56 protein-coding genes, 1 pseudogene and 1 riboswitch (2 of these 58 only partly in view) are annotated in these 57,411 nt (G+C 67.6%); of the genes and pseudogenes, 24 read left to right on the top strand and 33 right to left on the bottom strand.

Annotated elements, in window-relative coordinates; genetic code table 11:
• A protein-coding gene (locus OG921_RS08820) for an acyl-CoA dehydrogenase (RefSeq protein WP_266112001.1) crosses the window boundary here: on the bottom strand, positions 1–429 show its 5' portion. The gene continues 1,749 nt to the left of window position 1, outside the view; only the first 429 of its 2,178 coding nucleotides appear in the window; its start codon is at positions 427–429; its stop codon lies beyond the left edge, outside the window.
• Positions 430–529: 100 nt separating this feature from the next.
• On the opposite strand from OG921_RS08820, the gene kstR reads away from it, so the two are divergent.
• From kstR to OG921_RS08785, 7 genes are all read left to right on the top strand, one after another.
• Entirely contained in the window at positions 530–1,165 is a 636-nt protein-coding gene (kstR, locus tag OG921_RS08815) for a cholesterol catabolism transcriptional regulator KstR (RefSeq protein WP_266112000.1), read from the top strand.
• A 93-nt stretch (positions 1,166–1,258) separates the two neighbouring features.
• The gene (otsB, locus tag OG921_RS08810; protein ID WP_266111999.1) at positions 1,259–3,814 is read left to right on the top strand and encodes a trehalose-phosphatase; all 2,556 of its coding nucleotides are present in this window, start codon (positions 1,259–1,261) and stop codon (positions 3,812–3,814) included.
• Positions 3,815–4,014: 200 nt separating this feature from the next.
• Positions 4,015–4,944, top strand: a complete 930-nt coding sequence (locus tag OG921_RS08805) for a metal ABC transporter solute-binding protein, Zn/Mn family (RefSeq protein WP_266111998.1) — start codon at positions 4,015–4,017, stop codon at positions 4,942–4,944.
• Complete coding sequence (locus tag OG921_RS08800; RefSeq protein ID WP_266111997.1) at positions 4,941–5,780, top strand: metal ABC transporter ATP-binding protein; 840 nt, start codon at positions 4,941–4,943, stop codon at positions 5,778–5,780. The genes OG921_RS08805 and OG921_RS08800 overlap by 4 nt, the downstream gene beginning before the upstream one ends.
• Positions 5,780–6,664, top strand: coding sequence for a metal ABC transporter permease (locus OG921_RS08795; protein WP_266111996.1), 885 nt, complete (start codon positions 5,780–5,782; stop codon positions 6,662–6,664). Before OG921_RS08800 ends, OG921_RS08795 begins: the two co-directional genes overlap by 1 nt.
• A gap of 46 nt (positions 6,665–6,710) precedes the next feature.
• Positions 6,711–10,370 (top strand): hydantoinase B/oxoprolinase family protein, encoded by a 3,660-nt coding sequence (locus tag OG921_RS08790; RefSeq protein ID WP_266111995.1) that lies wholly within the window; start codon positions 6,711–6,713, stop codon positions 10,368–10,370.
• A 61-nt stretch (positions 10,371–10,431) separates the two neighbouring features.
• The gene (locus tag OG921_RS08785) at positions 10,432–10,875 is read left to right on the top strand and encodes an SRPBCC family protein (protein WP_266111994.1); all 444 of its coding nucleotides are present in this window, start codon (positions 10,432–10,434) and stop codon (positions 10,873–10,875) included.
• Between the two features lie 80 nt (positions 10,876–10,955).
• Here the strand turns inward: OG921_RS08785 and rlmB are convergent, their stop codons facing one another.
• From rlmB to OG921_RS08760, 5 genes are all read right to left on the bottom strand, one after another.
• Positions 10,956–11,921 carry a 23S rRNA (guanosine(2251)-2'-O)-methyltransferase RlmB gene (rlmB, locus tag OG921_RS08780; protein ID WP_266111993.1) on the bottom strand — a complete coding sequence of 322 codons (966 nt, stop codon included), beginning with the start codon at positions 11,919–11,921 and terminating at the stop codon, positions 10,956–10,958.
• Entirely contained in the window at positions 11,921–13,333 is a 1,413-nt protein-coding gene (gene cysS, locus OG921_RS08775; RefSeq protein ID WP_266111992.1) for a cysteine--tRNA ligase, read from the bottom strand. Before cysS ends, rlmB begins: the two co-directional genes overlap by 1 nt.
• A 71-nt stretch (positions 13,334–13,404) precedes the next feature.
• Positions 13,405–13,899: a 2-C-methyl-D-erythritol 2,4-cyclodiphosphate synthase gene (gene ispF / locus OG921_RS08770; protein WP_266111991.1), complete on the bottom strand. Its 495-nt coding sequence runs from the start codon at positions 13,897–13,899 to the stop codon at positions 13,405–13,407.
• Positions 13,899–14,597 (bottom strand): 2-C-methyl-D-erythritol 4-phosphate cytidylyltransferase, encoded by a 699-nt coding sequence (ispD, locus tag OG921_RS08765; RefSeq protein ID WP_266111990.1) that lies wholly within the window; start codon positions 14,595–14,597, stop codon positions 13,899–13,901. The genes ispF and ispD overlap by 1 nt, the downstream gene beginning before the upstream one ends.
• A gap of 2 nt (positions 14,598–14,599) precedes the next feature.
• A complete protein-coding gene (locus OG921_RS08760; protein ID WP_266111989.1) occupies positions 14,600–15,088 on the bottom strand; it encodes a CarD family transcriptional regulator in 489 nt (162 codons plus the stop codon).
• 263 nt (positions 15,089–15,351) lie between these two features.
• Between OG921_RS08760 and OG921_RS08755 the strand changes: the two genes are divergently transcribed.
• The 3 genes from OG921_RS08755 (at position 15,352) to disA (ending at position 18,643) form a co-directional block, all read left to right on the top strand.
• Positions 15,352–16,017, top strand: coding sequence for a hypothetical protein (locus OG921_RS08755; RefSeq protein WP_266111988.1), 666 nt, complete (start codon positions 15,352–15,354; stop codon positions 16,015–16,017).
• A 64-nt stretch (positions 16,018–16,081) separates the two neighbouring features.
• A complete protein-coding gene (gene radA / locus OG921_RS08750; RefSeq protein WP_266111987.1) occupies positions 16,082–17,452 on the top strand; it encodes a DNA repair protein RadA in 1,371 nt (456 codons plus the stop codon).
• A 105-nt stretch (positions 17,453–17,557) separates the two neighbouring features.
• The gene (gene disA / locus OG921_RS08745; RefSeq protein ID WP_266111986.1) at positions 17,558–18,643 is read left to right on the top strand and encodes a DNA integrity scanning diadenylate cyclase DisA; all 1,086 of its coding nucleotides are present in this window, start codon (positions 17,558–17,560) and stop codon (positions 18,641–18,643) included.
• On the opposite strand, the gene OG921_RS08740 is transcribed toward disA, so the two are convergent.
• From OG921_RS08740 to OG921_RS08730, 3 genes are all read right to left on the bottom strand, one after another.
• A complete protein-coding gene (locus OG921_RS08740; RefSeq protein WP_266111985.1) occupies positions 18,634–19,347 on the bottom strand; it encodes an HAD family hydrolase in 714 nt (237 codons plus the stop codon). The two genes, disA and OG921_RS08740, sit on opposite strands and share 10 nt — an antisense overlap.
• Positions 19,348–19,485: 138 nt before the next feature.
• A complete protein-coding gene (locus OG921_RS08735; protein WP_266111984.1) occupies positions 19,486–20,169 on the bottom strand; it encodes a hypothetical protein in 684 nt (227 codons plus the stop codon).
• A gap of 69 nt (positions 20,170–20,238) precedes the next feature.
• Positions 20,239–20,892 (bottom strand): carbonic anhydrase, encoded by a 654-nt coding sequence (locus OG921_RS08730; protein WP_266111982.1) that lies wholly within the window; start codon positions 20,890–20,892, stop codon positions 20,239–20,241.
• A 50-nt stretch (positions 20,893–20,942) separates the two neighbouring features.
• On the opposite strand from OG921_RS08730, the gene OG921_RS08725 reads away from it, so the two are divergent.
• Complete coding sequence (locus tag OG921_RS08725; RefSeq protein WP_323182730.1) at positions 20,943–21,851, top strand: A/G-specific adenine glycosylase; 909 nt, start codon at positions 20,943–20,945, stop codon at positions 21,849–21,851.
• On the opposite strand, the gene OG921_RS08720 is transcribed toward OG921_RS08725, so the two are convergent.
• On the bottom strand, positions 21,852–22,595 hold the full coding sequence (locus OG921_RS08720) for an alpha/beta fold hydrolase (RefSeq protein ID WP_266111980.1): 744 nt from the start codon (positions 22,593–22,595) through the stop codon (positions 21,852–21,854).
• Positions 22,596–22,673: 78 nt separating this feature from the next.
• Between OG921_RS08720 and mhuD the strand changes: the two genes are divergently transcribed.
• The 4 genes from mhuD (at position 22,674) to OG921_RS08700 (ending at position 24,682) form a co-directional block, all read left to right on the top strand.
• Positions 22,674–22,988 (top strand): mycobilin-forming heme oxygenase MhuD, encoded by a 315-nt coding sequence (gene mhuD, locus OG921_RS08715; RefSeq protein WP_266111978.1) that lies wholly within the window; start codon positions 22,674–22,676, stop codon positions 22,986–22,988.
• A 71-nt stretch (positions 22,989–23,059) separates the two neighbouring features.
• Complete coding sequence (locus OG921_RS08710; RefSeq protein ID WP_266111977.1) at positions 23,060–23,458, top strand: hypothetical protein; 399 nt, start codon at positions 23,060–23,062, stop codon at positions 23,456–23,458.
• Between the two features lie 105 nt (positions 23,459–23,563).
• Positions 23,564–23,636, top strand: a riboswitch (cobalamin riboswitch).
• Between the two features lie 54 nt (positions 23,637–23,690).
• On the top strand, positions 23,691–23,885 hold the full coding sequence (locus tag OG921_RS08705) for a CbtB-domain containing protein (RefSeq protein ID WP_266111975.1): 195 nt from the start codon (positions 23,691–23,693) through the stop codon (positions 23,883–23,885).
• Positions 23,876–24,682 carry a CbtA family protein gene (locus OG921_RS08700; protein WP_266111974.1) on the top strand — a complete coding sequence of 269 codons (807 nt, stop codon included), beginning with the start codon at positions 23,876–23,878 and terminating at the stop codon, positions 24,680–24,682. Before OG921_RS08705 ends, OG921_RS08700 begins: the two co-directional genes overlap by 10 nt.
• 62 nt (positions 24,683–24,744) lie before the next feature.
• Here OG921_RS08700 and OG921_RS08695 read toward each other — a convergent pair whose 3' ends face one another.
• Positions 24,745–25,182, bottom strand: coding sequence for an OsmC family protein (locus OG921_RS08695; RefSeq protein WP_266111973.1), 438 nt, complete (start codon positions 25,180–25,182; stop codon positions 24,745–24,747).
• A 353-nt stretch (positions 25,183–25,535) separates the two neighbouring features.
• Positions 25,536–28,058 carry an ATP-dependent Clp protease ATP-binding subunit gene (locus OG921_RS08690; RefSeq protein WP_266111972.1) on the bottom strand — a complete coding sequence of 841 codons (2,523 nt, stop codon included), beginning with the start codon at positions 28,056–28,058 and terminating at the stop codon, positions 25,536–25,538.
• Positions 28,059–28,320: 262 nt separating this feature from the next.
• Between OG921_RS08690 and OG921_RS08685 the strand changes: the two genes are divergently transcribed.
• A complete protein-coding gene (locus OG921_RS08685; RefSeq protein ID WP_266111971.1) occupies positions 28,321–28,941 on the top strand; it encodes a YrhK family protein in 621 nt (206 codons plus the stop codon).
• On the opposite strand, the pseudogene OG921_RS08680 reads toward OG921_RS08685, so the two are convergent.
• Positions 28,931–29,086: pseudogene (locus OG921_RS08680) on the bottom strand (lipase); the annotation flags it as partial. The gene OG921_RS08685 and the pseudogene OG921_RS08680 sit on opposite strands and share 11 nt — an antisense overlap.
• 116 nt (positions 29,087–29,202) lie before the next feature.
• Between OG921_RS08680 and OG921_RS08675 the strand changes: the two are divergent.
• On the top strand, positions 29,203–30,501 hold the full coding sequence (locus OG921_RS08675; RefSeq protein WP_266111970.1) for a Fic family protein: 1,299 nt from the start codon (positions 29,203–29,205) through the stop codon (positions 30,499–30,501).
• Between the two features lie 128 nt (positions 30,502–30,629).
• Here OG921_RS08675 and OG921_RS08670 read toward each other — a convergent pair whose 3' ends face one another.
• Positions 30,630–31,568: a triacylglycerol lipase gene (locus OG921_RS08670; RefSeq protein ID WP_266111969.1), complete on the bottom strand. Its 939-nt coding sequence runs from the start codon at positions 31,566–31,568 to the stop codon at positions 30,630–30,632.
• A 168-nt stretch (positions 31,569–31,736) separates the two neighbouring features.
• On the opposite strand from OG921_RS08670, the gene OG921_RS08665 reads away from it, so the two are divergent.
• Entirely contained in the window at positions 31,737–32,690 is a 954-nt protein-coding gene (locus OG921_RS08665; RefSeq protein WP_266111968.1) for an alpha/beta fold hydrolase, read from the top strand.
• A gap of 15 nt (positions 32,691–32,705) precedes the next feature.
• Here the strand turns inward: OG921_RS08665 and OG921_RS08660 are convergent, their stop codons facing one another.
• From OG921_RS08660 to ftsH, 17 genes are all read right to left on the bottom strand, one after another.
• Positions 32,706–33,320, bottom strand: coding sequence for an FHA domain-containing protein (locus OG921_RS08660; protein WP_266112291.1), 615 nt, complete (start codon positions 33,318–33,320; stop codon positions 32,706–32,708).
• A 127-nt stretch (positions 33,321–33,447) separates the two neighbouring features.
• Positions 33,448–33,756 carry a chorismate mutase gene (locus OG921_RS08655; RefSeq protein WP_266111967.1) on the bottom strand — a complete coding sequence of 103 codons (309 nt, stop codon included), beginning with the start codon at positions 33,754–33,756 and terminating at the stop codon, positions 33,448–33,450.
• A 240-nt stretch (positions 33,757–33,996) separates the two neighbouring features.
• A complete protein-coding gene (locus OG921_RS08650) occupies positions 33,997–34,350 on the bottom strand; it encodes an Lsr2 family protein (RefSeq protein WP_266111966.1) in 354 nt (117 codons plus the stop codon).
• A gap of 146 nt (positions 34,351–34,496) precedes the next feature.
• Positions 34,497–36,023, bottom strand: a complete 1,527-nt coding sequence (lysS, locus tag OG921_RS08645; protein WP_266111965.1) for a lysine--tRNA ligase — start codon at positions 36,021–36,023, stop codon at positions 34,497–34,499.
• A 74-nt stretch (positions 36,024–36,097) separates the two neighbouring features.
• Positions 36,098–36,544: a rhodanese-like domain-containing protein gene (locus OG921_RS08640; RefSeq protein WP_266111964.1), complete on the bottom strand. Its 447-nt coding sequence runs from the start codon at positions 36,542–36,544 to the stop codon at positions 36,098–36,100.
• Positions 36,541–37,074, bottom strand: a complete 534-nt coding sequence (locus tag OG921_RS08635; RefSeq protein ID WP_266111962.1) for a cysteine dioxygenase family protein — start codon at positions 37,072–37,074, stop codon at positions 36,541–36,543. The genes OG921_RS08640 and OG921_RS08635 overlap by 4 nt, the downstream gene beginning before the upstream one ends.
• Positions 37,075–37,287: 213 nt before the next feature.
• Complete coding sequence (locus OG921_RS08630) at positions 37,288–38,094, bottom strand: type III pantothenate kinase (protein WP_266111961.1); 807 nt, start codon at positions 38,092–38,094, stop codon at positions 37,288–37,290.
• A gap of 30 nt (positions 38,095–38,124) precedes the next feature.
• Entirely contained in the window at positions 38,125–38,544 is a 420-nt protein-coding gene (panD, locus tag OG921_RS08625) for an aspartate 1-decarboxylase (protein WP_266111960.1), read from the bottom strand.
• 5 nt (positions 38,545–38,549) lie between these two features.
• A complete protein-coding gene (gene panC / locus OG921_RS08620) occupies positions 38,550–39,530 on the bottom strand; it encodes a pantoate--beta-alanine ligase (RefSeq protein WP_266111959.1) in 981 nt (326 codons plus the stop codon).
• Entirely contained in the window at positions 39,527–40,450 is a 924-nt protein-coding gene (locus tag OG921_RS08615) for a Rossmann-like and DUF2520 domain-containing protein (protein ID WP_266111957.1), read from the bottom strand. Before OG921_RS08615 ends, panC begins: the two co-directional genes overlap by 4 nt.
• A 171-nt stretch (positions 40,451–40,621) precedes the next feature.
• Positions 40,622–41,446, bottom strand: a complete 825-nt coding sequence (locus OG921_RS08610; RefSeq protein ID WP_266111956.1) for a DUF6779 domain-containing protein — start codon at positions 41,444–41,446, stop codon at positions 40,622–40,624.
• 206 nt (positions 41,447–41,652) lie between these two features.
• Positions 41,653–42,132 (bottom strand): DUF3180 domain-containing protein, encoded by a 480-nt coding sequence (locus OG921_RS08605; protein WP_266111955.1) that lies wholly within the window; start codon positions 42,130–42,132, stop codon positions 41,653–41,655.
• Positions 42,129–42,632, bottom strand: a complete 504-nt coding sequence (folK, locus tag OG921_RS08600) for a 2-amino-4-hydroxy-6-hydroxymethyldihydropteridine diphosphokinase (protein ID WP_266111954.1) — start codon at positions 42,630–42,632, stop codon at positions 42,129–42,131. Before folK ends, OG921_RS08605 begins: the two co-directional genes overlap by 4 nt.
• Positions 42,629–43,012, bottom strand: a complete 384-nt coding sequence (gene folB / locus OG921_RS08595; protein WP_266111953.1) for a dihydroneopterin aldolase — start codon at positions 43,010–43,012, stop codon at positions 42,629–42,631. Before folB ends, folK begins: the two co-directional genes overlap by 4 nt.
• Positions 43,009–43,848 carry a dihydropteroate synthase gene (gene folP, locus OG921_RS08590; RefSeq protein WP_266112290.1) on the bottom strand — a complete coding sequence of 280 codons (840 nt, stop codon included), beginning with the start codon at positions 43,846–43,848 and terminating at the stop codon, positions 43,009–43,011. Before folP ends, folB begins: the two co-directional genes overlap by 4 nt.
• 41 nt (positions 43,849–43,889) lie before the next feature.
• Positions 43,890–44,471, bottom strand: coding sequence for a GTP cyclohydrolase I FolE (gene folE / locus OG921_RS08585; protein WP_266112288.1), 582 nt, complete (start codon positions 44,469–44,471; stop codon positions 43,890–43,892).
• Between the two features lie 206 nt (positions 44,472–44,677).
• Positions 44,678–47,284, bottom strand: coding sequence for an ATP-dependent zinc metalloprotease FtsH (ftsH, locus tag OG921_RS08580; RefSeq protein ID WP_266111952.1), 2,607 nt, complete (start codon positions 47,282–47,284; stop codon positions 44,678–44,680).
• A gap of 296 nt (positions 47,285–47,580) precedes the next feature.
• Here ftsH and OG921_RS08575 point away from each other — a divergent pair, with 296 nt between their 5' ends.
• The 4 genes from OG921_RS08575 to OG921_RS08560 all read left to right on the top strand — a co-directional run bounded on the left by OG921_RS08575 (position 47,581) and on the right by OG921_RS08560 (position 52,290).
• Positions 47,581–49,494, top strand: a complete 1,914-nt coding sequence (locus OG921_RS08575) for a serine/threonine-protein kinase (protein ID WP_266111951.1) — start codon at positions 47,581–47,583, stop codon at positions 49,492–49,494.
• Between the two features lie 28 nt (positions 49,495–49,522).
• Positions 49,523–49,819 (top strand): DUF2277 domain-containing protein, encoded by a 297-nt coding sequence (locus OG921_RS08570; protein WP_266111950.1) that lies wholly within the window; start codon positions 49,523–49,525, stop codon positions 49,817–49,819.
• Positions 49,820–49,921: 102 nt separating this feature from the next.
• Complete coding sequence (locus tag OG921_RS08565) at positions 49,922–51,466, top strand: aldehyde dehydrogenase family protein (RefSeq protein WP_266111949.1); 1,545 nt, start codon at positions 49,922–49,924, stop codon at positions 51,464–51,466.
• Entirely contained in the window at positions 51,463–52,290 is an 828-nt protein-coding gene (locus OG921_RS08560) for an SDR family oxidoreductase (RefSeq protein ID WP_266111948.1), read from the top strand. Before OG921_RS08565 ends, OG921_RS08560 begins: the two co-directional genes overlap by 4 nt.
• A 32-nt stretch (positions 52,291–52,322) precedes the next feature.
• On the opposite strand, the gene OG921_RS08555 is transcribed toward OG921_RS08560, so the two are convergent.
• The gene (locus OG921_RS08555; RefSeq protein WP_266111947.1) at positions 52,323–53,204 is read right to left on the bottom strand and encodes a LysR family transcriptional regulator; all 882 of its coding nucleotides are present in this window, start codon (positions 53,202–53,204) and stop codon (positions 52,323–52,325) included.
• A gap of 77 nt (positions 53,205–53,281) precedes the next feature.
• Positions 53,282–54,664: an amidase gene (locus OG921_RS08550; protein WP_266111946.1), complete on the bottom strand. Its 1,383-nt coding sequence runs from the start codon at positions 54,662–54,664 to the stop codon at positions 53,282–53,284.
• Positions 54,665–54,886: 222 nt separating this feature from the next.
• Here OG921_RS08550 and OG921_RS08545 point away from each other — a divergent pair, with 222 nt between their 5' ends.
• Both OG921_RS08545 and OG921_RS08540 read left to right on the top strand, forming a co-directional pair.
• Positions 54,887–57,256, top strand: a complete 2,370-nt coding sequence (locus tag OG921_RS08545) for a serine/threonine-protein kinase (RefSeq protein ID WP_266111945.1) — start codon at positions 54,887–54,889, stop codon at positions 57,254–57,256.
• Positions 57,246–57,411, top strand: the start of a protein-coding gene (locus OG921_RS08540) for a cyclase family protein (RefSeq protein WP_266111944.1). 575 nt of this gene lie beyond the right edge of the window; only the first 166 of its 741 coding nucleotides appear in the window; the start codon lies at positions 57,246–57,248; its stop codon lies beyond the right edge, outside the window. Before OG921_RS08545 ends, OG921_RS08540 begins: the two co-directional genes overlap by 11 nt.

The raw sequence follows: 57,411 nt of genomic DNA, 5'->3' as shown, positions 1-57,411 counted from the left end.
GGCGTCACCGGAGACGGACACGCCGGAGTCGTCCGCATGTCCCGGCACCGGATCGGCACTGAGCGCGACGGCGCAGGCGAGTTTCCCGTCGGAGATTTCGGGCCCGAACCGTTGCGCCGCGGCCGACTCGCCCGCTTCGTGCCTGCCAACCAGCAGGCCGGCGAGGGCCGTACCGAGCACCGGTCCACCGACCAGATTCCTGGCGGATTCCTCTATCATCACGGCGAGGTCGAGCACCGTTCCGTCGACGCCGCCGGATACCTCGGGCAGTGCAACGGAGAACAGCCCAAGCCCCGCGAGACCGGGCCACAATGCCTGCCAGGAGTCGACACCGCCGTCGCGTTGCGTTGCAATCGGGTGGGCCGAACGCGCCCACGCCCTGATGGATTGCTGCACCGCTTTCTGCTCGTCAGTGGTGGCTGTTGTCACAGCTTCGGCCCCTTTTCGATGATGACACCCACACGTAGAACGTGTTCTAATGTGAACCGAAAGTCAAGTGCAAACCGAAACGAGAACGAGGCACCAGTCGATGGCAAGTTCCTCCCGTACGCCAAGCACGGGCAACGGCGCTGTCACCACCCTCAGCGACGACGATTTGAGTTCCACCGCCCAGCGCGAGCGACGCAAGCGCATTCTCGACGCGACGTTGGCCTTGGCGTCCAAGGGTGGCTACGAAGCCGTACAGATGCGCGCGGTCGCCGAACGCGCCGACGTTGCCGTCGGCACGCTGTACCGCTACTTCCCGTCCAAAGTTCATCTGCTCGTTTCGGCACTGGCGCGGGAATTCGAACGGATCGAAAGCAAACGACGCCCGTCCACCGACGGCTCCCCGCGCGAGCGCATGCAGCAGTTGCTCGCGCAGATCACCCGCTCGATGCAACGCGACCCGCTGCTCACCGAGGCGATGACGCGGGCATTCATGTTCGCCGACGCATCGGCCGCCGCCGAAGTCGACCGGGTCGGCAAGGTGATGGACCGCCTCTTCGCGCGCGCGATGAACGACGGCGACCCCACCGAGGAACAGCTCGCGATTGCCCGCGTGATCAGCGACGTGTGGCTGTCGAACCTGGTCGCATGGCTCACCCGCCGGTCGTCGGCCACCGACGTCGCCGCCCGCCTCGAACTCACCGTCGACCTGCTGCTCGGCGACCGCCGCACTATCTGACCTGCTTGCCGGACGTGCCGCAGATGTGATCAGCGCGACTCCGGATGCCCGGGAGTCCGGTCGAGACCGCGCCGATCGCATACCGTTTGCAGCGTGAGTGCACAGGATCTCGACATCGACTTGCGGCGCGCCCTGACCGTGGTGGCGCGCACCCCGCGTCTGCTCGTCGCCTCGGACTACGACGGCACGATGGCGCCGATCGTCTCCGACCCCGCGAAGGCGTTCCCGAACTCCGCGTCGGTGCGAGCGCTGCGCGCGCTCGCCGGCCTGACCTACACCACGGCGGCGGTGATCTCCGGGCGCGCGCTGCGGGACCTGGCCACGCTGTCCAGGCTGCCCGCGGAAGTGCATCTCGTCGGCAGCCACGGCTCGGAGTTCGAGGTCGGCTTCCTGCACGCCATCGACAGTGACGCGAAAATCCTGTTGGAGGACCTGACCAAGGAGCTGGCGTCGATCGCCGCCGAGAGCGCCGGCGTCACCATCGAGACGAAGCCGGCAAGCGTCGCACTGCACGTGCGCAACGCCGAAGAATCGGTCGGCGAGCAGGCACTCGTCCGCGTCCGGCACGGCGCCGCGACCTGGACCGGGGTACAGGTCACCGAGGGCAAGGCCGTGATCGAGCTGGCGGTAATCTCCACCGACAAGGGCGACGCGCTCGACATTCTGCGCCACGAGGGATCGGCCAGCGCGGCGGTCTTCCTCGGCGACGACGTCACCGACGAGAAGGTCTTCGTCCGACTGCACGGCCCAGACGTCGGAATCAAGGTCGGTGGCGGCGACAGCGCGGCGCAGTACCGCGTCGAGTCCACCGATGATGTGGCTACCGCCCTCGCGTTTCTCTACGAGGAGCGGCGCACCTGGCTGGCGGGAGCGAGCGCACCGCCGATCGAGCGGTTGACGATGCTGGCGAGCCCGCGTTCGGTGGCCCTGCTGACCCCGGACGCAACCCTCACCTGGCTGTGCCACCCCGAGCCGGATTCGGGCGCGGTGTTCGCGCATCTGCTCGGCGGCACCGAGGCAGGACATTTCAGCATCGGTCCGCAGCGCGAGTCGCTGCCGCTGTCGCAGCGCTACCTCGACGGCACCATGACGGTCGAAACCCGTTGGGCCGCATTGTCGGTCATCGACTATCTGCCACACGACGTGGCACCGGAACGCACCGACGTCACGCGGGTGATTCGCGGCAGCGCCAAGGCCGTGGTGACCTTCGCGCCGCGACCCGAGTTCGGCCAGGCGCAGGTGCAGATCGAGCCGGAGACGTACGGGCTGCGGGTGTACGGCACGAACGAGCCCATGGTGTTGCGCTCCCCCGGGGTGCATTGGGACATCACCAGCGACGGTATGCAGCAGACCGCCTACGCCGTGGTCGATCCGAGCGACGGTCCGATCGTGCTGGAGTTGCGCTGCGGAACATGGGATCTCGCGCCCGCCACTCGCGACGAGACCGAGCGCCGCGAGATCGCCGAGACGTATTGGTCGAGTTGGGTGCGCGGACTCGAACTGCCGCAGGTGAAGCCGGACCTGATGAAGCGTTCGGCGCTGACCCTGCGCGGCCTGGTGCACGAGCCGTCCGGGTCGATCCTCGCGGCCGCGACCACCTCGCTGCCGGAGGACGTCGGCGGCGTGCGCAACTGGGACTACCGCTACTGCTGGCTGCGTGACGCCGCACTGACCGCGACGTCGCTGGTCTCGCTCGGTTCGCTCGGCGAGGCGGAGGCCTACCTCGACTGGGTGCACGGGGTGCTGGAAACGCTGCCCGGCCCGGAGCGGCTACACCCGCTTTACACGATCTACGGTCAGGGCCTGCCGCCCGAAGCCGTGCTCGACCAGCTGCCCGGATATGCCGGCTCGCGGCCGGTCCGGGTCGGCAATGCGGCGAACACACAGGTGCAGCTCGACGTGTTCGGTCCGATCGTCGCGCTCATCTCCGATCTCGCGCACGGCCGGGAGCGCAAGGGCGTCACCGATCCCGCCGAGATCCTGCCGGACCGCGACTGGGAACTGGTGTGTGCGATGGTGGCCGCGGTGCAGCGGCGCTGGCACGAGCCCGATCACGGCATCTGGGAGATCCGCGACAATCCGCGCCACCACGTCTACTCCAAGGTGATGGGCTGGCTGACGCTCGACCGGGCGCTGACGCTGGCGGCGAGCTTCGACCGGACCGCCGAGCCGGAGTGGCCCGTGCTGCGCGAAGAAATCGCCACCGAGGTGCTGGAGAAGGGCTGGAACGCCGACGTCGAGTCGTTCACCGCGGCCTACGACGGCACCGACCTCGACGCCGCCAGCTTGCACATCGGGCTGAGCGGTTTGATCGCACCCGACGACCCGCGATTCGTCGCGACCGTGCTCGCGACCGAAGCGGAGCTGCGCAGCGGATCCACGGTGTACCGGTACCACCACGACGACGGCCTGCCCGGCGGCGAGGGCGGCTTCCACCTGTGTGCCGCCTGGCTGGTCGAGGCGTACCTGCTGATCGGCAGACGCAACGATGCCGAGGCCCTGTTCACCCAGCTCGTCAACGCGGCCGGCCCAACCGGACTGCTCAGCGAGGAGTACGACCCGGTCGCGGAACGATCGCTCGGCAACCACCCCCAGGCCTACAGCCACCTCGGCCTGCTGCGCTGCGCGCAGTTGCTCAGCGTGAGGTAGACGCCCGAGTCCCAGATACTGGGCGCGTCCCACATTGTGAACGGAAGATCCGGTGCGCTCAGCGGAGTGAACGGAATCGTTCACTCCGCTGAGCGCACCAAAAGTTCCATTCACTATGTGGGATTGGTGCGCGATTTCGTCGGCGCGCCCACCGGCGCTAAGCTCAATGGAAATCATTTCCATTAAGTCACGGAGTCGTTATGCCCGCTCGCTCACGCCGCTCGGCCGTCGCGATCGTCGCGGCCGCGCTGCTCATGACCGTGGGCTTGACCGGCTGCGCGGGCGACAGTGACGACGGCCGCATTCACGTGGTCGCGTCGACGAACGTGTGGGGCAGCGTCGCCGAGGCGGTGGCCGGGCCCGATGCCGAGGTGACGTCGATCATCGACGACCCGAGCGCCGATCCGCATTCGTACGAGTCGAGCCCCGCCGACGCGGCCGCCGTCATCGATGCGGATCTGGTCGTATTCAACGGCGGCGGTTACGACGAGTTCATCGAGAAGATTCTCGACAGCGAGCCGGACAAACCCACCATCGAGGCATTCGCCGCGCTCGCCTCCTCCGACGCGACGGACTCGCACGAGGGCCACGACAACAGCTCGGTCAACGAGCACGTCTGGTACGACATGCCGACGGTGCAAGCCGTCGCCGAACAGATCGCCGACAAGCTCGCCGACCTCGATCCCGATCGAGCAGCCGACTTCCATTCACGCGCCGCATCGTTCGCGGGACAACTCTACGGTGTCACCGCGATCACCGCGCAGATCGCGACGCAGCATCCCGGCGCACCGGTCGTGCAGTCCGAGCCGATCGCCTACTACCTCCTCCAAGCAGCGGGCGCACAGGACGTCACGCCGCAGGACCTGGAGAACGCGATCGAGGAGGGCACCGACCCGTCGCCGAACGCCGTCGCGCAAACCCGCGATCTGCTGGCGAGCAGTTCCGTCCGCGCGTTGCTCTGGAATTCGCAAACCCAGGACAAGTTGACCGAAGAGTTCCGGAAAGTAGCGCAGGACAACGGTATCCCGGTCGTCGCAGTCAGCGAGACGTTGCCGGAAGGCACCGACTTCGCCACCTGGCAGACCGACAACGCGCAGCACCTCGCCGACGCACTCGGACAACCCCGATGACCCCGGCCGCGCAAACCCGCACGCCCGCAGTCTCGTTGCAGAACGCGCGGCTCGCGTTCGGTGAGCGCACGTTGTGGCGCGACCTGCAACTCGACGTGGCACCGGGGGAATTCGTCGCGGTGCTCGGCCCGAACGGGTCGGGAAAGACTTCCCTGCTCAAGGTGCTGCTCGGGCAGCTGAACCTGAGCGACGGCACCGCGCAGGTCGCGGGAAGGTCGGCGCGGGCAGGCAATTCCGATGTCGGCTATATCCCGCAGCAGAAGTCGCTCGACGCCGGTGTTCCGCTGCGCGGGCGCGACCTGGTCGGCCTCGGGGTGGACGGCCACCAATGGGGTATCGGACTACGCAACCGAGCGCGACGGCGTCGCATCGTGGACGAAGTCCTCGACGAGGTCGGCGCCCAACATTTCGCGGACGCGCCGCTGGGCACGCTTTCCGGTGGCGAACAGCAGCGGTTGCGCGTGGCGCAATCCCTCGTCGGGGATCCGAAGGTGCTGCTGTGCGACGAACCGCTGCTGTCCCTCGACCTGGCCAACCAGCAACTCGTGTCCGGACTGATCGAGCGGCGCAGACGCACCTACGACACCGCGGTGCTGTTCGTGACCCACGAGATCAACCCGATCCTGCCGATGGTCGACCGCGTCGTCTACATCGTCGACGGGAAGTTCCGCATCGGGCACCCGCGTGAGGTGATGACCTCCCAGGTGCTTTCGGAGCTGTATCAAACCGATGTGGACGTGTTGCACGTCCGCGGCCGGCTCATCGTGGTCGGCACCGGCGACGCCGTCGACGCACTCGGCTCGACCGGGGACCATCATCCTGGGGAGGATCACTGATGAGCGACCGACTCGGCGACGTCTTCTCCAAGATGTTCGACTTCAACACCACCGCGCACCTGCTGTCCTACGGCTTCGTGCAACAGGCCCTCGTCGCGGCGGCGATTCTCGGACTACTCGCCGGGGTGCTCGGTCCACTGATCATCAGCAGACAAATGTCGTTCGCGGTGCACGGCATCAGCGAACTCTCGCTCACCGGCGCGTCCGCGGCACTGCTCGCCGGGATCAGCGTCGGCCTCGGCGCTGTACTCGGCTCGGTCGTCGCCGCGGTGGTGTTCGGGTTGCTCGGTAGCCGTGCCCGCGAACGTGATTCGGTGATCGGCGTCGTGATCTCCTTCGGTCTCGGTCTGTCCGTGCTGTTCCTGTGGCTGTACCCGGGCCGCACCGGCACCAGCTTCGCGCTGCTCGTCGGGCAGATCGTCGGGGTCGGCAACAGCGGTCTCAACTTGCTGCTCGGCTGCTCGATCGTGGTGCTCATCGTGCTCGCACTCGTCTACCGCCCCTTGTTGTTCGCCTCCACCGACCCCGAAGTGGCGATGGCGCGCGGTGTTCCGGTGCATCGGCTGACGATCGTCTTCGCCGTACTCGTCGGCGTGGCCGCGGCCCTCGGCGTGCAGATCGTCGGTGCACTGCTCGTCCTCGCGCTGCTCATCACCCCGGCAGCGGCCGCCGCGCGGGTCACCGCCAACCCGCTGCGCGCGACACTGCTCTCGATCGCGTTCGCCGAACTCGCTGCGGTCGGCGGCATCCTGCTCTCGCTCGCCCCCGGGGTGCCGGTGTCGAGTTTCGTCACCGCGATCGCGTTCGTGATCTACCTGGTGTGCCGGTTCATCGGCTCGCGGCGCGAGCGCTCCGCCGGTCGCAAGCCGGCCGTCGCGGCCTGACGCGAGCCCCGCCGGCCGGGCTGCCGCGACGTCTACGATCGCCGATATGAGTCGGTGGCAGTTCTGGATCGATCGCGGCGGCACCTTCACCGATATCGTGGCCCGCCGGCCGGACGGCCGACTCCGCACGCACAAGCTGCTCTCGGAGAACCCGGGCCGCTACAAGGACGCGGCCGTCGCAGGTATCCGGGAGCTGCTCGAGGTGGACGAGAACACCCCGGTCCCGGCCCATCTGGTCGAGGTGGTCCGGATGGGCACCACCGTGGCGACCAACGCGCTGCTGGAACGCAAGGGCGAGCGCACGACGCTGGTGATCACCCGCGGGTTCGGCGACGCCCTGCGCATCGGCTACCAGAATCGGCCGCGCATCTTCGACCGGCATATCGTCCTGCCGGAACCGCTGTACGAGAACGTGATCGAGGTCGACGAGCGGGTCACTGCCGACGGGACGGTGCTGCGCGAGCCCGAACTCGACGCGGTTCGGGAGGCGCTCGAAGCCGCTCGCTCCGACGGCGTCACCGCGGTGGCGGTGGTCTGCATGCACAGCCACCTGTACCCCGCGCACGAGGAGGCGGTCGGCCGGGTCGTGACGGACCTCGGCTTCACGCAGGTGTCGCGATCGGCCGAGGTCAGTCCGCTGATGAAGCTCGTCCCGCGCGGTGACACCGCGGTCGTGGACGCCTATCTCTCGCCCGTACTGCGCCGCTACGTGCGTCAGGTCGCCGACGAACTCGCGGGCACCGACGACGGTGACAACCGCCCGGGCCGGGCAGACGATGCGGTGCCGCTGATGTTCATGCAATCCAACGGCGGCCTGGCCGCCGCGGAGCATTTCCGCGGCAAGGACGCGATCCTGTCCGGACCGGCCGGCGGCATCGTCGGCATGGTGCGGATGTCGGAACTTGCCGGCTTCGACCGGGTGATCGGCTTCGACATGGGCGGCACCTCGACCGATGTGTCGCACTACGCCGGCCAGTACGAGCGGGTCTTCGACGCCCAGGTCGGCGGGGTGCGGCTGCGCGCACCGATGATGGACATTCACACCGTCGCAGCTGGTGGCGGGTCGATCCTGCACTTCGACGGCAGCCGCTACCGGGTGGGCCCAGATTCGGCCGGCGCCGATCCGGGGCCGGCGAGCTACCGTCGCGGTGGACCGCTGACGGTGACCGACGCCAACGTCATGCTCGGCCGCGTCCAGCCGGACTTCTTTCCGAACGTGTTCGGCGAAAGCGGGGACGATGCGCTCGATGCGGACGTGGTGCGCGAGAAGTTCGACGCGCTGGCCGGCGAGATCCGTGCGCAGACCGGCGACGAACGCACCCCCGAGCAGGTGGCCGAGGGGTTCCTACGCATCGCGGTGGCGAACATGGCGAACGCGGTGAAGAAGATCTCGGTGCAGAAGGGACACGACGTCACCAGATACGCCCTCACCACCTTCGGTGGCGCGGGAGGCCAACATGCCTGCGCGGTGGCCGATTCGCTCGGCATGGACACGGTGCTCGTTCCCCCGATGGCCGGCGTGCTTTCCGCGCTCGGCATCGGCCTCGCGGACACCACAGCAATGCGCGAGCAGTCCGTGGAGACACGCCTGCACCCCTCCTCGATGTCGGAGATCGAGTCCGTGGCCGACGATCTCGCCGAGGCAACCCGCACCGAGCTGCGTGACGAGCAGGTGCCCGACGAGCGAATCACGGTGACGCGCCGCGCCCATGTCCGTTACGACGGCACCGACACCGCAGTGCAGGTCGAACTCGGCGCGCACGACGACATGGTCGCCGCATTCGAGGAATCGCACCGGCGCACGTACTCGTTCCTGATGGACCGGCCGATGGTGGTGGAAGCACTCTCCGTCGAGGCAACCGGGCGGACCGACGCACCCGACCTCGCTCATCTCGGCGATGACATTGCGGCGCAAGATGTTCCCGATCGCTCGGTGCGGATGTTCGTCGACGGCGGTTGGCGCGATGTGCAGTGCGTGGCCCGCGAAGGACTCGCGCCCGACGCGACGATCACCGGTCCCGCGATTCTCACCGAAGCCAACTCGACCACAGTGGTGGACAGGGGCTGGCGGGCACACGTCACCGAGGCCGGCCATCTGCTCATCGAGCGGGTCGCGCCGCGCGAGGTGGCCAATGCCGGCACCGAGGCCGATCCGGTGCTGCTCGAGATCTTCAACAACCTGTTCATGTCGGTAGCCGAACAAATGGGCTCCCGACTGGAATCCACTTCGCAATCGGTGAATATCAAGGAGCGCCTGGACTTTTCCTGCGCGATCTTCGACCAGGACGGCAACCTCATCGCCAATGCACCCCATATTCCGGTGCATCTCGGCTCGATGGGGCCCAGCGTCAAGGAGGTCATCACCCGCCGCGCCGCCGACGACCGCGGCGTACGGCGCGGCGACGTGTACGCGGTGAACGATCCATTCCACGGCGGCACGCACCTGCCCGATATCACGGTCATCACCCCGGTGCTCGGATCCGATGGCGACGACCTGCTGTTCTGGGTCGCCTCGCGCGGTCATCATGCCGAGATCGGTGGATTGACACCGGGTTCCATGCCCGCACACAGCCGCAATGTCGAGGAGGAAGGTGTGCTGTTCGACAACTGGCTGCTCGTCGGGGAGGGCGAATTCCGCGAGGACGAGACCGTCGAACTACTCACCGGCGCGGCGTATCCGTCCCGCAACCCGCGAACCAACATCGCCGACCTGCGCGCGCAGATCTCGGCGAACCAGAAGGGTGTCGACGAACTGGGCAAGATGGTCGAACAGTACGGCCTCGATGTGGTCCATGCCTATATGGCGCATGTTCGCCGCAATGCCGAAGAGTCGGTGCGACGCGTGATCGATACGCTGCAGCCGGGCGAGTTCCGCTACGAGATGGACTCGGGCGCGGCGATTTCCGTGCAGATCGGGATCGATCGCGAGAAGCGTACGGCGACAATCGACTTCACCGGCACCTCGGCACAGCTGGACACGAACTACAACGCCCCCTCGTCGGTGGCGAATGCCGCTGTGCTGTACGTGTTCCGCACACTCGTGGCCGACGACATCCCGCTCAACGACGGCTGCCTCGAACCCATCGAGATCGTCCTGCCGCCACACTCGATGCTCTCACCCGAGTACCCGGCCGCTGTGGTAGCAGGCAACGTGGAGACCTCACAGGCGATCACCGGCGCGCTGTACGGCGCGCTGGGGGTGCAGGCGGAGGGCGCCGGGACGATGAACAACCTCACCTTCGGCAACGACGATCATCAGTACTACGAGACGGTGAGTTCCGGCTCGGGCGCAGGCGACGGTTTCGACGGCACGCCGGTGGTGCAGACGCATATGACCAATTCGCGGCTCACCGACCCGGAGGTGCTCGAGTGGCGGTTGCCGGTGCTGCTGGAGGAGTTCGCGATCCGGCGCGGCAGCGGGGGCGCGGGTCGGTGGCACGGCGGCGACGGTGCGGTGCGGCGGCTGCGGTTCACCGAGCCGGTGACGGTGAGCATGCTGTCCAACAACCGCCGTAATGCGCCGTACGGGATGGCCGGCGGGAGCCCGGGCGAACGGGGCCGCAACGAGGTACACCGCGCAGGCGGCAGCGTCGAGGAAATGGGCGGCTCGGACTCGGTCGACCTTGCGGTCGACGACGTGCTGGTCGTGCACACGCCGGGCGGCGGCGGGTACGGCAAACCGGCTGACGGTACGAACGGTTCGTGAAACGCTGCCGCGGCGACGTCGCAGCGGTAGTCTCTGCGGCAACCCCTGATCGGAGGCGTTCGTGGCAGGACGATTCTCGGCAACCGTGGATATCGACCGGCCGATCGACGAGGTGTTCGGTTTCCTCGCCGCCGGCGTGAACGACAAGAAGTTCAGCCCCCGTGTCCAGGAGATCACCAAAACCACCGACGGGCCGCCCGGCGTCGGCACCGTCTTCGTCAGCACCGTGAAGGACGCGGGCATGACGACGAAACGCGAATTCGAGTACACCGAGTTCGACGCGCCGACGAAGATTCGCTGGGCCGAGCGGTCGAAGAACGCCATCACCGCGAAATTCGGCGGCTACGACCTCGAGCCAACCGAGAACGGCACCCGGGTCACCATTTTCAACGAGCTCGAGGGCCACGGGCTCGGCAAGCTCCTTGCGCCGCTGGCCCTTCGCGCGGCCCGCAAGGACGGGCCGGCGTTCGGCGAGCGCATCAAGAAGGCGATCGAGAGTACCTAGCAGATTCGGCCCGGCGGTCAGCCGATTCGGCCCGGCGGTCAGCCGATTCGGCCCGGCGGTCAGCCGATTCGGCCCGGCGGTCAGCCGATTCGACGCTGCCGGGCAATCTCGGCGAGCACGACGCCCGCGGCAACCGAGGCGTTGAGTGACTCGACTTGGCCCGCCATCGGAATGGACAGCACGCTGTCACACGTCTCGCGGACCAGCCGGGAAAGTCCCTTGCCCTCGGACCCGACCACGATCACGACCGGGCCGGTGCCTTCGTACTCGTCGAGCGTCGTATCACCGTCGGCGTCGAGGCCGACGATCTGCACGCCCTTCGCCGCCCAATCCTTCAGTGTCCGAGTAAGATTCGTCGCCCGCGCGACCGGAAGCCGGGCAGCGGCACCGGCGCTCGTACGCCAGGCCACCGCGGTGATGCTCGCGCTGCGACGCTGCGGAATCAACACCCCGTGTCCACCGAACGCGGCGACCGAGCGCACCACCGCACCGAGATTGCGCGGGTCGGTGATGTTGTCGAGCGCGACGAGCAGTGCCTGTTCGCCGCTGGCCTGCGCGCCGGCGAACAGGTCGTCGGGATGTGCGTACCGGTAGGGCGGAACCTGCAGAGCCACACCCTGATGCAGACCGTTCGAGCTCATCCGATCCAGGTCGGTGCGCGGCACCTCAAGAATCGCAATACCGGCGTTCGCCGCGATCTGCACACTCTCGGTCAACCGTTCGTCACTATCGGTGCCGACGGCGACGTACAGCGCGGTCGCGGGCACTCCCGCGCGCAGGCACTCCACCACCGGATTGCGGCCGAGCACCGTCTCGGGACCGTCGTCGGGCTTGCGGCCGGCCGGGCGGCCGCCGGACCTGTGCCCGGTGTCCTTCGTCGCGGACTTTGTCCGGCGCTGGGCTACGTGTCCCTTGCGCATCTCCGCCGGCGGGGTCGCGCCGCGACCCTCCAGCCCACGGCGGCGCCTGCCGCCGGACCCGACGACCTGCCCCTTCTTCGTGCCACCCTTTCGGATCGCACCCCGCCGCTGCGAGTTTCCGGCCATCAGCGTCCTGACTTCAGGGACCACTCGGGTCCGTTGGGCGTGTCGGTTACTTCGATGCCCGCGGTGCTGAGGCGATCGCGAACCTCGTCGGCGATCGTCCAGTCCTTGTCCTTGCGGGCCTGTTGACGCCGATCCAGCTCGGCGCGGACCAGCACGTCGAGGGCGTCGTGCGCGGCAGTGGCGTCCGCTTCGTCGCGGGCCCAGTGCTCATCGAGCGGATCGACCCCGAGGATCGCCAGCATCCCGCGTACCTGTGCGGCCGCTTCGACCGCGCCCGCGGTGTCGCCGGATTCGAGGGCCTTGTTGCCATTGCGGACGACGGCATGCACCTCGGCGAGCGCCTTCGGCACACCGAGATCGTCATCGAGGGCGTCGGCAAAAGCGTTGGTCCACTTGCCGACCGGCACAGCACCGGCACGCTCGACGACGCGCAACACGAACGATTCGATGCCTTGATACGACTTCGCCGCGACCTCGAGCGCGTTGTCCGAGTACTCCAGCATCGAGCGGTAGTGCGCACTACCGAGATAGAACCGAAGCTCTTGCGGGCGGACCCTTTTCAGCACGTTCGGCACGGATAGCACATTGCCGAGCGATTTCGACATCTTCTCCCCGCCCATGGTGACCCAGCCGTTGTGCAGCCAGAGCCGGGCGAACGGCGAGCCGGCGGCCTTTGCCTGCGCGATCTCGTTCTCGTGATGCGGAAAGACGAGGTCGAGTCCGCCGCAATGGATATCGAACTCCGCCCCGAGGTACGTTTCGGCCATCGCGGAGCATTCCAGGTGCCAACCCGGGCGACCCGGACCCCACGGCGTCTCCCAGGACGGTTCCCCCGGCTTGGTCGCCTTCCACAGCGTGAAGTCGCGCTGATCGCGCTTGCCAGCCCCGGCGCTTTCACCCTGATGGACGTCGTCGAGTTTGTGCCCCGACAGCTTCCCGTAATCGGGGTAGCTGCGCACATTGAAATAGACGTTGCCCTCGGAGGCGTAGGCGTGGCCGTTGTCGATGAGCCGCTGCATCAGCTCGACCATCTTCGGGATCTCGCCCGAGGCACGCGGTTCGTACGAGGGCGGCAGGACGCCGAGCGCGTCGTACGCGCCGTCGAAGGCGCGCTCGTAGGTCATCGCCCATTCCCACCACGGCCGGCCCGCGGCCGCCGACTTGGTGAGCACCTTGTCTTCGATATCGGTGACGTTGCGGATGAACGCCACGTCGTAGTCGTGGGCGAGGAGCCATCGCCGCAGCACGTCGAACGCCACCCCGCTGCGTACGTGGCCGATATGCGGTTCACCCTGCACGGTCGCACCGCACAGATAGATGGAAACGTGGCCTGGGTGCAGCGGGGTGAAGTCGTGCAGCGCCCGCGTCGCGGTATCGAACAGGCGAAGCGTCGTCGCAGCGGGGGAGGTCACGACATGCGATCCTACCTGGACGTTTTGCGCTATCTGCCGGTTGGTCGACCGGTGGCGGTCACCGCGCTGGATCAATCCGATGTGACGTCGGATTGATCATCTGATGTGCGCACGATCAATGCAGTGGCGATCGCCGCGATGCCCTCGCCGCGTCCGGTGAGGCCGAGACCGTCGGTCGTCGTCGCGGACACCGACACGGGCGCACCGACCAGATCGGTGAGTACCTGCTGTGCCTGGGCCCTGCGCGGACCGATCTTTGGCCTGTTCCCGATCACCTGTACCGATGCGTTCCCCACCTTGTAGCCCTGCTCGGCGAGTAACTCGCGTACGTGAGTGAGCATCCCGGCTCCGGTCGCGCCGGACCACTCGGGGCGGTCGGTGCCGAATACCGAGCCGAGATCACCGAGACCGGCCGCAGAGAGCAGTGCGTCACAGAGTGCGTGCACCGCAACGTCGCCGTCGGAGTGACCCGCGCAACCGTCGGCGTCGGCAAAGAGCAGCCCGGCCATCCAGCACGGCCTGCCCGGTTCGATCGGATGGACGTCGGTGCCGATGCCGACCCGCATCAGCCGGTTTTCCCGGCTTGCGCCGCGTGCAGTGCGGCCGCCACCGTGAGGTCGTGCGGCGTGGTGATCTTGAATGCGAGCGGATCACCCGGAATCGCGCGGACGCGGGCGCCGACGCGTTCGACCAGGCCGGCGTCGTCGGTGATGTCGGTTCCGTCGGTGACCGAGGCATACGCCCGGCGGAGCAGCTCGCCGTCGAATCCTTGCGGTGTCTGGACCGCGCGGAGCTCGGATCTGTTCAGCGTTGCGGTGACTCCGCCGAGGAGATCGACGCTCTTGATGGTGTCGGCGACTTCGAGCGCCGGAATGACTGCGGCCCGTCCGGCACGCAGTTCGGTGACGATGCGCGCGATCAGCGCGGGCGGTGTGAGGGCACGGGCGGCGTCGTGTACGAGATAGATTCCGGCCTCCGGTGCTGCGGCGATGCCGGCTCGCACGGAATCGATGCGTTCCGGACCGCCCTCGAGGATGCGGATACCCTCCGGAAGCAATTCGGCCGAGGATTGGACGTGCTCCGGCGGCACGACTACAACCACTTCATCGACCACGCCGGCGGCGAGCAAACCCTCCACCGCAAGCCGGACCATGGGCACACCGTTGATCGGAACGAACGCCTTCGGTGCCGATTCGCCGAGGCGCACTCCACGCCCGGCAGCCGGGACGATCGCTACGACCGGCCCGGCTGTTGAGTACGCCACGTTCAGGAGGCGGCGGCGAGAACCTCGTCGAGGATGACGTCCGCCTTGGCCTCATCCGTGCCTTCGGCCAGCGCCAACTCCCCGACCAGAATCTGGCGCGCCTTCGCCAGCATTCGCTTTTCGCCCGCGGACAGGCCACGATCCTGCTCGCGACGCCAAAGATCGCGCACAACCTCGGCGACCTTGTTCACATCGCCCGAGGCGAGCTTCTCCAGATTCGCCTTGTACCGACGAGACCAGTTGGTCGGCTCCTCGGTGTGCGGCGCGCGCAGCACCTGGAACACTTTGTCGAGGCCTTCCTGGCCGACAACATCACGCACACCGACATATTCGGCATTATCAGCGGGAACGCGAACGGTGAGATCACCCTGCGCAACCTTCAAAACAAGATACTTCTTCTGCTCACCTTTGATGGTGCGAGTCTCGATTGCCTCGATCAGCGCCGCTCCATGATGGGGGTAAACGACGGTGTCTCCGACCTCAAAATTCATCTGTCCCGTGCCCCTTTCGATGTTGCCAGTTTAACACGCGCCTCCGACACCGGCCGAGCATGACTGCAGGTCAGGGGCATGAAGCCGATATCGGAACACTTGACATCCCGACCGATTCGTGCATGTAACAACCATTTGCCGGTTCTGCGGGCATTGCCGCCGCGACCGTTTCGGGCGGTGCCGACCGGCCCGGGCGCTTAGGCTCGACAGGGGACTACTACTCTGCCTAGTGGATGACGACCGGACTCGATGGAGGACAACCCGTGACTGCTCGCATAGCTCGGACCGGCCCGCTTTCGACGCTGGTCCGTCCCGGTCGTCGGGCCGCCGCTGCCGCGGTACTCGTCGCGGGTGGTGCACTCGCCCTCTCGGGATGCGGATCCGGCCAGATTTCGCAGACCGCCACCCAGGTCGCGTCCGTCAACGGAAACTTCGCCAACGTCGGTGACATCTCCCTGCGCAACGTGCACGTGGCCTACCCGAACTCCGATGAGTACACCAACAGCAAGGGCGGCACCGCCGCCCTGGCGTTCGTGGCGATCAATAACAGCCCCGCCACCCCCGACAGGCTGACCAAGCTGTCCACCGATGCCGGCAAGGTGACGATCATTCCGGAAGGTGCAACCGATATCGCGCCGAAGCACGCGCTGATCGCGGAAGCGACGGGCACGACGGTGACGGACGAGGAGCGGACCACCGAAGGCAACACCGCGATCCGCGTCGAGATCAGCGACCTCGAGAAGAATCTCACCCCCGGGCTGACCATTCCGGTGACCTTCGACTTCGAGCAATCCGGCGCGGTCACCGTGCAGGTGCCGGTCGACGCGGGCCCGTACACCCCGCGCCAAGCGTCCGACAAGTCGAGCGCGAACGAGCACCACGAGACCGGTGGCGGCGAGGAAGAGAACGCCCAGGGCGGCGGACACTAACTCCCCCGAACTCGTTCAGCGTGCCCCGGCAATTCTGTCGGGGCATGCTTCTAGGCTGCGGTCCGTGGCCAAACCCAAAGCAAGCTACCGCTGTTCGTCGTGCCAATACGCCGTACCGAAGTGGGTAGGCCGGTGCCCGGAGTGCGGCGAATGGGGTTCGGTCGACGCACTGCCGGTGCGCGCACTCGCCGGGGTTGCCGGCGGCGGCGCCACGCTGTTACCCAGCACTCCGGCCATCCCGATCTCGGCCGTCGATGCGACCGCCTCGCATGCCAAGTCGACCGGGGTCGGTGAACTCGATCGCGTGCTCGGCGGTGGGGTGGTGGCCGGTTCGGTGATCCTGCTGGCCGGCGAACCCGGCGTCGGCAAGTCGACCCTGCTGCTCGAGGTGGTCCACCGGTGGGCCCGCCGGTCACCGCAGGACACCGCGCTGTACGTCACCGGCGAGGAGTCCGCCGGGCAGGTCCGGATGCGCGCCGATCGCACCGGGGCGGTGCACGATCGGGTCTATCTCGCCGCCGAATCCGATCTCGCGACCGTCATCGGACACGTCGAACAGGTGCGCCCGACGCTGCTCGTGGTCGACTCGGTACAAACCATGTGCGCAGCCGATACCGAGGGCGCGGTCGGTGGTGTCACACAGGTCAAGGCGGTCACCGCGACCCTGACCTCGCTCGCCAAAACGACCGGGATCGCAGTGCTGCTCATCGGACATGTGACTAAGGACGGCGCCGTGGCCGGCCCGCGGACTCTCGAGCATCTCGTCGACGTCGTGCTGCAGTTCGAGGGCGATCGGCATTCGACGTTGCGCATGGTGCGTGGGGTGAAGAACCGCTTCGGCGCGGCCGACGAGGTGGGGTGTTTCGAACTGCGCGACGAGGGCATCGCCGAGGTCGCCGATCCGTCGGATCTATTCCTGCATCACCGCAGCGACGCGGTGCCCGGCACCGCGGTCACCGTGACGATGGACGGGAAGCGCGCCCTGCTCGGCGAAGTGCAGGCGCTCGTTACCGATTCCGCTGCGCCGACGCCGCGCCGCGCCGTGAGCGGGCTGGATTCGAGTCGCGTCGCGATGATCCTCGCCGTCCTCGACAGCCGTTGTGGGATAAAGGTTTCCAAACAAGAGGTGTACGTGGCAACAGTGGGGGGCATGCGCGTCACCGAACCGGCAGCCGACCTTGCGACCGCGGTCGCAGTCGCCTCGGCAGTGCAGAATCGCACATTGCCGGTCGGCGTCGTGGTGGTCGGTGAAGTGGGCCTCGCCGGCGAAATCCGCCGCGTCTCGGGCATCTCGCGACGCCTCAGCGAGGCCGTCCGACTCGGTTTCACCCGCGCCCTGGTGCCACCCGATCACGGACCGCTGCCGCCGGGGATCCGGGCGACGCCGGTTTCGACGGTCGCCGACGCACTTGACGCGCTGGTCACGATCGGCTAACCATGCAGGCCTGCCGTTCGGCGTTCGCGGGTGACTCCGAGACCGGATCGGTATTCTCGGTTGCCGGCCGCGCACGGGTCGGGTGACCGCGGGACGGGAGGGTGGATGGACGACGTGAAGTCGTTGACCGGCCTGCGCGACACCATCGCCCGGATCGCTCCCGGTACGAATCTGCGCGAAGGCCTCGAGCGGATCCTGCGTGGACGCACGGGCGCGCTGATCGTGCTCGGCTACGACGAGCAAGTCGAAGCGATGTGCGACGGCGGGTTCGAACTCGATGTCGAGTTCGCACCGACCCGGCTGCGCGAGCTGTCCAAGATGGACGGCGCGGTCGTGCTGTCCTCGGACGGCCAGCGAATCCTGCGTGCGAACGTGCAACTCGTGCCGAACCCGAAAATCCCCACCGTCGAGTCCGGCACCAGGCATCGCGCCGCCGAGCGGACCGCGATCGAAACCGGCTATCCCGTGGTGTCGGTGAGCCAGTCGATGAGCATCGTGAGCGTCTATGTCGGGGGCACGCGGCACGTCATGGCGAGCTCGACCACGATCCTGTCCCGCGCCAACCAGGCCGTCGCCACGCTCGAGCGCTACAAGGCTCGACTCGACGAGGTCACCAGACAGTTGTCGGTCGTCGAGATCGAGGACTTCGTCACGCTGCGCGACGCGTTGACCGTGCTGCTGCGTCTCGAGATGGTCCGTCGAATCTCGATCGAAATCGACCACGACGTACTCGAACTCGGTACCGACGGTCGTCAACTCGCGCTGCAACTCGAAGAACTGGTCGGTGACAACGAGACCGCACGCCAGCTGCTCGCCCGCGATTACCTCGCCGGACCCGAGCCGCCCACGACCGCCGCCGTGGACCAGACCCTGGCAGCGTTGGACGAGCTGACCGATGCCGACCTGCTCGATCCCACCGCGCTCGCGAACGTGCTCGGCTATCCAGGGACCATCGAAACGCTCGACCAGGCGATGACCCCGCGCGGCTACCGGGTGCTCACCCGGGTCCCGCGGGTGCGCTTCACCCAGGTGCAGTCGCTCGTCGGCTCGTTCGGCAACCTGCAGGGCCTGCTCGCCGCGACCGCCGCCGATCTACAGGCCGTCGAGGGGATCGGGCACTACTGGGCGCGGCAGATCCGCGAGGGCTTGTCCCGGCTCGCCGAGTCGAGCATCTCTGGGCCCTACGATTGAGGGCCGTCGGTGGACTTGATTGCGATTCCATTGCGCTGCAATGCTTTCCGAAGCGCCTTGGGCCGTTCCGAGGTCGGTAGCGGCTCGACGAATTCGAATCCGCAGCCCAATGCGGTCGCGCCGCCGTCCGCTTCCTCGCTGTCGCCGACCATGACCGCATCCGCACCCTCGACGCCGAGCCGGTCCAGCGCGGTGCGGAAGATCGCCTCGTCGGGTTTGGTCGCACCGACCTCGTAGGAGAGCACGAACTCGTCGACGTAGCGGTCCCAGCCGCGGGACGTGAACGCCGGGCGCAGGTCGAAGGCGATGTTGCTCACCACCGCAATCCGGATGCCTTGTGCCGACAGCGCGGCGAGCACCTCGCCCGTGTCCGGGTAAGGCGTCCACTCCCCCGGATCGATCAGCCGGTTGTACAACCCGAGCGCCTGTTCACGGTTCGGCACTCCGGAATGCCGGAGGATCTCGAGATAGGCCTTGCGGTGCAACTCCGGATCGAGATCGCGATGGTGCCACGCGTACCGAGCATCCTCGTCGAGATCCACCGACAGCCCAACGGGCTGCGTCATCCGCCGCATGATCTCGGCCTGATGGTGGTAATCGAACGGCGCACCGTCGGCGTGCGTCAGATCACTCGCCCAGCTCTCGTCCTCTTCCAGTCGGAACAGGGTGCCGGAATAGTCGAAAAGCATCGCGCGCACAGCCATTGTTCTCCAGCGTAATCGACACCCGAAGCGCACAACCTCCGCCGCACTCCACATCGAATGAACGGAACCGTTCAGTCGATTAGATCGACTGAACGGTTCCGTTCATTCGGAGGAATGGGGGTGCGCCGTGGGGTGCGGTCAGGCGAGGTTGAACGGTTCCGGGCCGCTACGCAGGGCGCCCAGCTGAGCTATGACGGTGTACGCGCCCGGCGCGACGGGGACGCGCTCCCCGGCGCATTCGGGCTGGGACGTGGTGCCCGACCATTTGACCGTGAATGCCGCCTGCTGGCCCGGGGCGAGGGTGCGCACATCGGGGGTCGCGGCGGGGAAGCAGTCCGAGTTGGACCACAGCCGCTGCGCACCATCGAGCGAGTAGACCAGCACCTGCTGCAGTCCCGCACCGAGATCGCGTTCACACGTCGTGGTCGAAATATTGGTGATGACGATGCCGAACTCGGGTTCCTGACCTGTCTTGTAGGTGGGCTGGGCGATCGTCGCCTTGACCGCAAGCGACGAGTCCGCGCACTGCCCGGCCGGAGTATCGGAGGCAGGCGACGCACTGCCCGACGTCGTCGCGCTGCCGGAGGTGGTCGAACTCCCCGAAGCACCCGAGGTTGTGCTCGTTGCCGACCCCGACGCGGTAGTCGTCGGCGTGGCGGACTCGGAGCTCACGGCAGCGGTGTTCGACGGCTCTTCGTCGCCTCCGCCGACCACCACGAAGAGCCCGATCACCAGAAGGACGACGAAGGTCCCGACACCGATGGCGAGCCAACGTCTGCGCCGGTAGATCTCCGGGGGCAGCGGTCCATTCGAATCAAACACGGTTCTCAAGGTAAGCGGCGCGTCGCTTACCTCGGCTGACCTGCATCGGCGTGTCGGATTTGAACCAGGTCACATAGCCGGGTGCAGCGAAGTGGCCGGGTCGACCGACTCGCCGATGTCACCCACGGTGCTGCGCAGCTGCGCGCGGCCGTCGACGAGCTTGTAGGTCACACCTGCGATCGCACAAGTGCCTGCCGCGATCTTCGCCGCGATGGTCGCCGAACGCTGCATGATCAGCCGCCCGGTCTCGACCACGTGCCGTGCCTCCAGCTCATCCACCGTGGTCAAGCCCTCCCGGCGGCCCATCAGGATCGACGGCGTGACCCGCTCGACCACATCGCGGATGAACCCGCCCGGCACGTCACCGTGGTCGAGCGCGTCGAGGGTCGCCTTGACCGCACCGCAGTGGTCGTGGCCGAGCACAACGACCAGCGGCACATTCAGCACTTCGACGGCGTACTCGATCGAGCCGAGGACCGAGCCGTCCACCACGTGACCGGCGGTGCGCACGACGAACATGTCACCGAGGCCCTGATCGAAGATGATCTCGGCGGCCACCCGGGAATCTCCGCAACCGAACAGCACCGCGGTCGGCTTCTGTGCCTCGACGAGCTTCTCGCGGTCGATGATGCCCTGGCTAGGATGCATGGGCATGCCGGCGACGAAGCGCTCGTTTCCATCACGAAGGGATTTCCACGCGCTGATCGGATTGCTGTTCGGCATGCCGCCATTCTGCACAAGCCCGTCATTACCTGCGAGTACAGCCTGAATTGATATCCAACACACCGCCTCCGCCCACTGCCGGACTCGACACCACGGCGGTCATCGACTGGTACGGCGACACCGCCCGTGACCTGCCCTGGCGGCGCGCCGGCGTCACGGCATGGCAGGTGTTGATGAGCGAGATCATGCTGCAGCAAACACCGGTGGTGCGGGTGACCCCGATCTGGCTGGACTGGGTGCAACGCTGGCCGGTGCCGTCCGCGATGGCCGCTTCGACAGCCGGTGAGGTGCTGCGCGCCTGGGGCAAGCTCGGCTACCCGCGTCGGGCTATGCGTCTGCACGAGTGCGCGCGCATGCTCGCCGAGCGATACGGCGACGAGGTCCCCACCGACGTCGACACGCTGCTGACACTGCCCGGGATCGGCGACTACACCGCACGCGCCGTGGCCTGTTTCGCCTACGGACAGCGAGTTGCCGTGGTGGACACCAACGTTCGCCGTGTCGTCGCCCGCGCCGTGCATGGTCGCGCGGAGGCGGGAAACCCGTCCAACCGCCGGGACCTGGCCGATGTCGGCGCGCTGCTGCCGAGCCGCCGGGCAAGGGCCGCAACGTTCTCGGCGGCGCTGATGGAACTCGGTGCGGTGGTGTGCACGGCGCGCACGCCGCGCTGCGATGCGTGCCCGCTGCCGCGCTGCGCATGGCGGGAGGCGGGCCATCCCTCGGCCACCGGGCCGAAGCGGGCGGCGCAACGCTACGAGGGCACCGACCGGCAGGCGCGCGGTCGGTTGCTCGATGTGCTGCGCGGTGCGACCGGACCGGTGGAACGGCCACGGCTGGATCTGGCGTGGCCGCAGGATCCGGGACAGCGTGACCGCGCACTGGATTCGCTGCTCACCGACGGTTTGATCGAGCAGACCGCCGATGGGTTGTTTGCCCTCGCCGGCGAGGGATTGTCCTAGTTAGTCCGGCAGGTCGGCGAGGAACTTCTCGACGGCTTCGCGGTAGCGCTGCGGCTGGTCGTCGTGCACCAGGTGTCCCGCATTCGCGATCCGGACATAGCTCGCGCCGGGATGCCTGCGAGCCATCTCGCGCATCTGTCCATCCGGGGTGATCGTGTGCTCGGCCTCGATGACGAGCGTGGGGGCGGTGACCTGCTGCCACTGCAACCAGAAGTCGCGGCGGCCCCACTCCTCGGAGATATCGCGAAAGGTCTGCACCGAGCCGTGCAGGTACCAGCCGTCGGCTCGGCGCTCGAAGGAATCCAGGAAGTACTGTCCGGCAACCGGTCCGAAGTACTCGCGCATCGCCTGCTCCGTGGCGAAGGGTTGCGGCCATGCTTGGACCATCGCGGCCCAATCGGCTGCGGTCCGGCCGCGGAAGTCCGGTGCCATGTCCTCGACGACGAGGCAGCGGACCCGCTGCGGGTGGCGAGCGGCGAACACCCAGCCGTGCAGTCCACCCATCGAGTGGCCGATCACGATCATCGGCTCGGCAATCGTCACGAGGGCGGCGGTGAGGTCGTCGACGAACGCCTCTGTGCTGAGTTCGGCCGGGGCCGGGCGGCCGTGGCCAGCCGCGTCGAAGGAGTAGACGTGGCCGTGTTCGCGGAGCCAACCGACGTGCTTCCGCCATGTTCGGGCGCTGCCCATCAACCCGTGCAACAGCAGGATCGGGGCGCCGGTTCCACCTTCGTCGTGCAGCATGGCCGTTCAGGCTACGACAATTGGCCGTTGAGGCTACGACAGATCGCCGCCCGGACCACGGCAGGTAGTGTTTCGCACATGGCAGTCGTCAAGATCAATGCGATCGAGGTTCCGGAGGGCGCCGGGCCGGAACTCGAGAAGCGCTTCGCCCATCGCGCGCACGCCGTCGAGAATTCGCCGGGCTTCCTCGGCTTCCAGTTGCTGCGCCCGATCAAGGGCGAGAACCGGTACTTCGTGGTCACGCACTGGGATTCGGAGGAGTCGTTCCAGGCCTGGGCGGAGGGTCCGGCGAAGGAGGCGCATGCCGGCGAGCGCGCCAAGCCGGTCGCGACCGGGGCGTCGCTGCTCGAATTCGAGGTCGTGCTCGACGTGGCCGGGAAAGTCTCGAACTAGCGCAGCTGTAACGACCCCGCGCCGTTCATCCGACACTCTGGGTAACGGTTACTTACACCAGGAGGTCGGAAATGGTCGCAGCTGCTCGTCGTTTCGCGTTCGTCGTCGCGCTTGTGCTGTTCGGCGCGGCCCTTGGCATCGGCAGCGCCGCCGCGGACGAGTGGCCGCCGATTCCGAACTATCCGACGCCGATCGTGCCGTACGAGACCAAAGCCTTCCTGACCCCGGGCGATCTGGACTACTGGAACCCGCTCGTCTCGAAGGACCGGTTGACCTCGCCGTTCGGCACGAGCACGAAGATCGTTTGCACGTCGTTCCACGGCGTGACGCTCGAATGCTGGCAGGCAGACCAGAACGGCAACCCGCACAAGCTGATCAAACTGCCATTCAATTTCCCGTCGATCACCGGCTGGCAGCTGCCCGGCGGCGGCCCGGGGCACTTCGTCTATCCGTTCTTCGCTGCGAACTGACCCAGGGACCCGGCGCCACCGGCAGATTCGCTGCCAGTGCGCCCAATTGACACCGCAGAATGCCGGGTGCGATAGTTCGCGGGTAACCAAGCACCTTGGCACTGCGGGAATACCGGTGTGATTCCGGAGCGGTCGCGCCACTGTGAACCGTCCGCTCGCGCGGTTGGTGAGTCAGACCCCGGGCGTGCCAAAGGCCTTACTACTGCGGGACGCGAAATCCCAGGAGGCATCAATGGCACTCGTCCACACACCCAGCCGGGCAATCGACCCGACCGTCGCATTCCTCATTGCAGCGGGCACCGTGCTACTCGCACTGCTCACGCTCTACCTGGTCGGGTTCGACCAGGGCGCGATCTCGCGCAGCGGCATGTACATGCACGAGTTGATGCATGACGGTCGGCACCTGCTGGGCCTGCCGTGCCACTGACGCCTTCCCTGCCCACCCTCCTGCTGCGTGGCCTGCTTGCGGGCCTGATCGCCGGCGTGCTTGCCGGCGGCGTCGCGTTCCTGCTCGGCGAGCCGCACGTCGATGCCGCGATCGCGATCGAGGAGGCCAACTCCGCGGCCACCGAGGCGCACGACCACGACGGTGCCGCAGCCGGACACTCGCACGAGGCCACCGAATCCGCGGGACACTCGCACGGCGACGCCGCCGAAGTGAGCCGCACCGGTCAGAAGTTCGGGCTGTTCCTGGCCACCTCGCTGGCAGGCCTTGCCCTGGGCGCGATATTCGCGACCGCCGTGTTCTATCTGCGCCGGTTCATTCCGTTGGCCGGGGTCCCGTTGGCGCTCGGCCTCGCCGGGGCAGGCTGGTTGGCCATCGAGGCGGTGCCCTTCTTCAAGTACCCCGCGAACCCGCCCGCAGTCGGCGATCCGGACACCATCAACGACCGCACCCTGCTGTGGCTCGGCGCCGTGGTGCTCGGCCTGGCTGCGGTGGGAATCGCCGGATACGTCGCGAGTCTGGTTCGCAGCCGCTTGGTCACTGTCCGAATCGCGGCTCCGCTGGCAACGTTTCTGGTGATCGTGGGGCTCGGCTATGTGCTGATGCCGGCCGTGAACGAGGTGCCGGAGGACTTCCCGGCCACGCTGCTGTGGGAGTTCCGGATCTCGTCGCTCGCCGTGCAAGCGACGCTGTGGGCTGCGCTCGGCCTGGCATTCGCGTTCCTCACCGAGCGCAGCGCCAGCACACGCGAATCGCGCGTCGCGAGTTCCGTCGGCTGACTCGACCCAAACCGAATCGGGGCCCGGATACCAACAGGTGTCCGGGCCCCGATTTCGTTGGGTCAGGCGAGGGCGGCGTCCAGGGTGATGTCTACCGCGGCGAGCGCCTTGCTCACCGGGCAGCCCGCCTTCGCGGCCTGAGCGGCCTTCTCGAACCCGTCCGCGTCGAGACCGTCGACCTTGCCGCGGACTTTGATCGTGATGCCGGTGAGCTTGAACCCACCGGCCGGGTCCGGCCCGAGCGTGACGTCCGCGGACACGTCGAGCGACTGCGGCGTGCCGCCGGCCCGACCGATCTCGCCGGAGAGCGCCATCGAGAAACAGGACGAGTGCGCCGCCGCAATGAGTTCCTCGGGACTCGTCGTGCCGTCCGCGTCGTCCGCCGATCGTTTGGGGAACGACACGTCGTAGGTTCCGACCCCGGAACTTGTCAGGCTGACGCGCCCGGTTCCGTCCTGCAGTCCGCCGGTCCATTCGGTGCGGGCGGTGCGTGTGGGCATGCGCAAATCCCTTCTCTCGGCTACGCCTCCAACTTACCCGCGGCGTCCCGCGCGCCAACCGGATTCGACGGCGACGCTTGCGCACCGGTTTGGGTTATCGCGCGCACTGGGGCGTGCGCGGTGACCCCAGAAGATGCGCGGCATCGCGGGCTCAGGCGTCGCGAAGCCGCTTCAACTCTGCGATTGCACGGTGCTGCGTCACCCGGACCACGCCCGGGGTCGCGCGCAGCACGCAGTCGCGGATCACGCTGCCACGCATCCTGATCGTCCATGCGCAAACGGCACCGGGAAACGCCGAAGCCCGGCCGGTGAGGAATGAACCTCGCCGACCGGGCTTCGGTGTTGGGACCTGTTTACTCGCCTGTCGCCAATGCGGCCTCGGGCGAATCGGGCACCTTCGCCGGCTTCGGCGTGCCCTTGAAGGTGAACTTCGCATCCTCGCCAGCGCCTTCGCCGTCCCAGCCCTCGACGTCGACCAGCACGATCTGGCCTGCGCCGATCTCGCCGAAGAGGATCTTCTCCGACAGCTGGTCCTCGATTTCGCGCTGGATGGTCCGGCGCAACGGCCGGGCACCGAGCACCGGATCGAAGCCACGCTTGGCCAGCAGCGACTTCGCCTGGTCGGTGAGCTCCATCTCCATGTCCTTGTTCTTCAGCTGCTTCTCGACGCGGCCGATCATCAGGTCCACCATCATCACGATCTGGTCGGTGGTCAGCTGATGGAAGACGATGACGTCGTCGATGCGGTTGAGGAACTCGGGCCGGAAGTGCTTCTTGAGCTCGTCGTTGACCTTCTGCTTCATGCGCTCGTAGTTCGAGCCCTCGATGTTGGACTGCGCGAAGCCGAGTCCGACCGCCTTGGAGATGTCGGACGTACCGAGGTTCGAGGTGAAGATCAGCACGGTGTTCTTGAAGTCGACCGTGCGCCCCTGACCGTCGGTGAGACGACCGTCCTCGAGCACCTGCAGCAGCGTGTTGTAGATCTCCTGGTGTGCCTTCTCGATCTCGTCGAACAGCACCACCGAGAACGGCTTGCGGCGCACCTTCTCGGTGAGCTGGCCGCCCTCTTCGTAGCCGACGTAGCCCGGAGGGGCACCGAACAGCCGCGACGCGGTGAAGCGGTCGTGGAACTCGCCCATGTCGATCTGGATGAGCGCGTCGTCGTCGCCGAACAGGAAGTTCGCCAGCGCCTTGGACAGCTCGGTCTTACCGACACCGGACGGGCCGGCGAAGATGAACGAGCCGGACGGACGCTTCGGATCCTTCAAGCCGGCACGGGTACGGCGGATCGCCTTCGAGACGGCCTTGACCGCGTCGTGCTGGCCGATGATCCGCTTGTGCAGCTCGTCCTCCATGCGGAGCAGACGGGTGGTCTCCTCCTCGGTGAGCTTGAACACCGGGATACCGGTCCAGTTCGCCAGCACCTCGGCGATCTGCTCGTCGTCGACCTCGGCGATCACGTCGAGATCACCGCTGCGCCACTGCTTCTCGCGCTCGGCCCGCTTGGCGACGAGCTGCTTCTCCTTGTCGCGCAGGCTCGCGGCCTTCTCGAAGTCCTGCGCGTCGATCGCGGACTCCTTCTCCCGGCGCGCGTCGGCGATCTTGTCGTCGAACTCGCGCAGGTCCGGCGGCGCAGTCATCCGGCGGATGCGCATCCGCGCGCCCGCTTCGTCGATGAGGTCGATCGCCTTGTCCGGCAGGAACCGATCGTTGATGTAGCGGTCGGCCAGCGTCGCCGCTGCCACGAGTGCGCCATCGGTGATCGAGACGCGGTGATGCGCCTCGTACCGGTCGCGCAGGCCCTTGAGGATGTTGATCGTGTGGTCGACCGTGGGCTCGCCGACCTGAACCGGCTGGAACCGGCGCTCGAGGGCGGCGTCCTTCTCGATGTACTTGCGGTACTCGTCGAGCGTGGTGGCACCGATGGTCTGCAGCTCACCGCGAGCCAGCTTCGGCTTGAGGATCGACGCGGCGTCGATCGCGCCCTCGGCGGCACCCGCGCCGACGAGCGTGTGCAGCTCGTCGATGAACAGGATGATGTCGCCGCGAGTGTTGATCTCCTTGAGCACCTTCTTCAGGCGCTCTTCGAAGTCACCGCGGTAGCGGCTGCCCGCGACGAGGGAACCGAGGTCGAGCGTGTAGAGCTGCTTGTCCTTCAGCGTCTCGGGCACTTCGCCGTTCACGATGGCCTGCGCGAGGCCCTCGACCACCGCGGTCTTACCGACGCCGGGCTCACCGATCAGCACCGGGTTGTTCTTGGTGCGCCGCGAGAGCACCTGCATGACGCGCTCGATTTCCTTGGCGCGCCCGATCACCGGATCGAGTTTGCCTTCGAGCGCGGCCTGGGTGAGGTTGCGGCCGAACTGATCGAGGACCAGCGAGGTGGACGGGGTGCCTGCTTCGCCACGGGTGCTGCCACCCTCGGCCGGCTCCTTGCCCTGGTAGCCGGACAGCAGCTGGATGACCTGCTGACGGACGCGGTTGAGATCCGCACCGAGCTTGACGAGCACCTGCGCGGCGACGCCCTCGCCCTCACGGATCAGGCCGAGCAGGATGTGCTCGGTGCCGATGTAGTTGTGGCCGAGCTGCAGCGCCTCACGGAGGCTGAGCTCGAGTACCTTCTTGGCGCGCGGCGTGAACGGGATGTGTCCCGAAGGTGCCTGCTGGCCTTGGCCGATGATTTCCTCGACCTGGCTGCGAACGCCCTCGAGGGAGATGCCCAACGACTCGAGCGACTTGGCGGCAACGCCTTCGCCCTCGTGAATCAGGCCGAGCAGGATGTGCTCGGTGCCGATGTAGTTGTGGTTGAGCATCCGGGCTTCTTCTTGAGCCAGGACGACGACCCGCCGCGCGCGGTCGGTAAACCTCTCGAACATCGTTCTCCCTCACTTCGCTCCGGTGCTGACGCCACCGGTTAGGCGCTGGAATCCACCAGATCCCACTCCCCCGCCTCTACTGTAATGGGCGAGGTGCACGAACGTCGCTTCTGCAGTCGGTAGAGCCCACCGCTTTGCGGTCGATGGGCCCAGCCCGCTGATCTGCTTACTCCAGTTAACGCGACCAGCGGGGTTTTCGTTTCCCCGACCTGTACGCCGTCAGCGAACGGGGTAAAACATCCGAGTGACTCGAATGCTCCGTATGCGACGCGAATCGTGGGGATTCGCCATCGGCTCGCTGTTGTTCGCGCTCGGCGCCTGGCCGGGTTATGCCGACCTTGTCGGGGAACGATTCGACAACCTCACCTATTTCGTCGGGTCGCTGTTCTTCACCGCGGCGGGCTACATCCAGTTGTGGCTGAGCGGCCGTCCCGTTCCCGGCGCCGAATCACACCGGATCGAACGCTGGGACTACTGGTCGGCGGCGGTCCAGTTCGCCGGCACCCTGCTGTTCAACATCAGCACCGGCGCGGCACTGATCGTCAATCTCACCTACGACGAGGCCGACCGCTGGATCTGGCGCCCCGACGTGTTCGGCTCCGCAGCCTTCCTGATCGCCAGCGCTCTCGCGGTGCTGGCGACGACGGATACCGACAAATTGTGGGATCCGCGCGCCCGCAACTGGCTGAGCAGCTGGCTGAACATGATCGGGTCGATCGCGTTCGGGGTGTCCGCGATCGGCGCCTATGTCGACCCGAGTAGCGGCGAATTGCACAACGCGACGACGGCCAACCTCGGCACCTTCGTCGGCGCCTTGTGCTTCCTGGTGGCCGCGCTGCTCGTCCTACCGCCGAAACCGGCCGAGGAACGCGTCACCCGATGATCGGTGCGACGAAATCGCACGGCACCGGGCGGGGATGGGCCGGGTCGAGCGCGTTGAGCACGAACGTGGCCGCTCGGCGACTGCCCGCGATCGCCACGTGCTCGGAATAGTCCTGCGCGCAGTCGTCCTGCACCACGATGTTGCTCGGGGTTGAACTGCTGCTGCGGGGAGAGTGCAACCAACCTTGCACAACCTGGCTCGATATCAAAGTTTAAGGCACTAGACTTTAATCAACTCCTATTCGGGTAAAGGTTGAGGCGAATGGCCGAACTGTGCGAGGCGTACTGGGACCCCGCGCCGGCGTACGGCCTGGTCGCGCGCGACCGCCGCGGCGGGGCCTACCGCACCTACCGGCCGGATCGCCTGACGGAACGTCCGCTTGCAGTTCCGGCTGCGCTGTCGACGCGGGCTGCGCAGGTCGAACGCAGCATCCGCTCGCTGGGCACCGGGGACCGAGCCAAAGGGCTCGCCGGAATCGCGCGCTTCCTGCTCCGGTCGGAGGCGATCGCCAGTTCGATGATCGAGGGAATAACGCCGTCCCCACAACAGGTCGCATTGGCCGAGCTGGCCCAGGACGAGAGCATCCGTGGGTTCAGCGAGCAAGCCCGGCTCGTCGCCAACAACATCACCGTGCTGCGCCGAGCTTCGCGCAACCTGGTGGACGTCGACGCCGTCACGGTCGACGACATCGTCGTCCTGCACAGAGCATTGCTACCGGACGAGCGCCACCACGGGCTGCGCACGGTCCAAAACTGGATCGGCGGCTCGAACTGGCATCCACTCGACGCGGATTTCGTGCCACCGCCCGACGGCGACGTTCCAGCGTTGATGGCCGACCTCGTTGCCTACCTGAACGGTTCACTCCATGGTCCGCTGCTGCAGGCGGGCCTGATGCACGCGCAGTTCGAGACGATCCATCCCTTCACCGACGGCAACGGGCGGGTCGGACGGGCGTTGATCCACACCGTGCTGTCCCGGTCGGGGTTGACTCCGGTCGCCATTCTGCCGCTGAGCCTGGTCCTGTCGACACTCAGCGACCGGTACGTGGCCGGGCTGTCCGCGTACCGATATGTCGGCGACACAACCGGTGAGACTGCATCCTCGGGAATCGCACGGTGGTTGGACACCTTCGTCGAAGCGGCCGCGTTTGCGGCCGATCAGGCCGGGCGCCTGGCCGTCGAGCTTGCCGATACGCACGCTGACTGGTCGGCCCGCCTCGGTGATCATCGCGAGCACAGCGGACTGCGGACCGAACCTCGGGCGGGATCGGCGACCGCACGCGTCCTCGCGATGCTCCCCGAAGCACCGATCATGACGACGCGCACCGTGCAGCGGATGCTCGGCGTCTCGTTTCCTGCAGCGCGGGCGGCGCTGGAGGAATTGGCGGTCGCCGGCATCCTGTCTCGTAAGAGCGTGGACAAGGGCACCACCGGATACCTGGCTCGGGACATTCTCGATCTCGTCGGTATGGCCGAGCGCCGTTTGGCCAGTACCCGATTCGACACCCGGATTGCACCACCCAAGCGACCGGCGCCGGCACCGCCAGACGGTATGCGCTGATAGGGCGCCGCTGCCTGCTTAGCGGTAGCACACGCTGGCGCAATTCTCATCGAACTGCCCGCGGCCACCTCAGGTTGTGGACGGCCTCGACATCGCTTCGGTTGACCGGCGAAAACGCCTGGAACGCGTCACCCGATGATCGGTGCGACGAAATCGCACGGCACCGGGCGGGGATGGGCCGGGTCGAGCGCATTGAGCACGAACGTGGCCGCTCGGCGACTGCCCGCGATCGCCACGTGATCGGAATAGTCCTGCGCGCAGCCGTCCTGCACCACGATGTTCGTGGCGTTCGGAGCGTTGAGGATGCCGCTGGTGTACGGCACGACCAGCTCGTCGTAGCGGGTCATGATGTTGGTGTAGGTGATGCCCTGGACGGCCATGCCACCGGCCTGGAGGTCGGTGATGAACGGCGACCCGGTCAGCATTTGGGAGCACGCGCCGCACAGCGGGCCGAGCAACGCATCGAACCCGGGAATGCCGAGCCCGCGCGCGAAGGTCGCGATCAACGCCCCTCCGCCGGCGTTCGTTCCGTTCCACAACGGCGCCAACGACACGTACTTGTCCACCTTCGACGCGCCGCCGAGGTGCTCGAGGTAGTAGGTCGGCATCAGCGTGCCCTGGGAGTGGCCGACGAGATCCACCTTGGACGCGCCCGTTGCCGCGAGCACCCGATCGACGTACCCCGAGAGCTCCCCGGCGCTCTGCTCGATCGGTCCAAGCCCGCCGATCGCCGTGACGGGCCACGGCAGGTTCTCGAGATTGCCATAGGTCGGCGCGAATACGCAGTAGCCCTCGTTCGCCAGCAGCGGTGCATAGACGCCCCAGTTCGTCTGCTGCGCGCCACCGGTGCCGTGCACCAGCACGACCGGGTTCGGATGCTCGGCGCTCGGCTTGCAGGTCCAGTCGTTGCTGCCCGGTAGCGAACCGCCCGGATTCGTCAGTTCGGCCGGGATGCCCGAGAAGAAGTTGTAGGTCACGGGCAGCGGGGCGCTATGCCCGGTGGCCGTACCCGCAAAGGTCGCGAGCGCCGTCAGAACGCCGCCGACCAGCACGCGAAGCGAAATCATAGAACCCCCTGGGAAACCGTTTCGGCAGACGTTAGCCCGCGGGTCACCACCTTGGTGGGGAAATGACGAACCCCCGGGGTGTACGCCGCACCCTCGGGTCCGTATGCGGCAGGCCTATCGCGAAGCAGAGTGAAGGGCAGTACCACGCCAACCCGATCGGAGAGTTCGATGACGGTCTCGACCATCAGCACCACCGCCGGTAAGCGGTCCGTCGCCGAACGCCACTCCCGGATCTCGACCGACGACGGCGTGAACCTCGCGGTTCGCACGATCGGTGCGGACGACGCCGACCTCACCGTGGTGCTGCTGCACGGGCACTGCCTGCGCAGCCAGTCCTGGAGCTACGTTCGCGAGCTGCTCGCAGAGCTGCCGCGCCGCGTCCGGATCGTGAGCTACGACCATCGCGGGCACGGCGATTCCGATGCCGCGGATCCGGCCGGCTACACCCTCAACCGGCTCGCCCGGGATCTGCATACGGTGCTCGACCGGACGGCCGGCACCGGCCGGGTGGTGCTGGTCGGGCATTCGATGGGCGGCATGACCGCACTCACCTACACCCGCATGTACGCCCAGGAAGTGGGCAACCGGATCGCCGGCGTCGCGCTCATCGCCACCGCCGCCAGCGACCTGCCGGACTCCGGTTTCGGACGGTTTCTGCACAACCCGGTCATCTCCTGGTTCCAGGCCGCCACTCGCCGCGCTCCGCGCACGGTGCAGGGCGCGAAGAAGGTGTGCTGCCGGGTCTTCGCCCCGGTCATCCGCGCCGCCGAGTTCGGCCGGTCGGTGAACCCGCGGGTCGTCGCGCTGGCCAATGCGATGCACAACGAGACGCCGATCGAAACGATGGCGAGCTTCCTGAGCGAGTTCATGGTCTACGACGAGTCGGCCGCGCTCCCCGCGCTCGGCGCCGTCCCGACGATCGTGCTGTGCGGCTCGGTGGATCTGATGACCCCGCCCGTCCATTCGGTCGCGATGGCCGCTGCGATTCCCGGCGCGAAACTGATCGACGTCACCGACGCCGGCCACGCAGTCATCATGGAGCGCCCGGAGGTGGTTGCGGCAGCTATCGGTGACCTGCTCGACGCGGTGCGTCACGCGTCGGAGCTCGCCCCCGCCGCGTGATCGCGACGTCGCGCGCTACAGATCGCGGTCGGAAATGAGGCCGCTCTGGATCGCGAGCTCGGCCAGCCGCACGCGTTTCTGATTCTGCGGCAGGTCCTCGACGCCGAACTTGGCGAACAGCGCACGCAAGTGCGTCTTTATGGCGTCGACGCTGAGGAAGAGTTCGCCGGCGATCTGCTGATTCGACGCGGGCGTCGCGAAGCCGACGTTGTGTTTGTACGGCCGGCACAGTGCGATGAGGACGGAACGCTGCGTCTCGGTCAACGAGCGCACCGTCGGCACGGAGCCCGAGGAAATACGCGTCACATCGTCGAGACCGCCGCCGAATTCGTGGAAGGTGAGCAGCGCGGCGCCGATCCGGATCCGGTCGCCGGCACGCAGGCTGCGCCGACCGGCCAGGCGTTCACCGTTGACGAAGGTGCCGTTCCGGGACAGCCCGTCGTCCACGATCGTCCAGTGTGAGCTCATCCATTCGACCGCGGCATGCAGCCGCGACACCTCCTCGTCCCAGGTGAGTGCGATATCGGCCTGAGCCGAACGGCCGATGGTGACACGGGGTTGGCTCGGGGAGAGCACCACCTCGTGTGATCGGCCGTCCGGATCGGCGAAACGCAGGCACGGACCATCCAGGACGCTCACGAACACCTCTCGAACACGGGTCAATCGTGCCGTGAAGGTTGCCTCGCAGCAAGATCACCGCGCCGCCGGCTTGGAGCCGGCGGCGCGGTGCAGCGGGAGCGGTAGGGGTGACGCCTGGTCAGGCAGACCGATATTCCTGCGAAACGAGGTCGGAAACACCGGTGCGCCCGAGGCGCATGAGCAGAATCGCGAGGCCGACGCCCTCGCGGCCGAGTGCGGACTCGTATCGCCGGACGGCACCCATTTCGCTGTGCTGGGCGGTGCGTGGCAACCCGATGTTCAGCCGAGCCAGGCCGGCCGCCCGGGTGAGTTCGGTGCGCCGGCGAACCAGCGCAACGATCTCGGCGTCGATTTCGTCGATCGCGGTACGCAGGTCGTCACCGTCGCTGTCGGCCCGAATTGCGGTCGGTTGCGCAGTCTCCATCATTTTCGATCCCTGCCCTTGATTTGCGGTGACGTTTCGAGTTCTGCCTTCGGGTCCCAATTCTGTTCGGGACTCCACGGCGTCGATAGGCACCCTGGGTGGTATGAAATCGACACCCATTGCACGGCGACGGAATTTCACACGTCACCAGAAACATCGGATGTCGCGGTAAAACCCGACCGCCCGGCTTCAGGGGCCGGGCGGTCGGGGGCACACGTCATCGACGGGTGCGACGTTCTACGTTCAGTTCGCGGTGTTGTACGCCTCGATGACGTCGGCGGAGATACGGCCGCGGGCCGAGACCTTGTGGCCGTTTCGACGCGCCCAGTCGCGAATTGCCGCGCTCTGCTCACGATCGACCGGAACGCGCGCCTTGGTGGTGGCCGCCGCTACCGGCGCAGGCTTCGTGCGACGCCGACCACTGGTCCGACGGGCATTCTCGATCCAGCCCGCGAGTTGCTCACGAAGCAGTTCTGCGTTATCCGCCGCGAGATCGATCTCGTAGGAAACACCATCGAGACCAAATTCGACGGTCTCGTCCGCAACCGCCTCGCCATCGACATCGTCGATCAGCGTGACGGTAACCTTCTTTGCCATCAGATGACATTCCCTTCGGGTGATGCGCAAACGGGGGCGCGTGAACTACCTCGGCTAAAGCGTACAGTCTGTGCGCCGATTTCGAGAATTACGCATTACACCCAATTGGCGCCGCCATTCAGTGCTCCAGGGGCCGGACAGTCAAATCAGTGTCCGAGGGGCCGGACAATAGGAAACAGGATCGTCTCGCGGATACCGTGTCCAGTCAGGGCCATCAACAACCGGTCGATTCCCATCCCGGTACCCGTTGTCGGCGGCATCCCGTGTTCCATCGCCGTAAGGAATTCCTCGTCGAGCACCATTGCCTCGTCGTCACCTGCAGAGGCGAGGCGCGCCTGATCGACGAACCGCTCGCGCTGAATCACCGGATCGACGAGTTCGGAATAGCCCGTGGCCAACTCGAATCCGCGAACGTAAAGGTCCCATTTCTCCGCGACACCGGGACGGCTGCGATGCTGCCGGGTCAGCGGCGATGTCTCGATGGGAAAGTCGCGCACGAACGTCGGCACATCGAGTTTGTCACCATAAACGTGCTCCCACAGTTCTTCCACGAGTTTCCCGTGCCCGTATCCTTTGCCTTCGGGAATTTCGAGGCCGACCCGTTCGGCAAGGTCGAGCAATTCCGCGACCGTTGTGTCCGGCGTCACCTCGATGCCGATCGACTCGGACAACGACGGGTACATCTCGACGGTTGCCCACTCGCCACCGAAGTCGTACTCGGTGCCATCGGCAAGTGTGACGACCGTCGAACCGAAGGCTTCGGCGGCCACCTCCTGAATGATCTCGCGGGTCATTCGGGCCGAATCGTCATAGGTGCCGTAGGCCTCGTAGGTTTCGAGCATCGCGAATTCCGGCGAGTGCGTCGAGTCCGCCCCTTCGTTGCGGAAGTTGCGATTGATTTCGAACACCTTCTCAATACCGCCGACCACGCAGCGCTTGAGAAACAGCTCGGGTGCGATCCGCAGATACAGATCCATATCGAGCGCATTGGAATGGGTGACGAACGGCCGCGCCGCCGCGCCACCGTGCAGCGTCTGCAACATCGGCGTCTCGACCTCGAGGAAGGCGCGCCGCTCCAGCGCATTGCGCAGCGCGCGTACCACCGCGACGCGCTTACGGGCCATTTCCCGCGCTTCGGGCCGCACGATGAGATCGACATAACGCTGCCGGACGCGCGACTCCTCGTTCATCTCCTTGTGCGCCACCGGCAGCGGACGCAGCGACTTGGCCACAATGCGCCACTCGTCGGCCATCACGCTGAGTTCGCCCCGCCGTGACGAAATAACCTCGCCGTGGGCGTAGACGAAGTCACCGAGGTCGACGTCGGCCTTCCACGCCGCGAGCGCATCCTCGCCGACACCGGCGAGACTGATCATGAGCTGCAACTGGGCTCCGTCGCCCTCCTGCAGCGTTGCGAAACACAGCTTGCCGGTATTGCGGGCGAAGATCACCCGGCCGGCCACACCCACCTGTGCACCGGTGGCGGTGTCCGGCTCGAGATCGGGGTACTTCGCGCGGATCTCGGCGAGCGTATGGCTGCGCGGGACGACGACCGGATACGGATCCCTGCCCTGGTCGAGCAGGCGCTCCCGCTTGGACCGACGAACCCGAATCTGCTCGGGGGTGTCATCGTCGGGGAGGGGGGCAGCGGCCTTGGCGTCCGTTTCACTCACGGGACGCAAGCCTAGCGGCGCAGGTCAGGACCGCCCTCGGCGCCCGGCGCTCGAGTACCAGCCGGCGTGCTCGGTCAGGACGTGAGGACGGTCCGCGCGTCACGCACGAAATGCGGTGCACGAGCGACCGCGCCGAGCAGCCCTGCCGCCACCAGCGCCTGGTATCCGCCGACGAGATCGGTCGCGCGGTGCAGGCCGAGCTGCTGCAGCGCCGCCGCGGCGAGGCTGGAGGTGTAACCCTCCGAGCACACGATCACCCATTCCACGTCATGGTCGACCGCAAGTCCGATGCGCGCCGAACTGGCTGGATCGCAACGCCATTCGAGGACGTTGCGCTCGATCGCGAGTGCTCCCGGCAGCGTGCCCTCCCGGTCGCGCTGGGCCTGCGGACGGATGTCGACGATGATGGCGCCGCGCTCGACCGCCGCGGGCAGTTCGAATGCGTACATCCGGTCGATCTGCGCGCGAGCCTCTTCGAGCATTGTGTCGATCGACTTGGGTGCGGCGAGTGTGGTGCTCATTTCAGGTCGCCCTCCGGCTGATCGGTCAGTTCGGTGCGGGTGCGGCGCAATGTGCCGCGGTCGGTCACTTCGTAGTAGGACATCGCGGCGAGCGGCGGCGAATAGGCATGCACGCTCAGCGTCGGATTCGCCGCGTCATCGCGTCCGGGAGCAGGCGTCCAAGCGACGTCGTGCACCCAGCCGATCGGGAACGATGCCTGATCGCCCGCGTGCAGCGTGCGCTGAATCAGTTGATCACCTGCCCAACGGAATTCGGACAACGCGCCGCTGAGCACGGTCAGCGCACCGAGCGAGCCGGCGTGATCGTGCAACTCGGTGGATTTGCCGGGCACCCAGCTGATCAGCCAGACGTCGACATCTTCGTCGGACCGCAATCGTGCGCCCCAACGGTTCTGCGTCGGCCAGCGACCGTCGGCGGGCAGCAGCTGATCGAACCGGCCGGACAGCACGTCGTCGGCACCCTGGTCGCTGATGTTCAGCAGATCCGCCGGACGCAGCCGAGTGGGCAGCGCAGCATCGAGGTGCGGCACCGGCAATCGCGTGGACCGGGCCGAAGTGGACCGTAGCGGAGTGGACCGCGCAACGGGTACAGAAATGTCAGTGGAATATGCGGAGAGCACGAGGAAACTCCCAGGAAAGTGTTGATGGGTCGAGGCGGACGTCAGCCTCGACAACACTCCTGGGCGCTCATGCAGGTGGACACGCGGAGAAGAGTAGCAGACCGGCCACCGCACCGCACCTGCTCAGGTGCGGCGAACACGCGTCTTCTCCCGGTTGCGCTCGTACACCAACCGCAGGCCCTCGAGCGTGAGATCGGCTTCGTGGTGCTCGATCGTCTCCGACTCGGGCACGATCAGCGGGGCGCTGTCGCCGGTCGCGATGACGGCGACGTCGCGCCCGGCGAACGCGGGCACGTCGTCGCGAATTCGGTCGACGAGGCCGTCGACCATTGCGGCGAAACCGAAAACCGCGCCGGACTGCATGCATTCGACGGTGTTCTTGCCGACCACCGACCGCGGCCGCACGAGTTCCACCTTGCGCAGCGCCGCACTTTGCGATGCGAGCGCGTCCATCGAGATTTCCAGTCCGGGCGCGATAATGCCGCCGACAAACTCACCCTTCGCCGAAACCACGTCGACACAGGTGGAGGTGCCGAAATCGACAACAATTGCAGGCGAATTGTAGAGATGATGAGCGGCAAGGCAATTGACGATGCGGTCGGCACCGACTTCCTTGGGATTATCGACCAGCAACGGTACTCCGGTGCGTACGCCCGGCTCGACCACGACATGTGGGACGTGGCCCCAATAGCGGGCCAGCATCATTCGGATCTCCCGCAAAACCGACGGCACGGTCGACAAAGCCGAAACACCGGTGATCTCGTCGACCTGCGCGCCGAGCAATCCGCGCAGCGTCAACGCGAACTCGTCGGCGGTCACCCGCGGATCGGTATGCGTTCGCCAGTCCCGCACCAGCTTGCTGTGCTCCCCACTGCCGGAGAACAAGCCGAGGACGATGTGGGTGTTGCGAACGTCGATGGTGAGCAGCACTTTCGGTCCCCCCGTCGGTGTCGGTGCGGCTCAGACGACCGAGAGCTGGCGGGGCGTGATCAGCCCCGAGCCCTCCGGCGCGTGCGCCGGGTCGGAGCCCAGTTCCACCGGGCGGTTCGCATCGTCGACGAACACGACACGCGGCTCGTACTTGCGGATCTCCTCTTCGTTCATCACGCCATAGGAGATGAGGATGACCAGGTCGCCCGGATCCACCAGATGCGCTGCGGCACCGTTGATCCCGATGACACCCGAGCCGGCCTCACCGGTGATGACGTAAGTCTCGAGCCGGGCACCATTGGTGATGTCGACGATGCAGACCTGCTCGCCCTCGAGCAGGTCGGCGGCCTCCATCAGGTTGCGGTCGACCGTGACCGAGCCGACATAGTGCAGGTCGGCGTGCGTCACCGTGGCGCGGTGAATCTTGGACTTCATCATCGTGCGCAACATCGCTGTCACCTTTCCTGTCGGCCGGTCGGGCCGGTCAGATCTGCCTGCGGTCGGTCTGTTTGGTCCGTCGCGTAGTTCACACCGGGATGGTCGTTGAAAACATTGCCGCCGAGGGCAATCGGCATATTGTCGATGAGCCGCGTGCTGCCGACCCGGGCCGCGATCAGCAGTCGAGCGGCACCCTGCTCGGGCACGGGACCGAGATCGGCGGCGCGCAATTCCAGGTAGTCCAGTTCGACTCCGGACGCGGCGGCGACCACATCGCGGGCCGCGGTGAGCACCGCATCGGCACCCCACGGCCCGTGGTGCACACCCGCGACCAGTGCCGAGGACAGCGCGAGCGCGGCTTCCCGCTGCGCCGGGTCGAGGTAGCGATTCCGCGAGGACAGTGCCAACCCGTCCGCCTCGCGAACGGTGGGGATGCCGATGATCTTGGTGTCCATGTTGAGATCGCGCACCAGCTGCCGAATCAGCACGAGCTGCTGGTAGTCCTTTTCGCCGAAGAATGCCTCACGGGCACGGGCGATCTGCAGCAGTTTGGCGACGACGGTGAGCATGCCGGCGAAATGCGTGGGGCGGCTCGCGCCTTCGAGCTCGGCGCCGACCGGGCCGGGCAGCACGGTGGTGCGTGGCCCGTCGGGGTACATGTCGGTGGCGCTCGGCGCGAAGACGATCTCGACACCCTCGCCGCGCAGCAGTTCGACGTCCGCGTCCAGGGTGCGCGGATAGGCATCGAGGTCCTCACCGGCACCGAACTGCAGCGGGTTGACGAAGATCGAGACGATCACAACGGCGTGGGTGCGCTTCGCGGCGCGGACCAACTGCAGGTGCCCCTCGTGCAACGCGCCCATCGTCGGCACCAGCGCGACCTTGCGCCCGACCGTGCGCAGCGCGTTCGATACCGCGGTCACCACGGCAGGATCGTGGTGGACGGTGAGTTCGCCCGGTGTGTAGCTGCCACGCAGCGCGGTCTTCGCAGAGGTCATCGTTGCTCCAACAGTTCGATCAGATCGTCGCGGCCGCCCACGAGCTGCGCGGTTCGCAGGGAAAGTGCTCGATACCCGGCTGCCAGGCGCGGGTCGAGCGCGTCGAGTTCGGCCAGATGCGCCGACACCGCGGGGACATCACCGCGCGCCACCGGGCCGGTCAGCGCCGCCGGGCCGCGGCGCAGCGCGTTGTCCAGCGCAGCGGAGAGCAGCGGCGCGAGCACGCGCTCGGCGATACCGCCCGGCTGCTCGTCGACGATCGGCTGGCCGAGCAGCTCCGCGCCGGCCAGCGCCTCGCGCAGCGCGGCAACCGCGTCGACGACCAGCGTCACCATGTGGTTGCTGCCGTGCGCGAGCGCGGCGTGATAGAGCGCGCGGTTGGCCTCCGGTACCCGGACCGGCTCTCCGCCGATCTCGATGACCAGTGACTGCGCGATCGCGTAACCGATCTCGTCGGCCGCCGTGACGCCGAAGCACGCGTTGGCCAGCCGGATGGTGTCCTCGTCGTGGCCGGTGAACGTCATGGCCGGATGAATCGCGAGCGGGGTCGCGCCCTGCTCGGTGAGCGGTGCGAGCACCCCGATGCCGTTGGCACCCGAAGTGTGCGCGACGAGGGTGCCGGGCCGAACGGCGCCGGTCGTGGCCAGGCCGCGGACCAGGCCGGTGAGCTGCGCGTCGGGGACGGCGAGGATCAGCAGTTCGCTGCGGGCGGCGACCTCGTGCACCGGCAGAATCCGGGCGTCGGGCAGCCGGGTCCGGGCGCGGTGAATGCTCGCGTCGGAGATGGCGGAAACACCGAACACGACGTGTCCGGCTCGGTCCAGCGCTGCACCGATGGCCGTTCCCACTCGTCCCGCCGAGACGATGCCAACCGTCAATCGTGCGGGCGCGGGGTCACCAGTGATCCCGGGTGAGGTCACCTGAGTCCTCTCTTGATCCGTTCCAGTCCCTCAAAAAAATGTGCGGGTACCAGACGTACGTATCAAGGATATCGGCGGGTGACCGGGCAGGGCTACGCCCGAGCAGAGTGATATATCGCTCAATTACGGGCCGGCGCTGCAGCGCCCCGGGTCAAACCGCGCGGCAACGCGTCAGTTCGACTTCTCCGCCGCGAGGTTGGCGAGGATCTGCGCCACCGAAAGGCCGGCGGTACCCGGCCCGAGGTCGTCATTGTCCGCGGCGCGCCTGCGGCGACGCGACACCGGCACACCGGGCGGCGGCTCAGGATCGTACTGCGCGGCCGTCGGTGCGGCCTCGTGCGCTCCCCCGGCGGGTTCGTCGGCGGGTTCGTCGGCGACCTCGGCCCATTCCGTCTCGTCATCGCGGTCGGCGTGCTCGTCGAGTCGGATCGCGGCCGTCTCGGCGGTCACCGGGTCGTCGTCGGGCGAGGCAAACCGGGGCACGTTGGCATGGGTTCCGGTGCCGTACGCGGGCACCGGGGCGATCGGCTCCGGCTGCTCGGGCTGCAGCTCGTCGGGCTGCCCGGCACCCTCCGCCGTGCCGGTGAGCTCGGCGAGCCTGATCGACTCGGCGCGCAGCGCGAGCCGCTCGGCCGGCAGCTCGCCGTCGAAGAGGATCTCGAGATTGCGGCGCAGCGCAGCCAGTTCGGTGCGCAGGCCGGCCAGTTCCTCGGCATCGATCCCGACTTCGCGGCGCACCCGGGTTTCCACGCCCAGCTCGTACTCCCGCCGCGCCGAGACCTCCCGTTCCAGTTGCAGCCGGTAGACGGTCTGCAAATCGTCGACCTTGGCCTTGTCCAGATCGGACTCGCGGCGGTACCGCGTCATCGCGAACGCGGCGATGACGGCCGCCCAGACCGCGGCCATCAGGCCAAGCCGAAGCAGCTCGACGCTGTCACTGAAAACCAGGAACCCGGTGGCGATCACGCCGAGCAGAATCAATACGCCGGGGATCACCTGGGTACGAAAGCGTCGGCTGCGTCGTGAAGAGCCGGGCCGGCTGCCTCGTGAAGAGCCGGAACGAGCCGAAAAAGTCATGGCGTCCAGCGTAACCGCCCCGGACAACGGAACGGCCGGCCTTCGGCCGTTCCCACTCTCGTGACCGGCCGCTTCGATTGAGCGCGCGCCGGATTGCGCGGCGATGCGATTTCCACCCCGGACCCCTAATCCACCGACTGATCGGACGGATCGTCGGGCGCGCGGCAACAGTGCTCGAGCCACAATGCCGCACCCGCCAGGGCGATGCCCGCGAACAACCCGACGATCACGCCCGGGCTGTCATCGACCGCAGCGGACAGGACCGACCGCTTCGGAAAAACGTAGAGCAGAAAACCGAGCCAGATTCCGGCCACGGCGGCACCGACCAACGCGGAGGCCTTGGCGAGCGCCACCGCACGGGCAGCCGTGATCGGGTGCAGTTGCCGAGGTCCGTCGCCGATCCGGTGGTCGTCGATCCGTGCCCGGATCATGAATGCCGCAACCACCTCCACCGCAGCGACCAGGTACAACGAGGCGCCCGCGAACACCGGAATCGGCGGCAGATCGCCGTAGTAGACGCGCAGCAGAACCCAGGCCGCGAGCGTCGCCACCACGAACACGGTAAGCAGGTCGCGGATCCGGGTCGGTTTGAGTTCGCCCGTCATGTGCGCAGCACCGATTCGGTGCGGTGCACGCCGTCCCGCTCCGCGGAGTCGAGTTCGGCCAGCAGATCACGCACCCGACGTGTGGCACCTGCGACGGCGAGCGTCGCGTCGGGGTCGACGTCCAACCACGGCACCAACACGAATGCGCGCTCGTGAGCGCGCGGGTGCGGCAGCGTCAGCTCGGGATCGGCGCGAATCTCGGCACCGCAGGTGATCACGTCCACATCGAGTGTGCGGGGGCCCCATCGGAGGTCGCGATGCCGCTGCGCCGCGGTCTCCAACTGCCGGCCGAGCAGTAGCCACCCGATCGGATCCAGCTCCGGATCCTCGGCGATCACAACGGCATTGAGAAAGTCCTGCTGCTCCACGCCGCCCCACGGCGCGGTCCGATAAACCCCCGACACGGCGCGGACCCGGCTGCCGAGCCCGTCGACCACCGACTGCAGGTGGGCGAGCCGATCACCGATATTCGATCCGATCGAGAGCACCGCTACCGTCATCGCAACTCGTCATCGTGCCGATTTCGGGTGCGTCGCGCCGTCACCGCGACATCGGCGAAGGTGTGCGGAATCGGCGCGGACGGTTTGTGCACCGTCACCTCGACACCACGCACCCGGACGTCACTCAGCACCCCGTCGGCGATCTCTGCGGCAACGGTCTCGATGAGGTTGCGCGGTGGGCCGGCCAGCACCGCCACCGCGGCGTCGGCCAGCGCGCCGTAGTCGTAGGTGTCGCCCAACTCGTCGGACTGCGCCGCCGCGGCGAGGTCGAGCCACAGCGTGATGTCCACCAGGAAGTCCTGGCCGTCGCGGCGCTCGTGCTCGAAGACTCCGTGGTGACCGCGCACCCGCAGCCCGCGTAGTTCGATGCGATCGCTCACTCGCCCGGTCCCCTCGTCCCATCCTCGGTGTTCGCCGTGCCGCCGTGCTGCCACGCGCTCGCCACCGCCACCGCGTCGAGGGACGATCGCACGTCGTGCACCCGCACACCCCAGGCACCCTGCGCCGCGGCGAGCGCCGACACCGCGGCGGTGGCCACCTCGCGGCCGTCGGGTGCGCGCGGACCGTCCGCGTCGGCGAGCAGGGTGCCGAGGAACCGCTTGCGCGACGCCCCAACCAGCACCGGCAGGCCGAGCGCGACAAACTCCGGCAACGCTTTCAACAACGCCCAGTTGTGCTCGCCCGTCTTCGCGAAGCCGAGTCCCGGATCGATCGACAGCAGGGATGCGTCGACCCCGGCCGCAACCGCCGCGTCGACACACTCGAGCAACTCTGCGCGCACGTCGGCCACGACATCCCCGTAATGTGCCGCGGCGCTGCGGTGCGCGAAGTCCGCGGCCGAGCGCCAGTGCATCAGAATCCACGGCACCCGGGCGTCGGCGACGACGCGAGCCATATCGGGGTCGGCACGGCCACCGGACACGTCGTTGACCACCGCGGCCCCCGCCTCGATCGCGGCGGCGGCGACGCTCGCGCGCATGGTGTCGACGCTGACCGAGACACCGGCAGCGGCTAGGTCGGCAATCACCGGTGCGATCCGCCGCGCCTCGATCTCGGGATCGATCCTGGCCGCGCCGGGACGCGTGGACTCACCGCCGACGTCGATCAGGTCCGCGCCCTGCGCGCGCAGCTCGAGCCCATGCTCGACGGCTGCGCTGTGCAGCAGATATCGGCCGCCGTCGGAAAAGGAGTCGGTGGTGACGTTCACGACGCCCATAACCACGCAGGAGCGCCCGCCGCCGGGCGTCGGGAGACCGCTCACCTGCGCAGAATCAGATCCAGCGCCTCGGCGCGGGAGACTGCGCTGGACTGGAACAGGCCGCGCACGGCCGACGTCGTCGTGCTCGCGCCCGGCTTGCGGATACCGCGCATCGCCATGCACAGGTGCTCGGCCTCCACCACGACGATCGCGCCGCGGGGATCGAGCTTGCGCATCACGGCGTCGGCGATCTGGCTGGTCAGCCGCTCCTGCACCTGCGGCCGCTTGGCATACAGATCGACCACCCGGGCAAGTTTGGACAGCCCGGTGACCCGCCCGGTCTTACCCGGGATATAGCCCACGTGTGCGACACCGTGGAACGACACGAGGTGATGCTCGCAGGTGGAGTAGAGCGGGATGTCGCGAACCAGCACGAGTTCCTGATGGCCCTCGTCGAACGTGGTGTCGAGGACCCGGTCGGGTTCGGTGTACAGCCCGGCGAATACCTCGCGATACGAACGCGCGACACGGGCCGGAGTATCGAGCAGTCCGGGCCGGTCCGGGTCCTCTCCGACCGCGATCAGCAGCTCGCGAACCGCCGCCTCGGCACGCGGCTGATCGAACGCCCGGCCGGTCCCCAACGCGACAAGTTCCTCGGCGGGTACCGAGGAACCGTCCGGGTCGGGAGTGCGACCGTTCGTCTCCGCCGGGCGGGTGTCACCGTTGATCTGTTCGACCGCCAATCCGAGCACCTCCACGTGTTCTCCACCGGCGGCCGCACGCGCTGTCGTGCCGGTGCCGTTTTACTTGGCCCAAGCCTAGATTGCGGGCCCGACCGTGCGGGACGTCAGCTCCTGCCGTTGGACCCGCGCCACCACTGCGACTGCGATCCGTTGCGACCGTCGTTCTCGTCGCCGGAAGCCGGATGACCATTCTGGTCGGATGCCGGGTGACCATTCTGGTCGGACGCCGGGTGGCCATTCTGGTCGCCCGGATGACCGTTTTGCTGCTCACCGGACCGCTTGGGCGCCGTCCACCGACCATTCTGCTCCGGCTGATCCCACGCCCCGGGCTGTCCCCACTGGCCCGACTCGGGCGGTGTCCACTGGCCCGACTCGGGCGGTGTCCACTGGCCCGCCCCGGGCTGTCCCCACTGGCCTGCCCCGGGCTGTCCCCACTGCGCCGACTCGTCCCAGTTCCGCTCGCGCGGTCCACCGACCGGCTCGCTCGGCGGCCAACCGGGGGCCGACCAGCCGGCTGGAGCGCCGTAATCCGGACGCGAACCCTTCGTCGCACCGGACTGCGGCGGGTAGCTCGCGTGACCGGGGTGGGCCGGGTAGCCCGCGCGCGCCGGCGGTCCGGGCGGCGCCGGATAGCCCGACGGGGTCGGTTGCGGTTCCGGCTGCCACGGCTGCTGCGGGGCGGCCGGGTTCTCCGGCGTCTGCCCGCGCGGCTGCGTCGGCTCGGCTGCCCGAGGCTGCGGCGTGTCGGACGGGGGCTGGTGCGTATCGGCCGGGGGCCAGGGTTCGCCGCGCTCGAGCGCGAGCTCGCGCGGGGTCTTCACCGGCGGCTTGTCCGAGGGCACCCGCTCGCCGAAATCGTTGAACGCGGTGATCCGCGGACGCTTCTCGACCGCGGTGAATATCGCCTGGAGATCCTTGCGGTGCAACGTCTCTCGCTCCAGCAAGGCGGTCGCGAGCTCGTCGAGCACATCGCGGTACTCGTTGAGGATCGCCCATGCCTCGGTGTGCGCGGCCTCGATCAGGTTGCGCACCTCCTCGTCGATCTCGCGGGCGATCTCGTGGCTGTAATCGGGCGCGGTACCCATGGTGCGGCCGAGGAACGGATCCCCGTGGTCGGTTCCGTACCGGACCGCGCCGAGCTTGGCGCTCATGCCGTACTCGGTCACCATCGCACGTGCGATCTTGGTGGCCTGATCGATGTCGGACGACGCGCCGGTGGTCGGCTCGGCGAACACCAGTTCCTCGGCGGCGCGACCACCCATCGCCATCACCAGGCGGGCGATCATCTCCGAGCGGGTCATCAGACCCTTGTCGTCCTCGGGCACCGTCATCGCGTGGCCACCGGTGCGGCCGCGGGCCAGGATCGTCACCTTGTAGACCGGTTCGATATCCGGCATCGCCCAGGCAGCCAGCGTGTGCCCACCCTCGTGGTACGCGGTGATCTTGCGTTCGTGCTCGCTGATGATGCGGCTCTTGCGGCGCGGGCCACCGATGACGCGGTCGACGGCTTCCTCCAACGCCACACCGGTGATCACTGCGCCGTTCTCGCGGGCGGTGAGCAGGGCGGCCTCGTTGACGACGTTGGCCAGGTCCGCGCCGGACATGCCGACGGTCCGCTTGGCCAGGCCCTCCAGGTCGGCGTCGGGCGAGATCGGCTTGCCCTGGCCGTGCACCCGTAGGATCGCGCGTCGACCGGCGAGATCCGGGCTGCCGACCGGGATCTGGCGGTCGAAACGTCCCGGGCGCAGCAGCGCCGGGTCGAGAATATCGGGGCGGTTGGTCGCGGCGATCAGGATGATGCCGGTGCGGTCGCCGAAGCCGTCCATCTCGACGAGCAGCTGGTTCAGCGTCTGCTCGCGCTCGTCGTGGCCACCGCCGAGGCCGGCGCCACGCTGGCGGCCGACCGCGTCGATCTCGTCGACGAAAATGATGCAGGGGCTGTTCTGCTTGGCCTGCTCGAACAGGTCGCGTACCCGGGAGGCGCCGACACCGACGAACATCTCGACGAAGTCCGAGCCGGAAATGGTGAAGAACGGCACCCCGGCCTCACCGGCCACGGCACGCGCGAGCAGCGTCTTACCGGTGCCGGGCGGGCCGTAGAGCAGCACGCCCTTGGGGATTTTTGCGCCCAGCGCCTGGTAGCGCGCCGGGTTCTGCAGGAAGTCCTTGATTTCGTAGAGCTCTTCGACCGCTTCGTCGGCACCCGCGACGTCGTTGAACGTCGTCTTGGGCATGTCCTTGGTCAACTGCTTGGCCTTCGACTTGCCGAAGCCCATGACGCCACCACGGCCGCCGCCCTGCATACGGCCCATCACGAAGATGAACAGGCCGAGCAGGATCACCATCGGCAGGACGAAAATCAGCAGCTGGGAAAGCCAGTTCTGCTGGCTGACCTTCGTGTTGTATTTTTCCGCACCGGAGTTCTGTACCGCGGTGAAGACCTCGTCGGACGCTGCTGCCGGATACTTCGTGAGAATTTCGGTCTTGCCGTTGGTCGCGTCGTTGCCCGTCTTCAGCGTTAGCCGTAGCTGCTGCTCGCGGTCATCGATCTGCGCCTCGGTGACGTTCTGGTCGCTGAGCTGGGTCAGCGCCACAGATGTGTCGACGGATTCCCAGCCACGCGTGCTGTTTCCGAAATAGCTGAACGCGTAAATGACCAGCAGAATCCCGGCGACGATCGCCAGGTTGCGGAAGACAGTCTTGCGATTCATACAGCCTCGGCCACGGTGGCCTGTCCTTTCGTGTCCAGTCTCCACCGCCGAGTCGTGCGCGACGAAACGGTGGCGCTTGCTCGCGGGCGCGCCAAGTCCAGCACACGAGGCGGAAACACCAGGCTACCGCGAACAACGTGGGCCTACGACGGTGCAGGCCCGGAATGTGCAACGTCTCGCCCACCGATGTGGTTCCCGATCCGGGTTGGGGTGAGCAGCGCAACTCCGACGCGATCCGCCGGTCACCGATCCGCCGGTGGCGTTAATGAATCCGCAGTCCGCGGTGATTCCTCGGTATGGAGACCCTGGCGAACACCGGTAGTGGCGGCGGGACGGCCACCGCGCTGGTCGTGCCGGACCGGCGGGGTGCCACCGGCGGCGGCGACCTCGACGGTGCGCTCGAGATCATCGACGCGGGTGCCCGGATCGACGACTTCGACCTGCTGACCGCCCTCGGCCGAGGCGCGTTCGCCCGCGTCTTCCTCGCCCGGCAACGGTCGATGCAACGCCTCGTCGCGGTGAAGATCTCACACAACCATGGCAGCGAACCGCAGACCCTGGCGCATCTGGACCACGACCACATCGTCCGGGTGTTCGACCAGCGCCTGATCGAGCACGACCGGCTCAAGCTCGTCTATATGCAGTACGTGCCGGGCGGCACGTTGCTCGGCGTGCTGCGCCGGGTGCGCGACACCCCGCCCCATGCGCGGACCGGGCAGCTGCTGCTCGACGCGATCGACGCCGAACTTGCCGACCGCGGCGGGATCCGGCCGAGCGAATCGCGCAGCCGGGCCGATATCGCGGGGCTGAGCTGGCCCGAAGCGGTCGCCTGGCTCGGTCGCCGGCTCGCCGACGCGCTCGACTACGCCAACCGCCGCGGCGTGCTGCACCGCGACATCAAACCGGCCAACGTGCTGCTTACCGCCGAGGGCGCACCGAAACTCGCCGACTTCAACATCAGCTTCGACGAACACGTGCACGATGCGCATCCATTGCGGTACTTCGGTGGCTCGCTGTCGTATATGTCGCCCGAGCAGCTCGCCGCCGCACATCCCGACCGGTCGGGCAGCGCCGCGGACCTCGACACCCGCTCGGATCTGTACGCGCTCGCGGTGATGCTGTGGGAACTGCTCACCGGGCGCCGTCCCTTCGGTGCCGACGCCGACGAGCCGGACCCGGGCCCGGCCGGGCTGCCCACCGCCATCGACCACCAGCTCGCACTGCGGGACCGTCCGATCGAAGACCGGGTGCTCGCCGACCTGCCGCCCGACTGCCCCGCCGCGCTGCGCCGGGTGTTGCTCAGCTGCCTGGCCCCCGATCCGGCGGACCGCCCGGAACGCGGTCGCGAACTCGCCACGCAGCTCGACCTTTGCCTCGATGTGCGGGCCCGCAACCTCGTCGATCCGCCGGCCAGGAGCTGGCAGCGTCGCCTCGCGCCGTGGACGGTCGTCGTCGCCACCCTGGCCGGCGCGGTCGGCAATTTCGGCGCGGTGCTCTACAACAACAACCACAACGGCCGGCTGATCGACCCTGCGCTGACCGCCGAACAGCACCACAGCCTCGAGACCATCGGCAACTTCGTCGACTGGCCGTTCTACCCGATCGTGTTCGGACTGCTGCTCTACCTGGGCAGGCACGCGATCCTGGTCCCGCACGGGCTGCGCCACGGTCGCCGCTACGACCAGCGAACCCTGGCCCGCACCCGCGCAAACATCCTGACGGTCGGCGACCGGGCCTCGCTGATCGGATTCGCCGGCTGGGTGGTGGCAGGCACGGTGTTCGTCACCGGACTCCTCGTGGTCGGCGATCTACCGCCCACAATGCTGCTGCACCTGCTGGTCACCCTGGTGGTGTGCGGCGCGATCTCGGTGTCGTATCCGTTCTTCCTGGTGACCTTCTGGTGTGTGCGGGTCGAATACCCAACTCTGCTCCGGCACGGCCGGGGGCACCTGACCGCCGACGACGCCCGACGGCTGCACGCGCTCGGCGGCCGCGCCACCGTCTATCTCGGAATCGCCGCGGCGGTGCCGATGATCGCGGTGCTGGCCGGGGTGAGTTTCCTGCTGCCGGGCCAGCTGCCGCTGATCATCGGACCGATGCGCTGGTTGTGCGTGTGCGCCGTCGCCGCGTTCGTGGTCGTCTACTGGCTGTTCCGGACACTGGAAGCCGACCTGCGCGCGCTGCAGCGGGTGGTCGCGGCGGGTGTCTGATCTGCCCGAACCGACCTACTGTTGGGGTATGTGCCGAAACATCACCGCGCTGCGCGGACTCGAACCTGCGGCAACGGCAGAGGAGATCGAGGCGGCCGCCCTGCAGTACGTACGCAAGGTCGGCGGGCTGTCGAGCATCTCGGCCACGACCCGACCGGCCGTCGACGCCGCGGTCGCCGAGATCGCGGCCATCACCACCCGGCTGCTCGAGGATCTGCCCGAACGCAAGGTGCCGCCGAAGAATCTCCCGCCGCTGCGGCGGCTGCATTCGCACGATGGGCACGTCCACACGCACGAGCACGGTGAACACACGCACGTGCACTGATTCGCCGGGGTCGGGCGCGCTGTCCCATTTGCCGGTCAGCCGTCTTAGAGTGTGCAACGGATCACGTCTCAACGTCTCAAAACCGAGTTCAGGGAGGTCCCAGTGACCACGACGCAGGCGCCGCAGCAGGCAGCCCAGATCGAAGTACACAACCCCGCGGATGGCCGCGTCGTCGGTACCGTGCCGGTCGAGTCCGCCGAGGCGGTTGCCGGCACGGCGGCGCAACTGCGCGCGGCCCAGCCCGCGTGGGAAGCGCTCGGGCCCAGCGGTCGCGCGGAATGGCTGTTCAAGTTCCAGGAGTGGCTGCTCGCCAACGAGCAACGTCTTGGCGACGTGCTGCAGTCCGAGACGGGCAAGACACGCGGCGACGCCTCGATCGAGGTTCCGATGGTGGCGGATCTGATCGGCTACTACGCCCGCAATGCCGAGAAGTTCCTCTCCGACGACCACCCCAGGGCGCACAGTCCGCTCGGCAAGATCAAGAAGCTCACCACGGTGTTCCGTCCGTTCCCGGTGGTCGGCGTCATCACCCCATGGAACTTCCCGATCGCGATGCCCGGGATGGACGTGGTCCCCGCCCTGCTCGCGGGTGCCGCCGTGCTCCTCAAGCCCTCCGAGGTCACGCCGCTGTCCGCGGTGGAGTTCGGCCGCGGCTGGACGGAGATCGGCGCGCCGCCCGTGCTCGCGGTGGCCACCGGTTTCGGCGCCACCGGCGCCGCGGTCGTGGACAACGTCGACTACCTGCAGTTCACCGGTTCCACCCGCACCGGTCGGTCGATCGCGGTCGCGTGCGCGCAGCGACTCATCCCGTTCAGCCTCGAACTCGGCGGCAAGGATCCCGCGATCGTGCTGGCCGACGCCGATATCGACCGGGCCGCCAACGGCATCGCCTGGGGTGGGCTGGTCAACGCCGGGCAGGTGTGTGTGTCGGTGGAGCGCGTCTACGTCGAGGCACCGGTGTACGACGAGTTCGTCGCCAAGCTCACCGAGCGCGTCGGCGCACTTCGTCAGGGCAAGGACGACCGCAGCTTCAAATACGACGTCGGCGCATTGGCCACTCCCGGGCAGCGCGACATCGTCGCCCGGCATGTGGAAGAAGCCGTGGCCGCGGGTGCGCGCGTGACAACCGGCGGCAAGGCGACCGGCGAGGGCACGTTCTACGAACCGACAGTGCTCGTCGATGTCGACCACTCCATGTCGTGCATCCGCGAGGAGACCTTCGGGCCGACCATTCCGGTGATGAAGGTCGCCGACGAAGCCGAGGCCATCCGGCTGGCGAACGACTCCGAATACGGGCTTTCGGCGACGGTGTGGACCGGCGATGCCGAGCGCGGCAAGTCGGTGGCGCGCCAGCTCGAAGCCGGCGCGGTCAACATCAACGACGCCATCGCCAACCTGCAGAGCTACGCGCTGCCGATGGGCGGGTGGAAGGACTCCGGCGTCGGCGCGCGTTGGGGCGGTGCGGCCGGGCTGCAGAAGTACTGCCGACGGCAGGCCATCACCGAACCGCGACTCAAGCCGATGAAATCCGAGCCACTCTGGTACCCCGCCAAGAAGCGCAACGCGGACTTCGCCTTCGGCCTGCTGCGTCTGGCCTACGCCCGCGGCCTGCGCAGCAAGCTCGGGCTGGGCGCGCGGCGCAAGTGAGCGGCAAGGTCGTCGTCATCACCGGCGGCGCGCGCGGAATCGGGTTCGCGACGGCGACCGCGCTGCACCGGCTCGGCGCCGACGTCGCCATCGGAGACATCGACGAAGCGAAGGTGAAGGAGGCAGGCGCCGAGCTCGGACTCGAGGTGTACGACCGGCTCGACGTCACCGACCCGACCTCGTTCGAGGCGTTCCTCGACCGCACCGAACGCCAACTCGGACCGATCGATGTGCTGGTGAACAACGCGGGGATCATGCCGTGCGGCAGGCTCGTCGACGAGCCCGACGCGGTCACGCGCCGGATTCTCGACATCAACACCTACGGGGTGATCCTGGGCAGCAAGCTCGCCGCGGCGCGGATGGTGCCGCGACGGCGGGGGCACGTCATCAACATCTCGTCGATCGCCGGCGAGATGCCGACCCCGGGGCTGGCCACCTATAGCGCGAGCAAGGCTGCGGTGCTCGCGTTCACCGATGCGATGCGCGCGGAGTACAACGGCACCGGGGTGCATTTCTCCGCTGTGCTACCGACCTTCACCAACACCGAACTGACTGCGGGAACGGGCGGCGCCAAGGGATTTCGCAACGCGGAGCCGGAGGAGATCGCCGCGGCCGTGGTGGCGCTGCTGGCGAAACCACGCCGCCGCATCGCGGTGACCAGGATCGCGGGTGCCATCTCGCGCAGCCAGAACTTCATGCCGTCGCGGCTGGTCGAGTTCCTCGGCAGGCACAGCGGAATGGAGAACGTGTTCCTCGACGACGTCGACATCGAGGCGCGCCGGGCCTACGAGCGACGGGCACGCGGCATCGCAACCGGTGGGTAGCCGCATCAAAACCGGCGGGTAGCCGGCGTGCCTCATTCGGGAAACCACTCGGCGTCGGGGTCATTGCCGTAGATCTCGTCGATGAAGCGGGTGACCGCGGCGCGGTCGTCGTCGGCGCGCCAGGCGAGTACCAGCTCGGCGGGCGGGATATCGACGACGCGGCGCATGACCGTACCCGGCCAGCGATGCGCCGGCATGGCGAACTCGGGCAGCAGCACGACGCCGACACCCAATTCCACCGCCTCCACCCGCTCGTCCGCCGTCGACGCAATACCGGAGATACGTGCCTTCGAGCCTTCACGCACGTCGTTGCCGACCCAGTAGTCACGGAGAATCCCGGCCCCTTCGGGCAGCGCCAGGAATGGTTCATCGGCGATATCGGCGAAATGAACCTCGGACTCGCCCGCCAGCCGGTGCTTCAGCGGCAGCAGCACCCAGCGCGGCTCTCGGCGGACCTTGCGCCACCGGTAGTTTTCCGGCCGCGTCAAGGGCAGCAGGATGATCGACACGTCGGACTTGCGGCTGTCCAGGCCGACGGAGGGATCCGCGTACGTCGAGGAGTAGACCACCACCGGACTCGAACTGCGCTGCTCCATCTGCTCGAGCAGGCCGAACTCGTGGGTGAACATCATGCCGAGCCGGATCCCGTCACCGGCCGGGGCGAGCGCGGCCCGCGTTTGCTCCCATTGCGCCAGGATCGCGCGGGCCCCCACGAGCAATTCGCGACCGGCGACCGTCAGCGCCACCGAACGCTGGTTGCGGTCGAAGAGCACAGTGCCGAGGTGGCGCTCGAGTTGCTGGATCTGTCGCGACAGCGTCGGCTGGCCGATCTCGAGATCCGCTGCTGCCTGGGTGAAATGCAGCCGCTCCGCGACTGCCACGAAATACCGCAGGTCCCGCAGGCTGGGCTCCATGTAATGGTGCTATCAGAGATTGCCCGCCGCCGCCACGGAAGCGACTCGGCAGCGCGGCAACGGAAGCGGACGCGGCGTCAGCGTGCGCCCGGCGGGCGGCGAACCCACGGATGACGGCTCTCCACCTGCCGGGCAATGGCCAGGATGTCGGCTTCGCTGCCCGGCGGACCGATCAGCTGCGCCGCGACCGGTGTGCGCGACTCCGTGTGGATGCCGACGGGAACACTTGCGCCCGGCCAACCAAGCAGGTTCCAGATGGCGGCGAGCGGTGAGTACCGGACCGAAGCTGTGACGTTGGCCCGCCACGAGAGCTCACTCCAGGTCACCGCCGCCGCCGGCGGGCGCGCGAGGGTCGGTGTCACGAGCAGATCGATACCGTCGAAGAGACCGCGCATCGCTTCCTCGATCTCGTCCAGGTCGGACTTCCGCACCAGGCCCAGCCTATTCACAAGACGGCCGAGTGCCGCGTGCCTTCGATTGCGCCGCTGCACCAAAGACCGCTCGAAACCTTCGATGTCGATGGCACTGTTGGCCAGCCACCGGGAGCACACGGCGACCGGCAGCTTCGGATAGGGCACGTCGACCGGGATGACGCGATGCCCGACCGCGCCAAGCACCGCACCCGCCGTGCGAGCCGCCCGCGCCCATTGCGGATCAACCCGAACCAGCGGTGAGAGGCTCGCCGTCGAGACACCGATGCGCAGATTCCCCGGCCGCCGGATCCGCGCCAGCCTCGGATCGCCCGCCATCACCGACAGCATCAGCGCGCCGTCGGCGACCGTCGTTGCCAGCACCCCGTTCTCCGCCATCCCCGACCAGGAGTCCCGCCCGATCTGGGCGGGCACCACCCCGCGGCCCGGCTTGAGCCCGAATAGGCCGCAGCACGCCGCCGGAACGCGCACCGAACCAAGACCGTCGCTGCCGTGCGCGATCGGCACCATTCCTGCGGCGACCGCCGCCGCCGAGCCACCGGACGAGCCGCCCGGGGTGCGGTCCGGATTCCACGGATTTCGGGTGACGTGCCCGGGTGAATCGGTAAACGGCCACGCGTCCAGTTCGCACACCGTGGTCTGCCCGACCACGATCGCACCGGCCGCGCGGAGCCGGGCTACCACCGGATGGTCCGCGGCGGCGGGTGGTGACGCAGCGGCCCGGGAGCCGGCGTGCATCACCTCGCCGGCGACGTCGATGATGTCCTTGATCGCGATCGGAACACCCGCCAAGGGCAACTCGGCGAGGTCGGCTCGGGACGCCAGCGCATCCGCCTCGGCCACGGCGCGCTCGTACCGGACACAGGCGAATGCGCCGATCGCGGGATCGGCGCGGCCGATGGTGTCGAGCGCCGATCGGACCGTTGCGCCGGGCGCGCACCGACCCGACCGCACGGCGAGCGCGATCCCGGTGGCGGTGAACGTGTCATCGACATCCCACCAGGACGCTCGCTCCGAGCGCTGCTGCATGCACCGAGTATCCACCCAAAACCCGCTGCGACCGGCAGATTCATGCAGCCCTTACGCCGCCGCACCGCCATCGGGCGGGGGCGGCGGCGACTATGCTTCGTGGTGTCCGTTCGCGGCCCGGCCGCCGAGCGCGGCGCTCCGATGATCGCAGAATCGAACGGCGTCGCGTGTCGCGCCGTAGTCCCGGGAGAACCTCTAGTAGGCGGAGTTGAACCGATTGATATGACCGCAGGCGGAGCCGCCCCCGAATCGAGGCGAACGCAGTCCGGTGCAGCCACCGATGCAGTCGCCTCGTTTGCGCGCGCCTGGGTCGACGCGGTCACCCCGCCCGACCTGCGCGACTACCTGCCCGAATCATCGCGAGCCGATGCCCTCGCCGACCTGATCCGCGTCGACCTGCAGCACCGCTGGTTGGGAAACGGGACCCGCAAACGCCTCGCCGACTACTGTGCCGAGTTTTCGGATCTGGAGCGCAACACCCTGCCCGCCGATCTCGTCTACGAAGAGTTCGTGATCCGCAGGCAGAGCGGCGAACAGCTCGAGCCGGCCGACTGCCTGCGCGAATACCCCGCGCAGGCCGCGGAGCTCAGCGAGTTGTTGAACGTGGACGCCGACGATCCGAGCACCCGCCGCGCACCGGGGCCGGACGCCACCATTGGGGCCGAGTACGAGCCGACCGGGTTGGCCACAGCGGCATTCGAGTCGGCCGGGCCGGCCACTGACGCGTACGGCTCCATCACCCGAACCGCCATCCACGGCGATGCGCGGGAACAGGATGTCGAACACCCGCTCGAGTCGGTCGAGGTCGGCCAGTCCGTGGACGATTTCGACCTGCTCACGGTCCTCGGGGCCGGTGCATTCGCGCGCGTCTTCCTCGCCCGGCAACGCTCGATGCAGCGGTTGGTCGCGGTGAAGGTGTCCGCCGATCGGGGCACCGAGCCGCAAACCCTCGCCCGACTCGATCACGACTACATCGTCCGGATCTTCGACCAGCGAATACTGCCGCAGCGGCGGTTGAAGTTGCTCTACATGCAGTTCCTGCCCGGCGGCACGCTGCTCGGTGTGCTGCGCTGGGTGCGCGCAACGCCGGTGGAGCAACGCAACGGGCAGCTGCTGCTCGACGCGGTCGACGCTGCGATGGAGGAGAAGGGCGAGATCCGGCCGAGCGATTCGAGCGTGCGTGCGGAGATCGCGGGGCTGAGCTGGCCGGAGACGGTCGCCTGGCTCGGCCGCCGGCTCGCCGAGGCGCTCGAGTACGCGGGTCGGCACGGGGTGCTGCATCGCGACATCAAGCCGGCGAACATCCTGCTCACCTCCGAGGGCGTGCCGAAGCTCGCCGATTTCAACATCAGCTACAGCCGCAACGTGGCCGGCACCAGCCCGGTGGCCTACTTCGGCGGATCGCTGTCGTACATGTCCCCCGAGCAGCTCGCCGCGTGCCACACGGACCGGGCAGGCACGGCTGCCGATCTCGACACCCGCAGCGACATCTTCTCCCTCGGCGTGGTGCTCTGGGAGTTGCTCACCGGCAGCAAACCGTTCCCGGACGAGGGCGCTTCCGGCGGGGACGACACGGTCATCGACGCCATGCTCGCCGAGCGGGCGAACGGACTCGGCGCCGGTGCACTCGCAGCACTGCCCGCGAATTGCCCCGCCGCGCTCATCCGGGTCCTGACCACCGCGCTCGCCCCCAACCCCGCCGATCGCTGGGCCGACGGCACCACATTCGCGCAGCAACTCGACCTATGCCTGGATGCCCGCGCCCGCGACCTGGTCGATCCGCCACCGGGAAGCTGGCGGCTGCGCCTGCGGCCCTATGTCTTCCCGGTCGTCGCGCTGGCGCTTCTGGTGCCGAACCTGCTCGCGAGCATCTACAACATCCATCACAACCAGACGCTGATCATCAGCAGGTTGTCCGACGAGGCACAGCGCGAGTTCCAGCTGATCACCACCATCATCAACGTGACGTTCTTTCCGCTGGCCGGCGCGCTGATGGTGTACCTGGCGCGGCGTGTGCTCACCGTTCCCCGAGGGCTGCGCAAGGGCCGCGTCTACGACGACGAGACCCTGGCGCGGGCCCGCAGCGACACGCTGATGGTCGCGGACTGGACGGTGCTGATCGCGTTCGCCTTCTGGGTGACGGCGGGTCTCACGTTTCCGATCACCCTGCAACTCGTCGCAGGCGATGTACCGGCCGACGCCTATGTGCATTTCCTCGGCTCGCTCGTGGTGTGCGGAGCGATTGCGCTGGCCTACCCCTTCTTCCTGATCGCGTTCTTCATGGTCCGCAGCATTTACCCGATCTTTCTCCAGCACGCGAAACCCAGCGAGCACGATGCGCGCCAGCTGCGCGGGTTGGATCGGCGCAGCAATTTCTATCTCGCGGTCGCCGCGTCCGTGCCGTTGCTCGGCGTCGCCGGCGTGACGTTCATACCCCCCGAGGACATCCCGCAGGTCATCGTCGCGGTGCGGGTGTTGTGCGTCCTCGGCATCCTCGCCTTCGTCGGCGCGTACCGGTTGTTCCGGATTCTCGAAGAGGACCTCCGGGCACTGGAGCGGGTCGTCTCGCACGGCAACATGCATGTCCGCTGAGTCGGCCGTGCTCACCGAGTCGTGGCGGGTCATCAGCCTCGCGCACGTGCTCGACCCGGCCAGGATCAGCATCTTTCCCGGTGATCCGCCGCCGCGGCTGACCGAGGTGGGCGCGCTCGACGAGCACGGTTACCGGCTGCGCGTGCTCGAGGTGG

It is taken from the genome of Aldersonia sp. NBC_00410, from assembly GCF_026342035.1.
In the GTDB taxonomy this organism is placed as follows: Bacteria; Actinomycetota; Actinomycetes; order Mycobacteriales; family Mycobacteriaceae; genus Aldersonia.
Note: the sequence above shows the minus strand (reverse complement) of the source record. Positions and strands in the feature narration are given on the sequence as shown.

Excerpts from the sequence above, each read along its gene's own strand:
- kstR (WP_266112000.1), top strand. The coding sequence starts at position 530 with ATGGCAAGTTCCTCCCGTACGCCAAGCACGGGCAACGGCGCTGTCACC.
- OG921_RS08805 (WP_266111998.1), top strand. The coding sequence starts at position 4,015 with ATGCCCGCTCGCTCACGCCGCTCGGCCGTCGCGATCGTCGCGGCCGCG.
- OG921_RS08800 (WP_266111997.1), top strand. The coding sequence starts at position 4,941 with ATGACCCCGGCCGCGCAAACCCGCACGCCCGCAGTCTCGTTGCAGAAC.
- OG921_RS08795 (WP_266111996.1), top strand. The coding sequence starts at position 5,780 with ATGAGCGACCGACTCGGCGACGTCTTCTCCAAGATGTTCGACTTCAAC.
- OG921_RS08790 (WP_266111995.1), top strand. The coding sequence starts at position 6,711 with ATGAGTCGGTGGCAGTTCTGGATCGATCGCGGCGGCACCTTCACCGAT.
- rlmB (WP_266111993.1), bottom strand. The coding sequence starts at position 11,921 with ATGGCCGGAAACTCGCAGCGGCGGGGTGCGATCCGAAAGGGTGGCACG.
- ispF (WP_266111991.1), bottom strand. The coding sequence starts at position 13,899 with ATGCGGGTCGGCATCGGCACCGACGTCCATCCGATCGAACCGGGCAGG.
- OG921_RS08760 (WP_266111989.1), bottom strand. The coding sequence starts at position 15,088 with ATGAATTTTGAGGTCGGAGACACCGTCGTTTACCCCCATCATGGAGCG.
- disA (WP_266111986.1), top strand. The coding sequence starts at position 17,558 with ATGGACGACGTGAAGTCGTTGACCGGCCTGCGCGACACCATCGCCCGG.
- OG921_RS08740 (WP_266111985.1), bottom strand. The coding sequence starts at position 19,347 with ATGGCTGTGCGCGCGATGCTTTTCGACTATTCCGGCACCCTGTTCCGA.
- OG921_RS08730 (WP_266111982.1), bottom strand. The coding sequence starts at position 20,892 with ATGCCGAACAGCAATCCGATCAGCGCGTGGAAATCCCTTCGTGATGGA.
- OG921_RS08720 (WP_266111980.1), bottom strand. The coding sequence starts at position 22,595 with ATGCTGCACGACGAAGGTGGAACCGGCGCCCCGATCCTGCTGTTGCAC.
- mhuD (WP_266111978.1), top strand. The coding sequence starts at position 22,674 with ATGGCAGTCGTCAAGATCAATGCGATCGAGGTTCCGGAGGGCGCCGGG.
- OG921_RS08710 (WP_266111977.1), top strand. The coding sequence starts at position 23,060 with ATGGTCGCAGCTGCTCGTCGTTTCGCGTTCGTCGTCGCGCTTGTGCTG.
- OG921_RS08705 (WP_266111975.1), top strand. The coding sequence starts at position 23,691 with ATGGCACTCGTCCACACACCCAGCCGGGCAATCGACCCGACCGTCGCA.
- OG921_RS08695 (WP_266111973.1), bottom strand. The coding sequence starts at position 25,182 with ATGCCCACACGCACCGCCCGCACCGAATGGACCGGCGGACTGCAGGAC.
- OG921_RS08690 (WP_266111972.1), bottom strand. The coding sequence starts at position 28,058 with ATGTTCGAGAGGTTTACCGACCGCGCGCGGCGGGTCGTCGTCCTGGCT.
- OG921_RS08685 (WP_266111971.1), top strand. The coding sequence starts at position 28,321 with ATGCGACGCGAATCGTGGGGATTCGCCATCGGCTCGCTGTTGTTCGCG.
- OG921_RS08675 (WP_266111970.1), top strand. The coding sequence starts at position 29,203 with ATGGCCGAACTGTGCGAGGCGTACTGGGACCCCGCGCCGGCGTACGGC.
- OG921_RS08670 (WP_266111969.1), bottom strand. The coding sequence starts at position 31,568 with ATGATTTCGCTTCGCGTGCTGGTCGGCGGCGTTCTGACGGCGCTCGCG.
- OG921_RS08665 (WP_266111968.1), top strand. The coding sequence starts at position 31,737 with ATGACGGTCTCGACCATCAGCACCACCGCCGGTAAGCGGTCCGTCGCC.
- OG921_RS08655 (WP_266111967.1), bottom strand. The coding sequence starts at position 33,756 with ATGATGGAGACTGCGCAACCGACCGCAATTCGGGCCGACAGCGACGGT.
- OG921_RS08650 (WP_266111966.1), bottom strand. The coding sequence starts at position 34,350 with ATGGCAAAGAAGGTTACCGTCACGCTGATCGACGATGTCGATGGCGAG.
- OG921_RS08640 (WP_266111964.1), bottom strand. The coding sequence starts at position 36,544 with ATGAGCACCACACTCGCCGCACCCAAGTCGATCGACACAATGCTCGAA.
- panD (WP_266111960.1), bottom strand. The coding sequence starts at position 38,544 with ATGTTGCGCACGATGATGAAGTCCAAGATTCACCGCGCCACGGTGACG.
- panC (WP_266111959.1), bottom strand. The coding sequence starts at position 39,530 with ATGACCTCTGCGAAGACCGCGCTGCGTGGCAGCTACACACCGGGCGAA.
- OG921_RS08605 (WP_266111955.1), bottom strand. The coding sequence starts at position 42,132 with ATGACGGGCGAACTCAAACCGACCCGGATCCGCGACCTGCTTACCGTG.
- folK (WP_266111954.1), bottom strand. The coding sequence starts at position 42,632 with ATGACGGTAGCGGTGCTCTCGATCGGATCGAATATCGGTGATCGGCTC.
- folP (WP_266112290.1), bottom strand. The coding sequence starts at position 43,848 with ATGGGCGTCGTGAACGTCACCACCGACTCCTTTTCCGACGGCGGCCGA.
- ftsH (WP_266111952.1), bottom strand. The coding sequence starts at position 47,284 with ATGAATCGCAAGACTGTCTTCCGCAACCTGGCGATCGTCGCCGGGATT.
- OG921_RS08575 (WP_266111951.1), top strand. The coding sequence starts at position 47,581 with ATGGAGACCCTGGCGAACACCGGTAGTGGCGGCGGGACGGCCACCGCG.
- OG921_RS08570 (WP_266111950.1), top strand. The coding sequence starts at position 49,523 with ATGTGCCGAAACATCACCGCGCTGCGCGGACTCGAACCTGCGGCAACG.
- OG921_RS08555 (WP_266111947.1), bottom strand. The coding sequence starts at position 53,204 with ATGGAGCCCAGCCTGCGGGACCTGCGGTATTTCGTGGCAGTCGCGGAG.
- OG921_RS08550 (WP_266111946.1), bottom strand. The coding sequence starts at position 54,664 with ATGCAGCAGCGCTCGGAGCGAGCGTCCTGGTGGGATGTCGATGACACG.
- OG921_RS08545 (WP_266111945.1), top strand. The coding sequence starts at position 54,887 with ATGACCGCAGGCGGAGCCGCCCCCGAATCGAGGCGAACGCAGTCCGGT.